53 protein-coding genes and 1 pseudogene (1 of these 54 running past the window's edge) are annotated in these 57671 nt (G+C 57.8%); 34 read left to right on the top strand and 20 right to left on the bottom strand.

Going from position 1 to position 57671, the window contains the following annotated elements; genetic code table 11:
* The 6 genes from FJ145_05290 to FJ145_05265 form a co-directional block, all read left to right on the top strand.
* Positions 1-977, top strand: partial view of a nitronate monooxygenase gene (locus FJ145_05290; GenBank protein MBM4260841.1) — the 3' portion only. It extends 154 nt beyond the left edge of the window; 977 of the gene's 1131 nt are visible here — the last part of the coding sequence; its start codon lies off the left edge, out of view; it ends in the stop codon at positions 975-977.
* A gap of 149 nt (positions 978-1126) precedes the next feature.
* On the top strand, positions 1127-3499 hold the full coding sequence (locus FJ145_05285; protein ID MBM4260840.1) for a CoA transferase: 2373 nt from the start codon (positions 1127-1129) through the stop codon (positions 3497-3499).
* Positions 3500-3626: 127 nt separating this feature from the next.
* Positions 3627-4703 carry an extracellular solute-binding protein gene (locus FJ145_05280; GenBank protein MBM4260839.1) on the top strand — a complete coding sequence of 359 codons (1077 nt, stop codon included), beginning with the start codon at positions 3627-3629 and terminating at the stop codon, positions 4701-4703.
* Positions 4704-4745: 42 nt separating this feature from the next.
* Complete coding sequence (locus FJ145_05275) at positions 4746-5789, top strand: extracellular solute-binding protein (GenBank protein MBM4260838.1); 1044 nt, start codon at positions 4746-4748, stop codon at positions 5787-5789.
* A gap of 99 nt (positions 5790-5888) precedes the next feature.
* Positions 5889-6722 carry a p-hydroxycinnamoyl CoA hydratase/lyase gene (locus FJ145_05270; protein ID MBM4260837.1) on the top strand — a complete coding sequence of 278 codons (834 nt, stop codon included), beginning with the start codon at positions 5889-5891 and terminating at the stop codon, positions 6720-6722.
* 96 nt (positions 6723-6818) lie between these two features.
* A complete protein-coding gene (locus FJ145_05265; GenBank protein ID MBM4260836.1) occupies positions 6819-7973 on the top strand; it encodes an acyl-CoA dehydrogenase in 1155 nt (384 codons plus the stop codon).
* A 239-nt stretch (positions 7974-8212) separates the two neighbouring features.
* On the opposite strand, the gene FJ145_05260 is transcribed toward FJ145_05265, so the two are convergent.
* Together FJ145_05260 and FJ145_05255 are read right to left on the bottom strand one after the other, a co-directional pair.
* Positions 8213-9478, bottom strand: a complete 1266-nt coding sequence (locus FJ145_05260) for a M28 family peptidase (GenBank protein ID MBM4260835.1) — start codon at positions 9476-9478, stop codon at positions 8213-8215.
* 186 nt (positions 9479-9664) lie between these two features.
* Complete coding sequence (locus FJ145_05255) at positions 9665-10060, bottom strand: VOC family protein (GenBank protein ID MBM4260834.1); 396 nt, start codon at positions 10058-10060, stop codon at positions 9665-9667.
* Between the two features lie 320 nt (positions 10061-10380).
* Here FJ145_05255 and FJ145_05250 point away from each other — a divergent pair.
* Positions 10381-10653 (top strand): annotated as a pseudogene (locus FJ145_05250) (hypothetical protein).
* Between the two features lie 143 nt (positions 10654-10796).
* Here the strand turns inward: FJ145_05250 and FJ145_05245 are convergent.
* Both FJ145_05245 and FJ145_05240 read right to left on the bottom strand, forming a co-directional pair.
* On the bottom strand, positions 10797-11819 hold the full coding sequence (locus FJ145_05245; GenBank protein MBM4260833.1) for a hypothetical protein: 1023 nt from the start codon (positions 11817-11819) through the stop codon (positions 10797-10799).
* A 134-nt stretch (positions 11820-11953) separates the two neighbouring features.
* Entirely contained in the window at positions 11954-13069 is a 1116-nt protein-coding gene (locus FJ145_05240; GenBank protein ID MBM4260832.1) for an amidohydrolase, read from the bottom strand.
* 208 nt (positions 13070-13277) lie between these two features.
* On the opposite strand from FJ145_05240, the gene FJ145_05235 reads away from it, so the two are divergent.
* Complete coding sequence (locus tag FJ145_05235; GenBank protein ID MBM4260831.1) at positions 13278-14342, top strand: ABC transporter substrate-binding protein; 1065 nt, start codon at positions 13278-13280, stop codon at positions 14340-14342.
* A 154-nt stretch (positions 14343-14496) separates the two neighbouring features.
* Here the strand turns inward: FJ145_05235 and FJ145_05230 are convergent, their stop codons facing one another.
* Entirely contained in the window at positions 14497-15540 is a 1044-nt protein-coding gene (locus FJ145_05230; protein MBM4260830.1) for an amidohydrolase, read from the bottom strand.
* A 315-nt stretch (positions 15541-15855) separates the two neighbouring features.
* Between FJ145_05230 and FJ145_05225 the strand changes: the two genes are divergently transcribed.
* From FJ145_05225 to FJ145_05200, 6 genes are all read left to right on the top strand, one after another.
* Positions 15856-16974 carry a hypothetical protein gene (locus tag FJ145_05225; protein MBM4260829.1) on the top strand — a complete coding sequence of 373 codons (1119 nt, stop codon included), beginning with the start codon at positions 15856-15858 and terminating at the stop codon, positions 16972-16974.
* 247 nt (positions 16975-17221) lie between these two features.
* Positions 17222-17434, top strand: a complete 213-nt coding sequence (locus FJ145_05220; GenBank protein MBM4260828.1) for a hypothetical protein — start codon at positions 17222-17224, stop codon at positions 17432-17434.
* Positions 17435-17526: 92 nt separating this feature from the next.
* Complete coding sequence (locus FJ145_05215) at positions 17527-18609, top strand: amidohydrolase (GenBank protein ID MBM4260827.1); 1083 nt, start codon at positions 17527-17529, stop codon at positions 18607-18609.
* Between the two features lie 227 nt (positions 18610-18836).
* Positions 18837-19925: an amidohydrolase gene (locus FJ145_05210; protein MBM4260826.1), complete on the top strand. Its 1089-nt coding sequence runs from the start codon at positions 18837-18839 to the stop codon at positions 19923-19925.
* 16 nt (positions 19926-19941) lie between these two features.
* On the top strand, positions 19942-20871 hold the full coding sequence (locus tag FJ145_05205) for a hypothetical protein (GenBank protein ID MBM4260825.1): 930 nt from the start codon (positions 19942-19944) through the stop codon (positions 20869-20871).
* 47 nt (positions 20872-20918) lie between these two features.
* On the top strand, positions 20919-22385 hold the full coding sequence (locus tag FJ145_05200) for a UbiD family decarboxylase (protein MBM4260824.1): 1467 nt from the start codon (positions 20919-20921) through the stop codon (positions 22383-22385).
* Positions 22386-22481: 96 nt separating this feature from the next.
* Here FJ145_05200 and FJ145_05195 read toward each other — a convergent pair whose 3' ends face one another.
* The 6 genes from FJ145_05195 to FJ145_05170 all read right to left on the bottom strand — a co-directional run bounded on the left by FJ145_05195 (position 22482) and on the right by FJ145_05170 (position 28959).
* On the bottom strand, positions 22482-23252 hold the full coding sequence (locus tag FJ145_05195; GenBank protein ID MBM4260823.1) for an ABC transporter ATP-binding protein: 771 nt from the start codon (positions 23250-23252) through the stop codon (positions 22482-22484).
* Between the two features lie 274 nt (positions 23253-23526).
* On the bottom strand, positions 23527-24384 hold the full coding sequence (locus FJ145_05190; protein ID MBM4260822.1) for an ABC transporter permease: 858 nt from the start codon (positions 24382-24384) through the stop codon (positions 23527-23529).
* Positions 24385-24469: 85 nt separating this feature from the next.
* The gene (locus FJ145_05185) at positions 24470-25519 is read right to left on the bottom strand and encodes an ABC transporter substrate-binding protein (GenBank protein MBM4260821.1); all 1050 of its coding nucleotides are present in this window, start codon (positions 25517-25519) and stop codon (positions 24470-24472) included.
* Between the two features lie 39 nt (positions 25520-25558).
* Positions 25559-26401 carry a DUF3891 family protein gene (locus FJ145_05180; GenBank protein MBM4260820.1) on the bottom strand — a complete coding sequence of 281 codons (843 nt, stop codon included), beginning with the start codon at positions 26399-26401 and terminating at the stop codon, positions 25559-25561.
* Positions 26402-26434: 33 nt separating this feature from the next.
* Entirely contained in the window at positions 26435-27397 is a 963-nt protein-coding gene (locus tag FJ145_05175) for an amidohydrolase (GenBank protein ID MBM4260819.1), read from the bottom strand.
* A gap of 17 nt (positions 27398-27414) precedes the next feature.
* Complete coding sequence (locus FJ145_05170; protein MBM4260818.1) at positions 27415-28959, bottom strand: peptide ABC transporter substrate-binding protein; 1545 nt, start codon at positions 28957-28959, stop codon at positions 27415-27417.
* A gap of 173 nt (positions 28960-29132) precedes the next feature.
* Here FJ145_05170 and FJ145_05165 point away from each other — a divergent pair, with 173 nt between their 5' ends.
* From FJ145_05165 to FJ145_05090, 16 genes are all read left to right on the top strand, one after another.
* Positions 29133-30284, top strand: a complete 1152-nt coding sequence (locus tag FJ145_05165) for a hypothetical protein (GenBank protein MBM4260817.1) — start codon at positions 29133-29135, stop codon at positions 30282-30284.
* 72 nt (positions 30285-30356) lie between these two features.
* The gene (locus tag FJ145_05160; GenBank protein MBM4260816.1) at positions 30357-31175 is read left to right on the top strand and encodes a BON domain-containing protein; all 819 of its coding nucleotides are present in this window, start codon (positions 30357-30359) and stop codon (positions 31173-31175) included.
* 27 nt (positions 31176-31202) lie between these two features.
* On the top strand, positions 31203-31760 hold the full coding sequence (locus tag FJ145_05155) for a nucleoside deaminase (GenBank protein ID MBM4260815.1): 558 nt from the start codon (positions 31203-31205) through the stop codon (positions 31758-31760).
* Between the two features lie 584 nt (positions 31761-32344).
* Positions 32345-33487: a hypothetical protein gene (locus tag FJ145_05150; GenBank protein MBM4260814.1), complete on the top strand. Its 1143-nt coding sequence runs from the start codon at positions 32345-32347 to the stop codon at positions 33485-33487.
* 87 nt (positions 33488-33574) lie between these two features.
* The gene (locus FJ145_05145) at positions 33575-34519 is read left to right on the top strand and encodes an isochorismatase family protein (protein ID MBM4260813.1); all 945 of its coding nucleotides are present in this window, start codon (positions 33575-33577) and stop codon (positions 34517-34519) included.
* Positions 34520-34799: 280 nt separating this feature from the next.
* Positions 34800-35825, top strand: coding sequence for an ABC transporter substrate-binding protein (locus tag FJ145_05140; protein ID MBM4260812.1), 1026 nt, complete (start codon positions 34800-34802; stop codon positions 35823-35825).
* On the top strand, positions 35822-37459 hold the full coding sequence (locus FJ145_05135) for an aspartyl/glutamyl-tRNA amidotransferase subunit A (protein MBM4260811.1): 1638 nt from the start codon (positions 35822-35824) through the stop codon (positions 37457-37459). Before FJ145_05140 ends, FJ145_05135 begins: the two co-directional genes overlap by 4 nt.
* Before the next feature lie 569 nt (positions 37460-38028).
* A complete protein-coding gene (locus FJ145_05130; protein MBM4260810.1) occupies positions 38029-40323 on the top strand; it encodes a xanthine dehydrogenase family protein molybdopterin-binding subunit in 2295 nt (764 codons plus the stop codon).
* A 311-nt stretch (positions 40324-40634) separates the two neighbouring features.
* Positions 40635-40976 (top strand): UbiD family decarboxylase, encoded by a 342-nt coding sequence (locus FJ145_05125; GenBank protein MBM4260809.1) that lies wholly within the window; start codon positions 40635-40637, stop codon positions 40974-40976.
* Between the two features lie 273 nt (positions 40977-41249).
* Positions 41250-41693, top strand: coding sequence for a hypothetical protein (locus FJ145_05120; protein ID MBM4260808.1), 444 nt, complete (start codon positions 41250-41252; stop codon positions 41691-41693).
* Between the two features lie 106 nt (positions 41694-41799).
* Entirely contained in the window at positions 41800-42684 is an 885-nt protein-coding gene (locus tag FJ145_05115) for a xanthine dehydrogenase family protein subunit M (protein MBM4260807.1), read from the top strand.
* Positions 42671-43132 carry a (2Fe-2S)-binding protein gene (locus FJ145_05110; GenBank protein MBM4260806.1) on the top strand — a complete coding sequence of 154 codons (462 nt, stop codon included), beginning with the start codon at positions 42671-42673 and terminating at the stop codon, positions 43130-43132. The genes FJ145_05115 and FJ145_05110 overlap by 14 nt, the downstream gene beginning before the upstream one ends.
* A 32-nt stretch (positions 43133-43164) precedes the next feature.
* Positions 43165-45429: a xanthine dehydrogenase family protein molybdopterin-binding subunit gene (locus FJ145_05105; GenBank protein ID MBM4260805.1), complete on the top strand. Its 2265-nt coding sequence runs from the start codon at positions 43165-43167 to the stop codon at positions 45427-45429.
* 65 nt (positions 45430-45494) lie between these two features.
* Entirely contained in the window at positions 45495-45872 is a 378-nt protein-coding gene (locus tag FJ145_05100) for a hypothetical protein (protein MBM4260804.1), read from the top strand.
* A gap of 23 nt (positions 45873-45895) precedes the next feature.
* Positions 45896-46903 carry an LLM class flavin-dependent oxidoreductase gene (locus FJ145_05095; protein ID MBM4260803.1) on the top strand — a complete coding sequence of 336 codons (1008 nt, stop codon included), beginning with the start codon at positions 45896-45898 and terminating at the stop codon, positions 46901-46903.
* Between the two features lie 108 nt (positions 46904-47011).
* Positions 47012-47209, top strand: a complete 198-nt coding sequence (locus tag FJ145_05090; protein ID MBM4260802.1) for a hypothetical protein — start codon at positions 47012-47014, stop codon at positions 47207-47209.
* A 161-nt stretch (positions 47210-47370) separates the two neighbouring features.
* On the opposite strand, the gene FJ145_05085 is transcribed toward FJ145_05090, so the two are convergent.
* Positions 47371-48039, bottom strand: coding sequence for a PEP-CTERM sorting domain-containing protein (locus FJ145_05085; GenBank protein ID MBM4260801.1), 669 nt, complete (start codon positions 48037-48039; stop codon positions 47371-47373).
* A 404-nt stretch (positions 48040-48443) separates the two neighbouring features.
* On the opposite strand from FJ145_05085, the gene FJ145_05080 reads away from it, so the two are divergent.
* The gene (locus FJ145_05080) at positions 48444-48716 is read left to right on the top strand and encodes a hypothetical protein (GenBank protein ID MBM4260800.1); all 273 of its coding nucleotides are present in this window, start codon (positions 48444-48446) and stop codon (positions 48714-48716) included.
* A 111-nt stretch (positions 48717-48827) separates the two neighbouring features.
* Here FJ145_05080 and FJ145_05075 read toward each other — a convergent pair whose 3' ends face one another.
* From FJ145_05075 to FJ145_05055, 5 genes are all read right to left on the bottom strand, one after another.
* The gene (locus FJ145_05075) at positions 48828-49979 is read right to left on the bottom strand and encodes a hypothetical protein (protein MBM4260799.1); all 1152 of its coding nucleotides are present in this window, start codon (positions 49977-49979) and stop codon (positions 48828-48830) included.
* Positions 49980-50009: 30 nt separating this feature from the next.
* On the bottom strand, positions 50010-51014 hold the full coding sequence (locus FJ145_05070; protein MBM4260798.1) for an ABC transporter substrate-binding protein: 1005 nt from the start codon (positions 51012-51014) through the stop codon (positions 50010-50012).
* Positions 51015-51107: 93 nt separating this feature from the next.
* Positions 51108-52109 carry an ABC transporter substrate-binding protein gene (locus FJ145_05065; GenBank protein MBM4260797.1) on the bottom strand — a complete coding sequence of 334 codons (1002 nt, stop codon included), beginning with the start codon at positions 52107-52109 and terminating at the stop codon, positions 51108-51110.
* A 287-nt stretch (positions 52110-52396) separates the two neighbouring features.
* Positions 52397-52735: a hypothetical protein gene (locus tag FJ145_05060; protein MBM4260796.1), complete on the bottom strand. Its 339-nt coding sequence runs from the start codon at positions 52733-52735 to the stop codon at positions 52397-52399.
* 21 nt (positions 52736-52756) lie between these two features.
* Positions 52757-53164, bottom strand: coding sequence for a hypothetical protein (locus tag FJ145_05055; protein MBM4260795.1), 408 nt, complete (start codon positions 53162-53164; stop codon positions 52757-52759).
* A gap of 597 nt (positions 53165-53761) precedes the next feature.
* Here FJ145_05055 and FJ145_05050 point away from each other — a divergent pair.
* The 3 genes from FJ145_05050 to FJ145_05040 are packed head-to-tail and all read left to right on the top strand — an operon-like array spanning position 53762 to position 55254.
* Positions 53762-54232 (top strand): TIGR02584 family CRISPR-associated protein, encoded by a 471-nt coding sequence (locus tag FJ145_05050; protein ID MBM4260794.1) that lies wholly within the window; start codon positions 53762-53764, stop codon positions 54230-54232.
* A 27-nt stretch (positions 54233-54259) separates the two neighbouring features.
* Positions 54260-54574 (top strand): hypothetical protein, encoded by a 315-nt coding sequence (locus tag FJ145_05045; GenBank protein MBM4260793.1) that lies wholly within the window; start codon positions 54260-54262, stop codon positions 54572-54574.
* Between the two features lie 23 nt (positions 54575-54597).
* Complete coding sequence (locus FJ145_05040) at positions 54598-55254, top strand: CRISPR system precrRNA processing endoribonuclease RAMP protein Cas6 (GenBank protein ID MBM4260792.1); 657 nt, start codon at positions 54598-54600, stop codon at positions 55252-55254.
* 71 nt (positions 55255-55325) lie between these two features.
* On the opposite strand, the gene FJ145_05035 is transcribed toward FJ145_05040, so the two are convergent.
* The 3 genes from FJ145_05035 to FJ145_05025 all read right to left on the bottom strand — a co-directional run bounded on the left by FJ145_05035 (position 55326) and on the right by FJ145_05025 (position 57489).
* Complete coding sequence (locus tag FJ145_05035) at positions 55326-55742, bottom strand: PIN domain-containing protein (GenBank protein ID MBM4260791.1); 417 nt, start codon at positions 55740-55742, stop codon at positions 55326-55328.
* Positions 55742-56038, bottom strand: a complete 297-nt coding sequence (locus FJ145_05030; protein MBM4260790.1) for a ribbon-helix-helix protein, CopG family — start codon at positions 56036-56038, stop codon at positions 55742-55744. The genes FJ145_05035 and FJ145_05030 overlap by 1 nt, the downstream gene beginning before the upstream one ends.
* Before the next feature lie 323 nt (positions 56039-56361).
* Positions 56362-57489: an extracellular solute-binding protein gene (locus FJ145_05025; GenBank protein MBM4260789.1), complete on the bottom strand. Its 1128-nt coding sequence runs from the start codon at positions 57487-57489 to the stop codon at positions 56362-56364.
* Between the last annotated feature and the right edge of the window lie 182 nt (positions 57490-57671).

Here is a 57671-nt window from a genome sequence, read left to right as displayed (position 1 = left end):
CGATTCGCCCGGAAGTGATTCGCGAGCGCATTCGCGAAGTGCGCAAGCTGACGGACAAGCCGTTTGGCGTCGATATCACGCTGCCTAAAATGGAAGATGTCAAAATCCCTGACCCCGATGAAGTACGCAAGGAGATCCAGGAAAAATATCCCAAACATGCCAAGTTTAACGATGAGATGATTCCGAAACTTGGCTTGAAGCCGGTGCCGCCCGATCGCAAGAGCTGGGTCAAAACTCCGGCGGCGACGCGCGAGCAGCTGAAAGTGATTCTTGAAGAGAAGGTGCCGATTCTCATCATCGGCTTGGGCGACACCGCCGAAGTCGTGCCGTTGGCGCACGAGCGCGGCATCAAAGTCATGGCGCTGGCGGGCGCGGTGAAGCACGCGCTGAGCCACGCGCGCAAAGGCGCGGATGTGATCATCGCGCAAGGCTATGAAGCCGGCGGCCACACCGGGACGATCGGCAACTTCCCGCTGATTCCGCAAATCGTCGACGCGGTGAAACCGAAACCGGTAGTCGCGGCGGGCGGCATCTCTGATGGCCGCGGTGTAGCAGCGGCGCTGGCGCTGGGTGCGGTGGGTGTGTGGTGCGGCACGACGTTTCTCGTGACTAGAGAAGGCGGCATCAATCCGGTTTACAAGCAGCAAATCTATAAAGGCACGTCGGAAGACTTCGTGCGCACGGCCTACACCAGCGGCCACTACGCGCGCCATTACAAGAGCGCGGTCATCAAAGAGTGGATGGACTCCGGTCTGCCGGCGATGCCGACTCCATACCAGGGCAACGCCATGGACGAAGTGCGGCGCGCCGCCGAAGCGGCGGACCGCGTCGATCTGCTGCACGTGCCCGGCGGGCAGGTGTCGGGCATGTTGAGCGAGGAGAAAAACAACGTGCCGGCGGCAGAGATCGTCGACCGCATGGTGACGCAGGCGTCGGAAATCCTGAATCAGATGAGAACGCGCTACGTCGGCGGGTGAGGAGCCCGCCTCACCACGAAGGCACGAAGGACACGAAGTTCGGAAAAAGATTTTGTTCATTTCATTTCTTTTCTTACCTTCGTGATCTTCGTGTCTTCGTGGTGAATAATAATCTTGCACTAAACTATTTCACCAAAGGTAAGAGATAAATGGGTGGAGCATTTCTCAAAGGGTATCGAGCGTTGGATTTGACCGGTCTCTCCGGCCAGTTGTGCGGGCGCATTTTGGCTGACTTGGGTATGGAAGTGGTTAAGATCGAGCCGCCTGGCGGCGATCCGGTGCGCAAACTCGCGCCGTTTATCAAATCGTCAAACGGCGCGGAGTTGAGCGCGACGTTTGCGCATTTGAATGCCGGCAAGCACAGCAAGGTCGTCGACCTGGAAAGCGACGCGGGGCGCGCGGCGTTCCGTGAGCTGGTGAAATCCGCTGATGTTGTTATCGAGAGCTTCAAGCCGGGTGAGTTGGCGGCAAAGGGTTTGGGCTACAAAGATTTGGCAATGGTGAATCCGGGCGTCGTGATGGCTTCTATCACTTGCTTCGGTCAGACCGGGCCGAAGAAAGATTTTGCCTACAACGATCTGGTCGGTTTGGCTGAGAGCGGCATTCTCTATGTTTGCGGCGATCCGGCCACGGCGCCATGCAGGGCCCCTGAGTCGCAGGCTTACTATTTCGCCAGTCTGTTCGCGACGGCTGGCGTGCTCGCGGCGCTCTATCGCCGCGAGAGAACCGGCCAGGGCGATCACATCGATACTTCGATGCAGGAAACGTTGGGAACCCATGAGCATATCGTTCGCTTGTGGGCCAACGAGAAACAGATTCTCAAGCGCGCCGGCAGCCAGCATGGCTCGGTGGCGCCGGCGAAAATCTTTCCGTGCAAAGATGGCTTCGTCTATCTCTACGTTACGCGGCAGCACTGGAAGCTGTTCTTGAACGTGTGGAAGGATCACCCGCCGGTGTTCGACGATGCCGCCTGGTTGAACAACGTCTACCGGCGTGAGCATGCCGATGAGCTCAATCCCGAAGTGGAGAAGTTTCTCAGCAAGTTCACCATGGCGGAGATTACTAACCTGCTCCAGGGAAAAGGCATTCCTTGCGTGCCGGTGAATACGCCGATGGGTTTCGCCAACGACGAGCATGTGCAGGGCCGTGGATTTATGACGGCAGTGGAGCATGCCGGTTTCGGCAGCGCCAAGCAGCCGGCGATGCCGTTCATGATCGACGGCAGCCGTCCGGAGGTGGGCAGCGTGCCGCTGCTCGATGGTTGGAAAGATATCGGCGGAAAGAGAGCGGCGCCTCAGTCGCCGAAGTCGACAGCGACTAGCGGCAACGGCCCGCTCGACGGCATGCGTATCGTCAGTTTTGACCACGTGCTTGCGGGACCTTATGGCACGACGATTTTGGCTGAGCTCGGCGCCGACGTCATGAAAATAGAGTCGAGCAAAGGCGGCATGGACCCGTTTCGTTTTTTCGGCACCGGCGAAGATCCCAACCTGTCGCCGCGCTTTTTGGAATTTAACCGCAACAAACGCTCCTTCACGGTCAATCTCAAACATCCCAAGGGACAGGGCGTGCTGCACGATCTGGTTGCAAAGGCCGACGCGGTGCTCGACAACTACAGCGTCGATGTGGTCGACCGCATCGGCTTGGGCTACCGCCAGCTCTGCGCGGTGAAGCCGGACATCGTCAACTTGCGCATGCCCGGGCTCGGCACGACGGGGCCGAAGCGGCACTATTCTACGGTCGGTGTGAACATCACCGCCTTCACCGGCTTGACCTATATGTGGAACCATCCAGGCGTGACCAATCCGCCGGTGGGGGCGCAGTTGGTTTATCCCGACTATGTCACCGGCGTGCTGTGCGCGATCATTATCATTTCCGGGGTGCTCCATCGCGACCGGCAGAAGCAGGGCGCGTTCGTCGATCTCGGTCAATCCGAAGCGACCGCGTTCATGATCGGCGCCAACTTGATGGAAGCCGCATCGAGCGGGAGAAATCCTGAGCCCATCGGCAATATCTCGCGCGCGGTGGCGCCGCATAATGTCTACCCCTGCAAAGGGGAAGATCGCTGGTGCGCCATCGCCGCGGAGACCGAGCAGCAGTGGAACGCGCTGGCGAATATTCTAGGGATCGCGGGTAATGCAAAGTTTGCCACCAACAGCGCGCGTTTAGAAAACCGCGCAGGGCTGGATGAAACGATCTCCGCCTGGACAAGAACTCGCGATACGTTTGCAATCCGCGATCAGCTGCAAAAAGCCGGCGTTCCTTGCGGCGTGGCGCAGACGGGCGAAGACTTAGTGAACGATCCGCAGTTAAAAGAGCGCGGCTTCATCGTCGAAGTGGAAAACGCGCGCTTGGGCAAAGTCGTGCTGCCGAGTTTTCCGCTGCACTTTACCAATGCGAAGTTGACGCGCCGTTGGGAGTTCCCCGTGCTTGGCAAAGACACGGAAGCAGTGCTGCGCGATGTGGTAGGCTATGACGCCGCGACGATCGCCGCGCATAAAGCGGACGGGGTCTTGGAATAATGAGCGGTTTTTACTTCTTCCCCCGCCTCGGGGGAGGCTGTCAAAAAATAATGCGTCTCTCCGACCGCGCCTCGCAAATCTCCCCTAACCCCTCTTTTCCAGAGAGGGGAACTCGGAGTCAACCCGCATGCTTCCCCGAGGGGGCAAAATTCTTGGAGTAGAAAGAATGAGAAGTCGTTCGTTACTTGCAGCCTGTTTGTTTTTCTGCGTGTCCTCCTCCGCCTCCGCCCAAACCCGTTCCGTTGCCGATCTCGCTAACTACCGCGGTGCCGATCGCGAGCAGATGCTCCTGACTGGCGCGAAGAAGGAAGGCAAGCTCACCTGGTACACGAGTCTCACGGCGCATCGCGATATCGCCAACGTCTTCGAAGCGAAATATTCCGGTGTCAAGGTCGAAACCTATCGCGCCGCACCCAACGATCTGACGCGGCGGATGCTCTCGGAGGCGCAATCGAAGCGCAACATTGCCGACCTGCTTGAGACCACGCCGACGACCTTGATGATCATGCGCGAGCACAAGCTGCTTGCGCCGTATTATTCGCCGCACCTCGGCAATTATCCCGACGACTCCAAAGAGGAAGCGGATAAGACGCGTGTGTTCTGGACCACCGATCGCGAGTCGATCGTCGGCCTTGGTTACAACCGCAACATGATGAAAGCCGGAGAGGTGCCAAAGACTTTTGCTGACTTCGCCAAGCCGGAAAACAAGGGCAAAATCGGTGTCAGCGGCGATACCACCGGCGTGCGCTTTATCGGTGCGATGGTCGCGGCGAAAGGCGAAGAGTTCGTCAGAAATCTCCGGAGTTTGGATATTAAAGCGCATATGATCTCCGGCGGGGCGATGCATGAGCTGATGGCCGCCGGCGAGATGCATATGTCGATTTCGATCTTTCGCAATCACGTGTTGGCCGGCAAAGTCAAAGGCGCACCGACCGAGTGGGTGCCGCTGGATTTGAGCCCGGCCAACGCTGGCAGCATTGGCCTGCCCGCGGCGAGTAATAGCCCGCACGCGGCTTTGTTGTTCATCGACTTTTTGTTGAGTCCTGAAGGGCAAAAGATTTACGAGGAAAAATTCCGCTTTGCCGTGCCGACCAAGAATTACGGTTTTAAGCGCTGGTACCCGGAACAGGGCAAGACGTTGGAGCAGTATGAGAAGGCGGAGGAGCGCTGGAAGAAGCTGCTGCAGGAAATTACCAGGAAGTAATGAAGTAGTAAGGAGTGAATAGTGAGGAGTAAGGAGATCGGAATGCGAACGTACGCGGGGATTCTCGGTTTGGTTGCGTTATTGGGGGCGCCGTCGTGGCTCAATGCGCAAAGCAAGTCTCTCGCTGAATTGGCCAATTACCGCGGCGCCGACCGCGAGCAGATGCTCTTCGCGGGCGCAAAGAAAGAAGGCAGGCTCGTTTGGTACACCAGTCTGACTGCGCATCGGGACATCGCCAATGTCTTTGAAGCGAAGTATCCAGGCGTCAAGCTGGAGACGTACCGCGCCAGCGGCAACGATTTGACGCGCCGGATTCTCTCCGAGGTGCAGGCCAAGAAAAATCTCGCGGATATTTACGAGACTACGCCGCCGACCCTGATGGTCTTGCGCGATAGCAAGCTGCTGACGCCTTATTTTTCGCCATACCTGGTCAATTACCCAGCTGACTCCAAGGAAGAGGCGGACAAGGACCGGGTGCTCTGGACCACCGATCGCGAGTCGATCATTAGCCTGGGCTACAACCGCAATCTGATCAAAGCCAACGAGGTCCCTAAGAGTTTTGCCGATCTGGTCAAGCCCGAGAACAAGGGCAAGATCGGCGTCAGCGGTGACTCCACCGGGGTGCGGTTTATCGGTGCGGTGATCCGAGCGAAGGGTGAAGAGTTTGCTAAACAGTTAAGATTGATCGAGATGAAGATGCACATGATTTCGGGCGGCGCGATCCACGAGCTCATGGCGGCAGGCGAAATGCCGATGTCGATCTCGATTTTTCGCAATCATGTGCTGGCTGCGAAGCCGAAAGGCGCGCCGACTGAGTGGGTGCCGCTGGACTTGAATCCGACCAACGCGGGTGGCGTAGCACTGCCGCTGGTGGCGGCCAATCCCAATGGTGCCGTGTTGCTGGCGGATTTCCTGCTAAGCCCCGAGGGGCAAAAGATCATGGAAGAGCGCTTCCGCTTCGCTACGCCGACGAAGGATTACGGCTTCAAGCGCTGGTACCCCGAGAAGGGCGGCACCTTTGAGCAGTACGAGCGCAACGAAGAGCGTTGGAAAAAGTTGCTGCGCGACGTGGTCGTAAAGCGCTGAGCAGCGACAATCGCCAGGTTTTTTAGGGTTGACCGGTTGGTCGCCATTCTTCTTGCACGTTGCGCGCGACTAGAGTAGGACCTTGAGGAGTTTACAAACATTTTAGGAGGAAGTGCCGTGGCCAACTATCAAACCCTATTAGTCGATAAGAAAGATGGCGTGACGACGATCACGCTCAATCGGCCGGAGAAGCGCAACGCGATGAGCCCGCAGCTGCACCGCGACATGTACGATTGCTTGACCGACCTGCGCTACGACAAAGACACCCGCGTCATCATCATCACCGGTGCCGGCGAGAGCTTCTGCGCCGGCCAGGACTTGAAGCAATATTTTATTGAAATGGACTCCCAGCCCGACCGCGTGCGCGATGAAGTCCGTGAGAAATCGCGCCAATGGCGAAACGAAATATTGCGCAAAATGCCGCAACCCGTGATCGCCAAAATCAACGGTTGGGTGTTCGGCGGCGGTTTCACCGTGGTGACCGGCTGTGACATCGCGATCGCCGCGGACGACGTGCAAATGGGTTTGTCGGAAGTGAACTTTGGCCATTTCCCCGGCGGCGAAGTGACCATCGTTTTGACCGAACACCTGCAGCCGAAACATGGTCTCTATTATGCGCTCACCGGCAAGACTCTGACGGCCAAAGAAGCCGAACGCATCGGCCTCATCACCAAAGCCGTGCCGCGCGCCGACCTCGACAAAGAGGTGATGGAAATCGCCAACAATCTCAAGGAAAAAGCGCCGTCGGCGCTCAACGCTGTTAAAGAAGCCTGGTACTACACGTTCTATTCGAACCCGGAAGTCGCCTACGAAATCTCTGGCTTGATCTCCGATAAGGCGAAAGCCGCCATCGGCGGACGCCCGGGCTTGCAGCAGTTTGCTCGCAAGGAATACCGGCCGGGGTTGGGATCGTACAAGGTCGACAAGAACTAAGACAATTTTGGATTGTCGGAATCGGAGTCGGGTGATCTGAGCGTCTGATCCGATAATCGAAAATCCAAAAGCTAAAATCCAAAATGGAGGTTCAAGATGGATTTTAATTTGCCCGATGAATTGCAGATGCTCAAAGACACGGTGCGGAAGTTCGTCGATAAGGAATTGATCCCGATCGAGATGCACACGATCGAGAACATGGAGTTGAAGAAGGACATCCGCGAGAAGCTAGAAAAGAAAACCAGGGAGATGGGGTTGTGGATGTTCGACGTGCCGGAGGAATTCGGCGGCGGCGGGCTCGGTAGTTTGGCGCAAGTTTTGGTTTGGGAAGAGTTGTCGCGCACCGTGGCGCTGCCGTCGCGCGGCCAGGGCATCTTCGGCCCGGAGGTGCGGCCGATCCTCTACGCGCTCAATCCCGAGCAGAAGAAACGTTTCATGGACCCGGTGCTGGCGGGCGAAAAGAAGCTTTGCTTCATGCAGACCGAGCCGGATGCCGGCTCCGACCCCGGCTCGATGAAAACCCGCGCGGTACGGCAAGGAGATCACTACGTCATCAACGGCACCAAGCGGTTTATCACCGGTGCCGGCGATGCCGACTTCGGTCAGTTGATGGCGGTGACCGATCCGGCCAAGGGTTCGCACGGCGGCATTTCTTGTTTCATGGTCGACATGAAAACGCCGGGGCTGAATCTTGTCACGCGTTACAAAACCATGATGGGCGAGGAGCCTTGGCACATCACCTTCGACGACATGAAAATACCGGCTGAGAACCTTGTCGGTAAAGAAGGCGACGGCTTTCGTCTGGCGCAAAAATGGCTGGGCATCGGCCGCTTGAAGCACGGCGCGCGTGCGCTGGGTGTCGCCGAGCGCTGCATTGAGATGGGCGCTCGCTACTCGAAAGAGCGCATCACGTTCGGTAAACCGTTATCGGAACGGCAGGGCATTACGTTTAAGCTCGCCGATTCGTACGTCGAGCTACACGCCGCGCGTCTGATGGTCTACCAAGCGGCGTGGAAAAACGACCAGAAGCAGGACATTCGCCAAGAAGCCTACATGGCGAAACTGTTCGCCGACGAGATGTCATTCCGGGTTGTTGACCGCGTCCTGCAAATTCACGGCGGCATTGGTTTGACGTTGGACTTGCCGTTAGCGAAATGGTTCGTCGACCAGCGCAGCCGGCTGATCACCGAAGGCGCGTCGGAAGTCATGCGCATGGTCATCGCACGTGAGATCTTGAAGAAATACAATTAGGAATTAACCACAAAGGGCACAAAGGCGCGGGTTGCGCGCTCGGATTCGGAAATTAACCGCAAAAAGCGCAGAAGGCGCAAAATAATCCGGATGTAGGGGCGCGATTCATCGCGCCCGGGACTCGGAAGGATTTAACCGCAAAGTGCGCAAGGAACGTAAAGTAAGATCCGATTCGGATCGGAGAATGGCCGCAAAAGACGCAAAAAGCGCAAAAAATAATTCAGATGTAGGGGCGGGTCTTAGACCCGCGCTTTTTTTTCCTTGTGCCGCGCGATGATCCCTTGGTGCGTACAGGCTTCATGCACCATGCTGGCTGCGATTTTGGTTGCCGCGGTTAATTGGTCTTTATTGATCCGGTCCAATGTGTCTCCCGCAGTGAGCAAATAACCCAAATCCGAATCCGGCTCGTTGAAACCCGAAACCAGCCGCAGTGCCGGAATACCGTGTCGGGCGAAGTTGTAATGATCGGAGTTGGCCATCATCGGTGGATGAGTTGCGATCGATGTGCCGCTCTTGCGCGCGCAGTGGTCAACAAAAGCGTTTAGCTCTTCGAACTCGCTCGTTAGCGCTGTCAGTTTTGAACCGCCAACCAACGAATCCAAATTGATCACCAGCGTGATCTTGCGCCGTTCGGCTTCATTCAATTCGTCGACGTATGCGCGCGAGCCCAACAAGCCCCATTCCTCGATCGTGAAGAAGATAACACGCAGGCCGCGCCGCAGTGTCGCGGCCATGGGCACGAATGTCTCTGCGACCGTGAGCGCGGCGGCGACGCCGGTGGCGTTGTCGATGGCGCTCTGCGCCAGATCGTGGCCGTCGTAGTGGGCGCAGACGACGACCCACTCGTCCGTTTGGCCGGGCATTTCGGCGATGAGATTTTCTGCGGTGGCGGAGCCGGTCCGGGTTTTCACAGTGAGATGAATGCGCGGAAAGCTGGCGTCACCTCGCGCCAAGACTTCGGCTCCTTCGTGGGTGATTCCCAGCGCAGGAATATCTTCACCGCCGGATGAACCCGTGACGACGATGTCATCTGGAATGTGGCTGGCGATGAGAAACCCCGCTGCGCCACGCTCTTTCGCCCAGCCATATTTCACGCGCCGATGAATGTGCGTGGTTGAAAACATGTACTCGTGGCGCACGAGCACAAAGCGGCCAGCTATTTCGTACCCGTGCGCTTCAAAATCTTCGAGCGTGCCGCGGCCGAGATCGACGACCTCGGCTTCAATCCCTTCGGGCGGTGTCGATGGCGAGCGAACCAGAGGATGAGAGTGAAGGGTGAGGGGGGCAGGAGCAAGGAGTTTCAAAGCCCAGGAGTCTCGCGACCAGCCGTTGTACGGAACTCGGTGAATATCGACGTGCCGGCTGGTGGCTTGTGCCAGTCGAGCTTTAAGAAAGTCGCGCGCTTTGGCTTCGCTGTCGCTGCCCGCGAAGCGCCCGCCGAAGGTGCAGAGAGTTTCGAGATCGGATTGGAGGTTCGCGGATCGAAATACGAAGTCTGAGCTCATCTTATCAACGAGGCCAACTGTTTGAACGCCGCCTCGGTTCCGATGTAGGCGCAGGTTTAAAACCTGCCCGGGCCGGGATGGGGCGGTTGATCCCCCCGCACTCCGCCGCCGCCCGTGGGCGGGTCTGAGACCCGCTCCTACATTCCGGAACCTTTGCGGCCTCTGCGTTCTCTGCGCGAGATATTCCTAATTCTCTTTGGCGAAGGACAACTCCCAGCGATTGCCGTCGGGGTCGAAGACATTGATCGAATAATTATCCGTGCCGCGGTGCGGCCGGACTTTCTCGACGATGGCGCCGGCGTCCATCACCATTTTTAGCGCGTTGTCTTTTTCCTGCCATGGGATATTCAACGTGTGATGCGGGTCGGGTGCGCGCGGGCCTTTGGAGCCGTCGAATATATGCACTTCGAAATTGCCCAGGCGCACGTCGATTTCTTTCACTTGGCCGTTCTTGATCTGCTCTTCGGTTGGTTCAACGGTCTTGGTGATCTTGCCGCCGAGGATTTTCGTGTAGAACTCCACCGATCGATTAAGATCTTTAACACTCATGGCGAAAGTGCGGATGCTTTTTACGTCAAACATGGAAACCTCCTGAATGGACGGTTCAAAAATATTGCCGCACGGGTTTGGTTGTCAAGCAATCAGCGTAGGCAAGCATCGCGAATTTGTAGGGGTAGGCCCCCGTGCCTTCCCGGGGGTAGAGGACGGGCAACTGCCCCTACATCAAGACGCACAGATTGAACGTGTAGACCTCCTGAAACGTAGGGGCAGGTTTCAAACCTGCCCGGGGATGGTGGTGTGGGGTTTTCGCCACCGCCGCCGCGGGCGGGTCTGACACCCGCCCCTACGTCGGAATCGGCGATGGGTTGCAGTGACGCCTGTTTGTGATTAGTGATTCCGCGATGGACGACAAGCGAAGCAGACCGCAACGAAAGTCGATACGGCTGCGTGGTTACGACTACGCTGAGGCCGGTGCCTATTTTGTGACGATCGTCGCCCAAGATCGCGCCTGTCTGTTTGGCGAGGTTTCGGATGGAAAGATCAGTTTGAACGATGCCGGCCGTGTGATTCAAAAAACATGGGAAGAATTACCAAAACATTATCCCGGTGTGGAAAGCGATGCATTCGTAGTTATGCCGAACCACGTTCACGGAGTTGTGAGCCTGCCAGGCGCTATTCAACGAGAATCCGATGTAGGGGCAGGTCTGAGATCTGCCCGGGTGGGGTTTGGGGGTGGGCGTTCTTCATGCAGTCCCCGCCGCGCCGCGGGCGGGTCTGAGACTCGCCCCTACGAAATGCGTCACGTGATTCGCGTGCGTTATTCCATCAACGTCTTTACCCGCGCCACGACGTCTGCAGGCTGTACTACGACCTGCTTCGCCAATGCTTGCAGCTCTTCACCCGGAGTGGGTGTGATGTCGAGGTCTTTTCGTTTTGCTTCCACCAGCAGTTCAGCATCACCCAAGGTTTTGATCAGTGCGTCGCGCAGGATTTTCACTGTGGCCGGGGCGACCGCAGGGGGCGCAACAATGGGGCGGCCGAAGTCGTTGGCGGCTAGGATCAACGGCAGCAGGCGGCGCTGCGCCTCGGGAGTTTTATATTCGTTCATCAACTCGTAAATCGTCGGCGTGTCGGCGAGACGCGGGTCGCGGCTCTGGCCGGTTTGCATCAAAATCCGCGCGAAATTTTTCTTGCGCCAGGTGTGGTAAGGCTCTCTCGAATGATACGCCTGAATCGTAAAGGCGCGGCAATGCAGCTCGCCGCGCTCGACGGCGAGATCGATTTCCGCACCGCCTTTGTAGCCGGAGATGACGGTAAATTTCGTGCCGAGAAGCTCTTCCAGCAGTTTGGGGAAGTAGGTGCCCGAGGTGCCGGGGCCGGTGGAGCCGCATTTGGGCGGCTCCTTGGCTTTACGCACGTCGGCCAGCGTCTTGTACGGCAAGTCGGCGCGCATGTAGAGCAAACTCTCCGACTTGTCCGAGCTGCCGAGCCAATTGAACTTGGCCCAGTCGTACTTGACCTCGGGCTGTTTGAGCAGCTGATTGAAATACATCGACGGCTGCAGCGCGCCGATCGCCGTGCCGTCGCTCTTGGCAAGGCCGTAAACATAGTTGGTGCCGATCAGTGAACCCGCGCCGGGCATATTCTGGACGACGAAGCCGGGGTTGCCGGGGATATGTTTGCCCATGAACTGGGCCACAAGCCGAGCGTAAATGTCGTAGGCGCTGCCCGTGCTGGAGGAGCTGATCACCGTGATGGTTTTGCCTTGGTAGAATGGCGCCTGCGCCCAGAGGTTCGAATGCAGAAGCAGGATCACAGCGATGACTATTGTAACGATCATAGGCTCTCCGCCTTCCAAATGTACGGGCAGGTTGCAAACCTGCGCGGGCGGTGGTGTGGGGCTGCATCTCCGCCGCCACCGCACGCGGGCGGGTCTTAGACCCACCCCTACATCGATGCGTTAAATTCGCCGATTCATGCCAAGCCGTAAAACCGTTTGGGATTTTCGCACATGATTTTTTCGACCAACGCCGGCGACAAATCTTCCCGCGAGCGCATGGTTTGAACCAACGCCTTCTCTTCCGCGGGGTCGTTGTGGCCGTAGTCGGAACCGATCAGCAAGTTGTCTTCGCCGATGTAGCCCGCCAAATAGGGGATGTCTTCGTCGGCTTCGCAGGCGACGTAGATGCGATATTCACGAAACAGCTCTTCGCATGAGCTAAATTTCCAGCGCGCTTTGGGAAAGCTCGGCCGTGGGCGCGCTGAGCGTTTCAAGTGATGGTAGAGAAACGGCACCCAGCTTGCCGACACTTCCAAGAAACCAAACTTCAAATCGGGAAATTTTTCCGGGATTTCGCCCGCGACCAAATCGCGAAAACCAATAATTGGCGGGCAATGGGATGTCGCAAAGGTGCCGTTCAATTCTAGATCGAAAAACTCCAGCAGGTGGCGGCAGCTCTGGCCGGTGTGGACGCAAATCGGCAGGCCAAGCTTTTCCGCTTCGGCATAGATCGGTGTGAAATGCGGATTGTTCAACGTGAGCGATCCCATGATGCCGCTAAAGAAAAGGCCGACGGCGCCGTTTTGTTTCGCCTCGCGCATTTGCGCGATGGATTCATCGACCGATAGATATGGCAGGACCGTGACCCAGCGCAAGCGATTGTTCGACTTGCGGTAGACCTCGCCGAGAAATTTGTTGTAAGCGCCGCACAGCGCGATCTGAAGATCTTTGTCGTCGGTGACGTCAATTAAAAATAACGTCGGATAGATCACCTGGGTTTGCACGCCTGCCGTGTCCATGTCGGCAAGGCGCGCGGGCACATCGGTGATTTCGCGGCAGCCGAGCGCAATGTCGGTGCGATTGATTTCGCGCTTGGATGCGGTCGGCGTGATGATGCGAAAGCCGCCTTTGCCGGAGGCTTTCGGGTATATGTTACCGTCGATGAGCCAAAGCACGTTGAAGTCGCGGTAGAGCGTGTCATCGGGCGCCGAGACCATCACGGGTCGGCGGTGATGCATTTTCGGATCGAAGTGTTTCCACATGCTCTCCGATTCGGCGATGTGGGTGTCGGCGTCGATGATTCCAGGCATAAGTCCTCCGCGCGTTCAGGTGATATGTAGCGAGGATTGGCGGGCAACGTCAAGCTGAAGAAATCTTGGGACCAAACAGTACCGCCTCGGTTGAATCCGACGTAGGGGCGGGTTTGAAACCCGCCCCGGGAGTGGTTAGGGTGGCGTGTTCGGAGGCACCCCACCCCGCGCCGCGCGGGCAGGTTTGAAACCTGCCCCTACATGCAAAATGCGGTTGCGATCACAAAGCTCAATTGACAGATGGACGACTGCTCCTTATGATCTCCGACAAAATTATTTCGAGGTGAAAATGCCGTTAAAAAAACTTCTGAAAGTCTTTTCTGTCGTTGCTTGTGTTCTTGTCGTCGTTTCTGCGGCTCACGCTCAAAACAAGATCCGCGCTTCCTATAGCTCTGTCAGCGGCATCTTCACGCCGGTGTGGATTGCGACCGATGAGAAGCTGTATCAGAAGCACGGCACCGACGCCGATCTGGTTTACATCGGCGGCTCCGCCGTCGCGGTGAGCGCGCTGATCGCGGGTGAAATCGATTTCATCTACGGCGGCGCCGATCCGATCATTGCCGGCATCTTGGCGGGTGCCGATCTCACGTTGGCTGGGTTCATTTCCAACACGACGCCGATCAGTCTCTGGGTCGGTGCCAATTCGGGCATCAATAAAGTTGAAGATCTCAAAGGCAAGACCGTGGCGGTGACTCGGTTGGCGTCGAGCACGGCTTACATGGCCAAAGTTGCCTTCGCCCAGGCAAAGCTGGAACCGATTAAAGATATTCCGCTGATCGGCTCGGGAGGCTATCCCGAATCGCTGGCAGCGATGCAAGCCGGCAAGGTGCAAGGAGCGATGTTGTCGCCGCCGTTTACCTACCGCGGCGAGGCGATGGGTTTTAAGAGAATCTGGAATGGCGCCGGCGTCGAGTATCCGTCGTTTGTGCTGGCGACGCGCAAGACTTTCATTCGCGACTCCGCGGACCGTGCGCAGCGGGCGTTCAACGCCGTCGCCGAAGGGGTGCATATTTTTCGCACCGACAGAGAACGCGCCATGCGCGTCATGGGGAAGTACACCAAGATCAAGGACCGGACGATCCTGGAAAATACCTACGCCGACAACAAAGATGTCTATAGTCCGACGCTGCGACCGACGGCGAGTGGGATAAGACCCATCTTGGAAGTACTCGCGGCGACCAATGCGAAAGCGGCGAATGCCAAGCCGGAACAGTTTATCGATGGGACGCTATCGCGCCGGTTGGAAGAGAGCGGCGTGACGAAGAAGTTCTGAGGAGAGATTTAACCGCAAAGAACGCAGAGAACACAAAGTTCGGATAAGTCTGACTCACCACGAGGAGGCACGAACGACACGAAGTTCGGAGAAGATTATTTTTCAGCTTCTGGTTCTTTCCTTCGTGCTCTGCGCGTCTTCGTGGTGAAAAGAATCAAGCCATATTATAAAACCGTTTGGCATTTTCGCTAAACACTTTTCGTTTCACTCGTTCCGATAAATCCGTCCGCTCCCAGAACTCCGGGATGTCTTTGGCGAAGACGCCGGCTTCGCGCTCGTGCGGGAAGTCGGTGGGGTACATCATGTAGTCTTCACCCATCTCGCGGGCGACCACGTCCAATGTCTTCTCGTCGGTTTCGCAGGTGACGTAAATGTTGCCGCGCTTGAAATATTCGCTCGGTTTAACGCTCAGGGGGAAGTGTTTGCGTTTGCGGTCGATGTGATCTTTTTCGTCCAGGCGGTCCATCATATAGGGAATCCAGCCGGCGCCGGCTTCGAGATAACCCACCCGCAGTTTGGGAAACAGGTCGAAGACACCGTCCAAGACCATGCTGGTCAACTGGATCATCTGCGCGATGGGGTGCTCCAACGTATGGATCATCGACATGGTCTGGAGAAAATCGAAACCCAAGTTGGCGCTCACGGCGCCGTGAACGGTGAGCGGGACGTTCAATTCCTGGGCTACTTTATAGATCGGGTGGAAATCCTGGTGGCCGAAGCCTTTGCTCAGGTTGGTCACGGCTGGTAGCAGGCCAGCGACCATGCCGTAGTCATTCACGCAGCGGCGCAGCTCGTTAGCTGCTTCTTGGGGATTTTGCACCGGCAGCAGCGCCACGCCTTTCAAACGTTTGTCGACCTTGCAATAGCGATCGCAGAGCCAGTTGTTGTACATGCGCGCGACGACACAGGCCCAGTCGTGGTCCTGAATCAACCCAGCCGAGAGGGCGGCGGTGGGGTAGAGCACCGCGGCGGAGATCTTCGAGCCTTCGATGAATTGAATCCAACTATTCACGTCGACTTTGGTGACTTTGTTCAAGCCACGGACAAAGCCGCGCGGCCAGCCGTCGAGAGAAGGGAAGATTGAAAATGTTCCGGTGCGGCGGTGACCGGTGTAATCGCCGTCGAAATACTGCTCCATCTCGGCGTCGGTCTCTAAAACGTGACCGTCGGCATCGATGACTGTGACTCCGTCTAGCATGAGAAATCCTCCGAGTTTGCGCGCTGGCTATGATTTGTCTTGGCTTAACATCGCGGCGCGACGGGAGTCAATGCGTTGTTCCGGTTCCTCCCTTCCGCAAAGGAGGTTAGGAGGGATTTTTCGTAGTTCAAGTATTTCCACCGATGTGGAAAAGTCACGAGCTTCTCTGCCCCCCTTACCCCTCTTTTCCAAAAAGGGGGTTACTCGGATGAGGACACCTTCTCCGATTCACGATTCACCAACCACGATTCCCGATTGACAGCCGTTTCGCCACCGTGGTTTAAGAGCGCAGAACGACTGGCCAGGAGGCAAACCATGATCAACGGTTACAAAATTTACGACGCCGACGCCCATGTGAACGTGGCGCCGGAGATGTGGGCGGACTTGCCGAAAGAGTTCGCAGCGCGGCGGCCACGGCCGGCGTTGATTCATGACGGCGGCGAGCTGGCGAAATTTACAGCGGGATGGCTTACGGACGGGCGCATGGAGCCGCACGCGCTCGGTCCAGGTTTACAGCCGGCGACTGCGCCACGCTGGGTGGTCGAAGGACCCAGTCGCGGTTCGCTCACTGTCGTCGATCCCGAGGCGCGCCTGCGCGATCTCGATCAGCTTGGCATCGATGTGCAGTTTCTTTTTCCATCGACGCTCTACGCCCGCTGGACCGCCGATGCGCGCTTCGAAGCAGCGTTGTTTCGTGCTTTTAATCGCTTCATCGCGAGGCAAACCAAACCCTATTCAAAACGGCTCAAGTGGGCTGGTTTGATTCCGTTGCGCCATCCGCGTGAATCGATCGCAGCTTTGGAAGAAATGTCGCGCCTCGGTGCCTCCGCCGCCGTCGTCTTTGGCACCGCCTACGATAAGATGCTGTGCGATGACGAGTTCAACGACTTCTGGGATGAGTTTGCGCGCTACAACCTGCCGCTGTGCGTGCACATGGCGGCGAGCTTTCCGGCTTTCGATCCCTGCGTCGAGACTTTTCTCGACGCCCACGCGCTGAGCATGGCACTGCCGGCGCAGATGGCCTTTGTCGCGCTGCTCGGCCATGGTTTTCTCGATCGCTATTCCGACATGCGCATCGCGTTTATGGAGTTCGGCGCCGAGTGGCTGTTCTATCAGGTCGGGCGCATCGATCACTACATCGAGCGCGACCGAGAGATCCAGCCGCCGGTGCTCGAAGCCAAAATGCCCAAGCGGACGATGAAAGAATATTTGAAGTCAGGCCGCTTCTTCATCTGCGGCGAAATGGAAGATCCATTGATGAAAGAAGAGATTGCGATGTTAGGTGAAGATCAACTGCTGTTCTCATCGGACTATCCGCATGGCGAGGGGCGTGAAAACGCCGCGCAGGAGCTGGTAGCGCGAAGCGACATCACCGAAGAGCAGAAACGGAAGATTCTGTATGATAACCCGGTGAAATTGTTCGGTGCCGTGTGATTAGCATCCGAAATTTGTAGGGGCAGGTTTGAAACCTGCCCAGGCGGGGCATGGGTGGGGGTTCCCACAACCTCGCCTGCGGGCGGGTCTGAGACCCGCCCCTACGAAGATGCAATTGCGGTTGGTCGATAACCTTGAAGAGTTCGGTTTATTCATAATAAGAATGGGAGTGCAGAGCGGAGGCACCTCATGGAACTAGCGACGCTGCAAGACAAATGAAACGTTTACCGTAATCGAGGGCGCGGGCGTGATCGAGCATGGCGATGGCAGCACGACCAAGGTCGAAAAGGGCAGCGTCGTGCTGCTGCTGGCAAAATATGACTACAACATCAAGAACAACGGCGACACGGTGCTGGCGCTGCTTGGCAACCGCGCCGAAGGCTTTGGCGGGCCGACGATTTATCTCGATCCGGCCATGAACGAGAAGATGACGGGGCGCAAACAGTTTGGGGATATTTGATAAGCGTTTGTCGTCTAGGGTCTAGCGTTAACGGAATCCGAAAACGCCAAACCCCAGACGCTAGGCGCTGAACCCTTAACTAGGAGAGTTCCATGGGCATTATCGACGCTGACACACATATCGATGAAACCGAAGATACTTGGGAGTTCATGACCGGTGACGATCTCAAGTACAAACCGACGACGCAGTATCCGCCGAACCCAGACCCAACGAAGGTGCCGACGCGCTATTGGATGATCGATGGGCGGCGCAACCTGCGCTTCATTCGCAGCGACGAAGAGTCGGGCACGGTGGTCGAGTCGCGCGAGTTGCTCGACGTAAACGTTCGGCTCAAGCACATGGACCAGATCGGCACCGACATTCAGGTGATCTACCCGACGTTGTTTCTCATGGAAGTGACGGAGAAGCCGGAGGTCGATACTGCGCTAAGGCGGAGCTACAACCGCTGGCTCGCCGACCGTTGCGGCAAAACCGGTGGCCGTTTGCGCTGGGTTTGCCTGCCGCCGCTGCACAACATGGACGAGGCGATCAAGGAGCTGCGCTTTGCCAAGGAGCATGGCGCCTGCGGCGTGCTTAAGAAAGGCGACCGCGAGGCCGGCAAATGGATCGCCGATCCCTATTTTTTCCGGTTCTACGAAGAAGCGGAGAAGCTCGATCTGGCGATTTGTATCCATACCGGCTCGGGGACGCCGGACTTTATGCCGGCGAAGGATTTTTCTTTGGCGCAGTTTTGGCGCACCAAGGCGCCGACGATCAATGGTATCGAGACTTTGATCGTGCACAATATTCCGCAGCAGTTTCCCAAGCTGCGCTTTGCTGCGGTCGAGGCGGGCGCTTCGTGGGCCAGCTTTGTCGACTACGACATGCGCCGGCGGGTGCAGAACCGCGTCGGGCGGAGAAGTGTGTTGGGCAGCCCCGAGACCAAGCTCGAAAACAATATTTTTAAAGACAATCGCATTTACATTACCTGCCAGGTTGACGAGGACTTGCCGTCAATTCTGAAATACGTCGGCGAAGACAACCTCATCGTCGGCTCCGACTACACGCACCGCGATCCGTCGATGGAGTTGGAATTTCGCGCGCTCTTGGAGCAGCGCGCCGCCAATGGCGAGATTCCGAAGTCGGCCGTGGGTAAGATTCTCTACGACAATCCGAAAGCGCTCTACGCGTTCTGAGGTCGGAATATGTTCGCGCAAAGGCGCAAAGTCGAAAACCTTTGTTCACCACTGTTCACCACGAAGGACGCGAAGTTCGGAAGAAGATAAAAGTCTTTATCTTTTTCCTTCGTGATCTTCGTGCCCAGCGTGGTGCATGGATTTGCCGCACTGCCGCCCCTCTTTCATCTTGCCCTAAACCATACTAAAAAAGTTAGCATTGCTGCATTTTCAAGGAGAGTTTGACCGTGGGAATCATTGACGCTGACACACATATCGACGAGACCGATGCGACCTGGGAATACATGCCGGAGAGCGACCTGCCATACAAGCCGACGACGACGTATCCAACCAATCCCGATCCGAAGTTGCCGCCGGCGCGCTACTGGGTGATCGACGGGCGGCGCCAAGTCCGCTTTGTCCGCAGCGACAAAGACTCCGGTACCGTGGTCGAATCGCGCGAGCTGTTGGATATCAACGTGCGTTTGAAACACATGGACGAGCTGGGCACCGATGTCCAAGTGATCTACCCAACGCTATTTTTGATGGAGGCCACCGAAAAGCCCGAAGTCAGCACGGCCATGCGCAAGAGCTACAATCGCTGGCTCGGCGATCGCTGCTCGAAGTCCAACGGCCGGCTGCGTTGGGTGTGCATGCCGCCCGTGATGAAAATGGATGACATGGAAAGCGAGCTGCGCTGGGCCAAAGAACACGGTGCCTGCGGCGTGCTTAAGAAAGGCGATCGCGAAGCGAACAAGTATCCCGCCGATCCCTATTTCGATCCACTCTTCGCGGCGGCGGAAAAATATGATCTGGCCGTCTGCATTCACACCGGTTCCGGCATTCCCGACTTTTCTCCGGCGCGAGAGTTCTCCCATGGGCAGTTCATGCGCACCAAAGCGGGCGTGATCAACGCGATCATCGGCCTGGTCGTGCACAAGATACCGCAACGGTTTCCCAAGCTGCGCTTTGGCGCCATCGAAGCCGGCTCCATGTGGGCGCCATTTGTCGAGTACGATCTGCGCCGCCAGGCGTTTAGGCAACAGGGCCGCGAGACGGTTGGGGTGTTGGGCATACCGGACCTCGAGCTCTCTGGCAATGTTTTTAAGGATAACCGCATTTATATTACCTGTCAGGTTGATGAGGACCTGCCGTATATTCTCCGCTGCGTCGGCGAGGACAACCTGATTGTCGGTTCGGATTACACGCACCGCGATCCATCCATGGAACTGGAGTTTCGCAAGGAGCTCGAGAAACGTGCCGCCAAGGGAGAACTCACGGAGCGGGCGATCCAGAAAATTCTCTACGACAATCCCAAAACGCTCTACGCGTTATAATCCGCTGAGGACGAACATGGCACATAAGCAGGCGCCGTCGTGGTTGTTGTGGTTGACGCTGGTGTCGACCTTGGTGGGTTGCGGTCCGCGCGAGGCGGGAAAACTGCCGCCCGTGGCACTCAAAGGTGCTTTCGAAAAGCACAACGTTCCTAGAGAGATGGCCGTTGGCGAGAAGACGACGGCGGAGGTCTCTTTCAAAAACAGCAGCACGATGACCTGGCCGAGCAAGGCCAATGCAAAAGGCAAGTATGCCGTCAATTTTTCCTACCACTGGCTCAACAGCAAGAAAGAGGTTGTTGTCTTCGATGGCCTGCGCACGGCGCTGCCCAACGATGTGAAGGCGGGAGAATCCGTGCAGTTGCGGGCCAACATTCAAGCGCCGGACCAACCCGGAAGCTACCTGCTAGAGCTGACGCTAGTGCAGGAAGCCAACGCCTGGTTCCCCGAAGTGGATAGCGAAAACAAAGTGACTGTGCCGGTGAACGTCGGCGCGGCGAAGAGCGTTGCCAGCGCGGCGCCGGCGCCGCTCGCGGCTGCGCCAGCGCCAAGCAAACTTGTCGAAGCTAAGGCCAGTGAAAAGCTGCCTGAGGAAGCGAAAGAGAAAGCAAAAGAGAAAGAGACGGAAAAAAAATCGCGCAAACAGAAAAGACGCGAGGTGCGCGAAAAGACCAAAAGCGAGCCAGCGGCCAGCGCGGAAGTTAAGAAGGGCGGCTCCTGGGCCGTGCAAGTTGGCACTTACCCGGACGAAAAGGATGCCAACCTGACCGCAGCGCGGCTCAAGGAAAAAGGCTTTGACGCTTTCGTCGTGCGCGGCGACGTAAAGGGCAAGCGTTGGTATCGCGTGCGCGTGGGTCGGCTCGCCAGCCGCGCGGAAGCGGAAACCCTGCAAAAGAAACTGGCGGGCCAGGAAAAAACCGGACAATCGATGATTGTCGCCAATCGCTAGCGCAAACCTGATGCGCGAGTGTAGAAGAAATAGTTTGAGGAGCTGCCATGTTCGATAGCTCAAAAATACAGCCGCACCTGGCTTTCACCGACCTGCGCGAGTGGATGGCGGAGGCCGAGAAGTTGGGCGAGTTAAAAACCGTGCTCGGCGCCACCTGGGAGGAGGGCATTGGGCTCGCCACCGACGTCGTGGTGCCGCCCGATGACGGGCCGGCGGTGATCTTCGACGAAGTGCCGGGTTGCCCGAAGGGGTTTCGCGTGATCATCAATACATTTGCCGGCAAGCGGCGCGCGATGACCTTCGGTTTCCCTCAGGGCTTGACGAAGCAGGAATTGAGCGATGCCTACTTCGATCACTATCAGAAGACGCCAAGAAACCTGGCGCCGGTTTACGTTGACGACGGGCCGATCTTTCAGAACGTCGTCAGTGGCGACGACATCGACATTTTGAAATTTCCCACGCCGAAGTGGCACCTCGCGGACGGCGGCCGCTACATTGGCACCGGCTGCTATTCGGTCACCATGGATCCCGACGAGAAATGGGTGAACGCCGGCTGCTACCGTGCGATGATCCAGGACAAGAAAACCGTGAGTCTGCTCATGGTGCCGGGCAAGCATGGCTACATGCATCGGCAAAAATATTTCCGTAAAGGCGAAAAAATGCCGCTGGCGCTTGTGCTAGGCGGCGACCCGCTGTTTTTCTTTATGGCCGGCACCGAGCATCCCTATGGCGTCTGCGAGTACGATATCGTCGGCGGCATGCGCGGCAAACCCGTCGAATGTGTGCGCGGCAAAGTGACCGGGCTGCCGTTCCCCGCCAATTCGGAAATCGTTCTTGAGGGCTTTTTGAATAATGACAACCGCAAGTTTGAGGGCCCCTTCGGCGAGTGGACCGGCTACTATGCGTCGGACGAGAGCGCCCAACCGGTGCTGGAAATCGAAGCCGTCTACCATCGAAACGATCCGATCATTCTCGGCGTGCCGCCGATTGGCGGCGGCTCCGACGAGATGGCGCGCTACCGCGCCATCATGCGCTCGGCAATGTTAAAGCAGGAGCTGCGTAACGCCGGCGTGCCGGACGTGACGCAGGTCTGGCCGCACGAGATCGGCGCTTCGCGCATGCTGATCGCCATGGCGATCAAGCAGCGCTACCCCGGCCATGCCAAGCAGGCGGCGACGCTGGCTTCGAGCTGCGGCGCCAGCGTCTACGGCTGCAAGATGATCATCGTCGTCGACGATGATATCGACGTGTCCAACTTGGACCAGCTCATGTGGGCAATGCTGTCGCGCTACGATCCGGCAACTTCGGTGGACATCGTCTCGCGCATGCGTAGCACACCCGCCGACCCGCGTTTGACCCCCGAGCAGCGCAAGGTAAGAGATTTCACCAATTCGCGAATGATCATCGACGCCACCCGTCCGTTCGAATGGGGCGATAAGTTCCCCAAGGTCAACGCACCGAGCCAGGACGTCGTGCGCAAGGCGCGCGAGATGTTCGGTTACCTGTTGAAATAGCGCGGATTGTCGGATTGCCTCGCGCAAAGGCGCAAAGGACGCAAAGAAAATGTTTCCGAACTTTGCGTACTCTGCGTGCCCTGCGCGAGGCAATTCCTAAATCTTTATCTCGGTTCGGAAGCTCTCCCAGATTTCGTGGTAGATATCTCTGAAACCCTGCTCGTTGTGAATCTCGAAAACGTTTCTCGGGCGCGGCAGCGGCACGTCGAAGATGCGCTTGACCGTGCCGGGGCGTTTGGTCATTAACACCACTTTGTCGGATAGCGCGATCGCTTCGGTGAGATCGTGGGTGACGAAGAGAATCGTTTTCTTGTTTTGGTCCCAGATGCGTAAGAGTTCGTCCTGCAAAAGCAGCCGAGTCTGCGCGTCCAAGGGGCCAAAGGGTTCGTCCATCAGAATGACTTCCGGGTTGTAGATTAACGTGCGGATGATCGAGCCGCGCTTTTGCATGCCGCCGGAAAGTTCATGTGGGTAATGGTGTTCAAAGCCGCTCAATTCCATCATGTCGATGAAACGTTGGGCTTCGCTGTGTCGTGGCTCCACCGGCAAGCCGCGAATTTTTAGGGCCAGCGCGACGTTCTCGATCAGCGTGAGCCATGGAAACAGATTGCTGTCCTGGGTGACGAAGCCGACGTCGGTGTTCATCGCCGTGATGTCGCGGCCTTTGTAGCGCAATTGACCGTCGTAGGGGAGGGCGATGCCGGCAATGATTTTTAGAATCGTGCTCTTACCGCAGCCGCTCGGTCCGATCAGCGTGGTGAACGAGCCTTGCTCGACGGGCAGATTGATATCTTGCAAGGCGGATACAGTTCTGCCGCGAGAGTGGTAGCGCTTGGTCAAATGGGTGATGTCGATGATCGGGTGCATTTAGTTTTGGATATTTGGAGATTCTGCTGAAAACCCATCCGGAGTCCTTCGACAAGCTCAGGACGAACGGAATCGGAGTTGAAATCGTTCATTAAAAAGTCCGTTCATACTGAGCCTGACGAAGCATTCTTGGTTTTTCAGCAGAATCTTTGGAAAGAAGTGACCCTTCCCTCGATACGCGCTCCGCGCTGACCGATTTCACGGAACCTACCCACGCTACTCGGGACATCGGAGGCGGCTTCGGAGTGAGCATGTAATGCCAAATCGAGGATCTCTAGGCGCCGACGCTTTTCGCTTCCACTTCCGGACGCCACTTGAGTAAGCGCCGCTCGACCAACGACAGCAGCCAATCGAGGACGACCACGAGAATTGCCAAAATCGTCACGCCGACAAAAATGCCATTGGTGTCGTAGGTGCCCTGATGGTAGTTGATGAAATAGCCGAGTCCCTTGGTCGCCGCGATGAATTCGCCGACGACGGCGCCGATCACCGAAAACGGAATGCCGGCGCGCAGGCCGACCATGATAAACGGCAGCGTGCCCGGCAAAAATACTTCGCGCACGACTTGCCAATGGCTCGCGCCCATCAGGCGGACGATGTTGACGTACTCTTCGTTGACTGAGCGCAGCCCGGCAAAGGTGTTGATGAAGACCACGAAGAATACCATGGTCAGAATGATCGCGATCTTCGACACGATGCCGATGCCGAACCAAATGACGAACACCGGCGCCAGGGCGACTTTGGGAATGCCGTTGAACAGCGTGATGTAGGGGTTGAAAATATCGCCGAGCAGTTTCACCCGGCCAAAGAGAAAGCCCAGGGCGACGCCCGTGATCGCACCGATGACATAGCCCACCGCCATCTCCGTCAAAGTCGTCTGAAAGTGTTGCCAGATGGTGCCGGTGACGATGACGTCGAACACGCCGCGGGTGATTTCAGTTGGCTGACTGACGAGCCGTGCCACATCCGGCCATTGTCTGGCGGCAAACTCCCAGCAAATCGCCGTGACCAGACCTGGCAGCGCAATCAGAAACGCCCGAGTGCCGTTGAGCTGGGTGTCTCTTGATTGTTGATCCTCGGCGGATTCACTGGCGCTGGTTTGCGCCTGGGGCGCGGCGGTCTTTAGATCCATCGAATTTAGCTAAATATGGGCAAGAAATTCCGTTCGCCCCGTGCAGCGCGAAGCGTGCATCGAAGGGCGTTAACGTGTCAGTCTTCTATTGCGGCAAGTATTGGTTGGTCCAGATTTCGCCTTCGTTCAAATTCAGCTCGGACTTGAGCAAGCCCACGGCCGCCATCACTTTGTGCATGTTATCCCAGCCCGACTTGGTCATGCGCAGGTTGCGCCGAAACGTCGGCCGGCTGCGCGCCATAACGGTTTTTAGCACGGTGGGGCTGACTTTGGGAAATTGCTTGACTAGCAACTCGTCGGATTCCGCCGGGTTGTCGATGATCAGGTTGTTGCCGCGGGCGATGGCGCGCACCAACGCGCGCGTGGTATCGGTATTCGCGCGAATGTAGCTGTCGATGCCGTGCACCGATTCATGCGGGTAATCTTTGAAGATTTCGATCTCGTGGCCCAAGCGTATGAACGTCACGCCCCAACCTTCCAGCTCGGGCTGCTCGGTATCGGGAATGCCGCCGATGATCATATCGACCTGGCCGTTTTTCAGCGCGTTGACGCGTGAGGCGCCGGCGCCGACGGCGGCGAAGCGCACGTCGGCGTCGGGTTTCAAGTTGTTCTGGCGCAAAAGATAGCGAGCCACCTGTGCCGGTGCGCCGCCGACGGTGGCGGCGCCAATCGTCGTGCCTTTGAGCGCTTGGACCTTTTGCGCCACGGTCATCTTTGCCACCTGTGCTTTGTTCAGGCCGCGGCTCTCGATCCATTTGTTGTTGGTGGCGATATGCCATTCCAGCGATGCCGGAAAAATGCCGACCGCTTGCAAACGGTCGCCGCGCGCGCGGGCGACCAGGACGTCGGAGGCCGCGGTGGAAACGAACTGAACTTCGCCGTTCATCAGCGCCGCCATGGTGACGGCGCCGCCGGTGGTCAAAATATGCTCGAAGTCGAGGCCTTCTTCTTTAAAAAAGCCTTTGCGCTGGGCGATCCAGATCGGCGCGAAGTCGAGGCCGGCTGTGGAGGTGGCTAGCCGCACTTTCGTAAGAGGCTTGGCTTGAGCGAAGCCGACTTTAGGCGTGGCCAGCGCAGCGACGAATGCCGCGAGGATCATCATCCGAGTTGGGGTTGACTGATAACGATGGTGCACTATGGAATCCTCCTATTCTAAAAGGGGAGAATATCTAGATTAATGCGAGTACAGCGAATAGTTGATCGTGATCTTTTCGGCGCGGTAGTACTCGCCGAGAAACTCGCTTTGATTGCCATAGGGACGCTTCGGCATAACCCGCGCTTGGAACGACACCGGCAGCGGGTCGATATCGAAAGGGTAGGGGGTGACCACGGCGCGGCTCTCGTCCTTAATGTTGAAAGTCAGAATCGTGTCTTCTTTCCCGGGCTTCGTCGGCGTCGGCACGTTGCTCATGGTGTTGCTTGGGCCATTTTTGCGCTCGGTGTTGTTGAACGGATAGCGGTTGCAGACAAACTGGCCCATCTGGTCGTAGACTTCCATCAATTTGAAATTGGTCCAGAGCTGTTCATCGGAGAGATGGTCGCGATACTCTGGCGAGACTTTTAGTTGTTCCATGAGTTCAGCGCGATACTTTTCCTGCTCGGCGAGAAACTCCAAAACCTCGGGATAGACTTTGTAATCCGGCATGTACGGCAAGAGGCCGCGTCCCTGAGTGAGCAGGCCATCGGAATGAAGCGAAACAATATAGCCGGCGTAGCTGTCTTGCTCGGCCAGGCGCTCGATGCCGTGGCGATAGAAATCGAGCCAGACTTTGCCGCCTAGGTGTTTGATGCTGCCGATGTAATCGGGCGGCAAGCCTTCGGCATTGAGCTGTGGCTTGATCTCCCAATCCCACCAGCCGGTGTCATGCTCTTGTGCTGCCAGGACCATCGCAGCGTAGGGCGATGGCCGAGCGAAGTTGTCGTTGCCCCAATGGGCCGCGAACCAGCCGGTGACTTTGGAATGATCGACTTGCAGGATCAATATGAGGCGATCGTCGCCGTAGGGCATGACCATCATAAAAAGCTCCTTTGGTGCGTCCGTTGAACGGGCCTACGCCATCAGGCGCCTCGCCGTTCCGCCAAGAATATCGTCCAACTCTGACTGCACCCAGCCAGTTTGCTGCAGGGCGGCGAAAGTTTCTTTCTCGGTGTTGGGCACATGGGGCACGTCGGTGCCGAAGACCAGTGTGTTCACTCCCCAAGTAGCGCGGGCGCAGTGCAGCGCCGGCACGTGGGCGCAAGCGGTGTCGAAGTAGCAGCGGCGCAAATAGAAGCCCGGTGGATGCGGGCAACTGGAAAACCGCTGATAACCGCGGTCAATGCGATCCAGGATCATCGGCAGGCCGCCGCCCAGATGCGACCAGACGATCTTGACGTCCGGACACTCGGCGAGCACGCCCGTGAGCGCGAGCTTGGTCGCTGCCATGGCGGTTTCGTTAGGATATCCTACCGAAAGAAACGTTCCCGGATCGTTCTGCGGCGCATCGCAGGGCGTGGTTGGATGGACCAGCACCATGAGCTCGCGCCGGTGCATTTCCTGCCAGAAGTGGCGCACCTCCGGTGCGTGCAACTGAAAGTCGCCGATGTTGGTGGCGATGCCGACACCGGCAGCGCCAAGGGCGAGGGCGCGATCCAGCTCACTTGTCATTTCGGCTGGGTTGCTCGTCGGCAGCACGGCGACGAAACGAAAGCGCGACGGATGCTGCTTGCAAGCAGCGGCGAGGCCGTCGTTGATCAGCCGCGCGGCGGCTTCTTCCCGCCTGCCCGCCCAACCGATATTCAGCGCACCCACAGAGAGAATGGCCGTCTCTATGCTGGCTTCGTCCATTGAAGCCAGACGCTTGGTCAAATCATCTTGCTCGCTGGGCAACGACATCACGTGGCTGCCGCGGTAAAGCAGTTGTTGCCCGCGCGGGTTGTCGAGCAGCTTGAACTCGCTGCGGTCGCGCAACACCTCGGTAAAACAGCCGGCGGGGTAGAGGTGGGCGTGAACGTCGATGATCTGAGTGGCCATTGAGGTCTTCCCATCCGCTACTTTTTCACCGTCATGTCGATGGCATAAATGCGCGAGTCGGGCAGTGGCTTGTAATCGACGCGGCTGTTCATGCCCCAAAGTAGCTTGTGGCGCCACATAAAACAGGCCGGCGCATCTTCGGTGATGATGCTCATGGCTTGCGACAAGTATTGCCGGCGTTTCTTTGGATCGAACTCCTGTTGTTCTTTATCGAGCAGCTCGTCGACTTTCGGATTTGAGTAGCCGATGCGCGGCGTCTCGCCGGTATGAAAATACTGATGCAGCGCGGCGCTCGGGTCTTGGATCGAACCGCGGCCCATGTAGTAGAACGGCACGGTGCCTTTTTGCACGTTGGCCCACAGTGTCGCCCATTCGGGGGTGGCGAGCTTGGCGCGAATGCCAACGTTGTTAAGCATCGGAATCATCGCTTCGGTGAGCTGCTTGTCGAGGGTGTAGCGGCCCACCGGAGTTTGTAGCTCGGCATCGATGCCATTGGGGAAACCGGCTTGTGCTAAGAGTTTTTTTGCCCGTTCGGGATCGTGGTTGAGCTTTGGCTTGAGATTGGGATCATAGCCGTATTGTCCCGGCCCCAAAGGACCGTCGAGCCGGCTGGCAAAGCCTTCCAAGAGCGTGCCGATGATTTGATCGCGGTTGATCGCGTGACAAACCGCTTGGCGGACTTCCTTCTTGTCGAACGGCGGCTTCGGCTGCATGGCGAGAAACATGATCTCCACCGAATCCACCGGCGTGATCTTCAAGTTTTTGTTCCCCTCGACACGGGCGCGCATGTGCGGCGGCACGAACTGGCCGATTTGGATTTCGTCATTTAATAGCGCGGTCACACGCTGCTCGGGCTCGCGCATGACGCGGTAGACGACTTCGTCGGGCGCGCGCGGGTTTCTCTTGGCGTCGGGGTGATTGGGGTTCTTGGCAATGACCAAACGCTGGCCGGGAATCAGCTCCTTTAAGCGATAGGGCCCCGCGCCGAGCATATGTTCCTTGTCGGCGACGTCGCGGCCGTACTTATCGAACATCGCTTTGCTGGTAATGATCAAACGGTCGCAAAAAAACGACAGCAGCGGCGCCGTCGGTTTGTCGGTGGTCACCTTGACGGTCAGTTTGTCGACCGCTTCAACGTTCACGACCGAAGGGGCGACGGAGGCTTTCTGCTTTGACTGCGGGTCTTTGATCACGCGGTTCATGATCGAGTGGATGACGTCGTCGGCGGTGACCGGCGAACCGTCGTTGAACTTGTAGTTCTTGTTCAAATAGAAAAGCCAGGTGGTCGGGTTTTCCACCTTCCAACGCTCGGCTAGGCGCCCTTCGAAATCGCCTTTGCCGTAGTTGTAGGTGCAAAATGGGCCGGTGATCTCGCTCCAAATGCCGTACAAGAGCGAAACGCTGTCGCCGTAGGGGTTGTGGGTTTCGATGGTCTCGGTCACACCGACGGAAATGCGCGTCTGCGCCGTGCCGAGACCGACAACGCCTAGTAAAATGGCAACTGCCGAAAACGTGAGCACCAAGCCGTTTTTCATTCTTGTGAGCATCGAAGCCTCCATCACTTTCGCTCGCTGCGCAGGATTTGCTGCGAAATCTTTTGCAGCTCGCCGCAATCTTGTCAAGCAACTTCGGCGGCGTTTCCGCTAGCATTGCCCGCAAGAAATTCAGTTGACAGGACCGGCGCGGAAGATTATAGGCCAAGAAGAATCAAGCAATAATATTGGAGGTGCTCTTCATGGCGCGCGACGGTTACAAGATTCTCGACAGCGACATGCATGTCTTCGAGCCTCACGATCTTTACCTGAAATACATGGACCCCAAGTGGGGCGATCGGATTCCGCGCGGCGAGCCGCGCAAGCGCCACGGCCAGATCAAGTTCTCCCTCGCCAACGGCAAACCGCTGCGGCCGTCGGGCACCCAAGTGCTGAGCACGACGGCGCCGAAGAGCGCGGTGCAAGAATCGTCGCCGGGCGAGGCGGAAGTGGCCCATCGCTACGCCAAACCGCTGGCGCGCGATTACGACTCGGTGTCGCAGTTGGCAGCCATGGACGTCGAAGGCTTGGACATCGCCGTGTTGTTCCGCACGTTTCCGCTGCACTGCGATGATAGCCTGGAGCCCGAGTACGCCAACGATCTTTGCCGCGCCTGGAACAATTGGATGGCGGATTTCTGCAAGACCGATCCGAAGCGGCTGCGGCCCTCGGCGCTGATCACGCTGCACGACGTCGACATGGCCGTCGACGAGACGCGCCGGGCGATTACCGAGCTGGGTGCCATCGGTCTATGCCTGGTGCCCGAGCCGGCCAACGGCAAGCATATTCACGACCGCTACTACGACCCGGTCTGGCGCGAAGCCGAAAAACTCGGCGTGCCGATCTGTTTCCATCCGGCGGCCAATCCCAACACCGATCAAGTCGTCCATCGCTTCAAAGGCCACGCCAACGAAGCGGTGCTGATCAACGCCTTTCGCAATCCGATCGAGCTCATGCTCGCGGTCGGCAGTTTCTGCGCCGGCGGCGTCTTGGAGCGCTTCCCAAAATTACGCGTGGCGTTTCTCGAAGGCAACTGCAGCTGGCTGCCGTGGGCGTTGTATCGCTTGGACGAGCGCTGGGAAATGCGCAAAGACTACTGCAATGAGTCGATGAGCATGAAGCCGAGCGATTACTTTCTGCGCCAATGCTATATCTCGGTCGACGTCGAGGAGGATTTGGTCGGCGATGTCGTCAAGCGCATCGGCGACGACAACGTGGTGATTTCTACCGATTATCCGCATGCCGACTCCCATTGGCCCGACGCGGTCAATCATTTCATGGCGGTGGATATGACGAGCGCGTCGCGAAAAAAGATTCTATGGGACAATTGCGCGCGCCTATACGGCGTCAGTTGACACCGATGAATTCAGGTCATACTGATCTCAGAGAAAACCGGCGGTTTCCTAGAAAATTGGAGGAGTCACGTTATGGCCATCGTAACCATCTCTCACGCGGCGTTTACCGGCGGGAGTGCCATCGCCGACAAAGTTGCCGCTGCACTGGGCTACCGCTGCATCAATCGCGAGGTGCTGATCGAGGCGAGCCGACGCTACGGCATTCCAGAAGCCAAGTTCACCGAGGTCTTGGAGACCGAAGGGCGCTGGTGGGAACGCTGGCTCGAAAGCGCGCGGCTTTATCGCATCACCCTGCAAGCGGCCATGTGCGAGGTGGCGCAGAGCGGCAACATGGTGTACCACGGCCGCGCCGGCCAGGAGCTTTTCCCCAGCGTCGGCCATGTCTTGAAGGTGCTGACGGTGGCGTCGATGGATTTTCGCATCGACCAGGTCAACAAGCGCCAAGGGATGGATGCCGAGCGGGCGCGTCAATATTTGAAAGATCTCGATCGCGTGCGCAGCCGCCGGTTGCGATCGCTTTTTAGCGTCGATTGGCTCGACCCCCAGGGTTACGATCTCGTCATCAACACCACGCGCGTGAGCGTCGACATGGCGGTCGACATGATCATTACGGCAACCAAAAGGGCGGAGTTCCAATCGACTCCGATCAGCGAAAAAGCCTTTCGCGAGCTGACCGTCAGCGCCCGCGTCCAAGCCGCGCTTGTGACTTCGGCGAAAACCCGCAACATCGTGCTCAACGTGCGCAGCGACGAAGGGCGGGTGAGCATTACCGGCATTCTCGCCGACGCGGAGTTGGAAAAAGAAATCGTCCGCATTGCCAAGGCCGTTCCCGGAGTGACCGAGGTGGTCACCGATATCGAACCGCCGCCGATCGAGTACATGCATCCCTAAGCAAACTTTGTCCCGCGTTCAGGTTCCATGTTGAAGGATTCAGAGTCAGCCGCGCAAGATGACCCACTGCGTGAACAGGCTGCGCAAGACATAGCGTTCATGCGTTTGGCGCTACAGGAAGCGCAGAACGCTTACGCATGCGGTGAGGTTCCGGTGGGGACTGTGATCGTCCGGGACGGTGAGGTCATCGGCACGGGCTTTAACCGCCGCGAACAATTGCAAAGCCCATTGGCGCATGCCGAAATCGGCGCCATCGAACAGGCGGCCACGTTTCGCGCCAGCTGGCGATTGACCGACTGCGATCTCTATGTCACTTTCGAACCCTGCATCATGTGCGTCGGCGCCATCCTCCAGGCGCGCATCGGCCGGCTGATCTTTGGCTGCTTAGATGCGAAAGCAGGAGCGGTTGAATCGCTCTACAAGCTCTGTGACGATTCCCGACTTAACCACCGTTTGCCGGTACGCGGTGGCGTCTTGGCGCAGGAGAGTGCTGAGCTCTTGAGCAAGTTTTTTAGCGAGCTCAGACACAAGAAAAAAAGCTCCCGCGATACGGAGAGGTGGCCGGGCCCGGCTGAAGGGGCTTGACTCGAACGAAATCTGAAGGCGAAATCTAGGGGTCGGTCTAACAGTCGGTCTAAAGGGGTCGAGTCTCCGCATAGCTCATAACTGTTTTCACGGGACGCATTTCAAGCGGTCGACCGTTAAAATTTCTTAGCCATCTGGGCCTGGCGCCCGCCAAGAACGATAGCGGGATCTGTAAATCCATCGTGCCGGTGCGAAGTTGACAGCGTGGCCTGTTTTCTATTTTCTTTGGCTATCGAGCAGAGCAATGCGCAAGCGAAGCTGAATGCGGAGGTCCTCTGTCGGCTTCGGCCGCGAAAGTATGTCGCGCCTACGCCGCTTTGCTATCGGTCTGCTCCACTCCACAGGCGTCAAAAACGTCGCCCAGAAAATGCGCTGCCTCATTTGTTCATCAAGTAGAAAAGAGATTGACAACTCTGCCGGTTCTCCCTTATAGCTCTGGCCATAGAAAAGGTCGTTTTAAAACCCAATCCATCGATGATACGATTCGGCGTGCAGTCCTATGTTCCCCCGGGGCTACACCGAAAGGCACAGTGCGCCGGGCAATTTTGAGTTTCGGCGGACGAATGGCAAGCGCGTGACTACTCATGATCTTCTGCCGAGCGGAGAGGATCAGCAATATGAAAAAAAGCCTGGCGACTATGGCGTTGTTCGGCTTGATCGAGGCTCTGCTGCCGATGGCGGCCCTGACGGCCGCTTCGAGTCCCGCCGCCGAGCCCGGCAAGCTTGTTGCGGACATGTCCGCGCCCTTTGACGAGAAGGTCGTAGCTGATTTCTACCAGGGGAAAACCGTTCAGCTCATTGTTGGACACGGCGCGGGCGGCGGCTTTGATGTCTACTCCCGCGCGATCGCGCGGCACCTGGGCAAATACATTCCCGGGAAACCGAGCATCATTGTCGATAACATGCCGGCCGCGGGCGGCCTGGTAGCCGCGAGCCACATCTACAGTCGGGCGCCCAGGGACGGCACCGTAATTGCCAATATCATCGGCGGAATTGCTCGATCTCAGTTATTGGGCCACCAGGGCGTCCAGTTCGATGCGAGCAAATTCATCTACCTCGGCGCGCCGAACAGTGAGAACTCTGTGCTGATAATGACGAAAGCCTCCGCAATCACCAGATTCGAGCAGTTGCTGGAGCCGGGCGGTAAGGTCTTAACTCTTGGAGACGCCGGCGCCGCGACCACCAATCACACGGCTTCGCTGCTGACTCGCGAGGTCCTGGGCGCCAACGTCAAGGTAGTGAGCGGCTACAAGACCACCGCTGCAGTGGAGCTGGCTATGGATCAGGACGAGGTCGCTGGGCAGTATAATGACTGGTCCTCGAACAAAGCGCGGACGCTGGCAAAATTTGAAAGCGGAGAGTGGCTGCTGATCGGACAACTTACCGACAAGCCGCTGGCGGGCCTGCCACGGCAGAATGTCCCAATGATTCTGACCTTCGCAAAGAATGACGAACAGCGCGAGTTGCTTCGCTCTGGGATCGTCGTCCCCAATCTATTTACGAGGCCCTATTTCCTGCCGCCCGGCGTGCCCACCAATCGCGTGGCGGCACTGCGGTCTGCTTTCGTCAAGACGATGGCGGACAAAGAGTTTCTGGCGGAGGCTGACAGGGTGAAGCTGGACATCAATCCGACGGGCGCGGCGGAACTCCAGAAACTGATCACCGATTATTTGGCTATGCCGGCTGCCCTCAAAGAAAAGCTGGCGAAAATTCTGCCAAAGGGCTAGAGCGAAATAGAAATTTTATCGGTCGGCGACCACGATCGGTAAGGCGCCCTTCGTCCTCCGGCCGCCAAACAATTTTCGGAGGTTGAGATGATCAAACATGTTGTCCTTCTCAAGGTCAAACCCGGCACCCCGCAAGAGAAGATTGACGCTATGGTAGCGGGTTACAACTCAATGAAAGACGTTGTACCGGAGCTGCTCAGTTGGTCAATGGGGCCGGATCTGCGCGGTGACAGTGAGTTCACTCACGCTATGGTGGCCGTCGTGAAGGATTTGGCAAGCTTAAAGCGCTACACGGATCACCCGCTGCACCAGCGGGTCTCCGCAGAGGTCGGCCGTCCGATTTTTGAGAAGCGGGTTATCGCCGACTACGAATTCGATCCGGAAGTCGAGCCGTGGGAGCCGCAAGTCAAGGAAGTGTGGCCCGAGCTAGTGGACATGGTGAGGCCGGACCACACGGCGCTCGTTATGGTCGACATCCAAAACGACTTCTGCGCTCCAGGCGGCGCGAGGATGCAGGGAGACCTTTCCACCATCGAGGCGATGAAGGAGCCCTCGCGGCAGATGTTAGAAGCCGCCAGGGCAATAGGTGTGCCCGTCGTCTACACCCAAGCGCAGACCGACGCCGAGCACGACAACGGGCCGATTCTGGCGCGCCGCCGGCGGGTCGGGCTCGGTGGGGCCAAGTACACTATCCCGGGAACCTGGGGTTGGGAAATTTGCGACTTCGTCGCGCCACGTCCCGGGGAAACATCCATCCCGAAGTGGCATCACAGCGCTTTCACCAACCCGAAAATGGACGCCATGCTTAGGGGGCTCGGCGCAAAGACACTCCTGTTCACCGGCGTCGCCACCAATGGCTGCGTGGAGGCCTGTGTGCGAGACGCTTTTGCGCGCGGATACTACGCGGTGGTTTTGGCGGACTGTGTTGGTGCGTACGACCTGGACCTCCAGCGCTTCTCGCTCAAGAACATGGCTACTCACTTTGGGCTGATCAGTTCAAGCCAGGAGGTACGCAAGGCCTGGGCTCAATAGACGCCAGCGCGGCGGTCTTCCACGAGGCGATGCTTCGGAAGAGTTTGAAGTTCTCCTTGCCAAAATATCAAGCGCGTCGCGGTTCATCTATGACGCAACGATCAACGAATTTCGGATACGGCGTGAACTAAGATTCTTGAGAACAATCCGCGCAACTTTTATGGCTGGAATTGATCTGCTCGCCACAAGCACAAACCGAAAGTACATCTCTTCCGGTCTTGCGATATGGCTCCAGCTATTGGAAAAGGTCGTTTGAGAATCCGCTGTCGAGGGAACGCTCATGGCAAAACCCCGAGACGTTGAGCCGTGCTTTCGGTGCAGGACTGCTGTGAAGCTGAAGGCCGCGTCATTGATTTTTTTCTTGTGCCTCGGTGTTGCGAACTGCGTCGCGGCGCAGGACAAAGTCATCGTTGCCACGCTGCGTAGCGTCAGCCAGTGGTCTTTGTGGACGGCTCTCGAGTCAGGCTTTTACAAAGAGCTGGGGATCGAAGTTTTACCGGTCACTTTCACCGGCGGTACACAGACCATCACTTCGCTGGTCTCCGGTGATGTGCAGATCACGACCACCGGCGGGTCGACGGCGATCAACGCGGCGCTCAAAGGCGGCGACGTCAAACTGATCAGTACCACGCTGGGGATTTTTCCTTACACACTTTACGTTTCGCCGCGAATTCACAGTGCCGCTGATCTCAAGGGCAAGAAGATCGGCATCTTGAGCTTCGGCGGCACGGCTTATCCGGCGACGCGCTACGCGTTGCAGCACTTGGGACTCAATCCAGATGCCGACGTGACGTTCATCCAGACCGGCGATCAAATCGCGCGCTTCGGCGCGCTCGCCAGCGGCAGCATCGACGGGACGCTGCTGCAGCCGCCCGATACGATCAAAGCCAAGGAGCTGGGGTTCAAGCCGATGGTCAATCTGGCGCAGAGCGGCATTAAGTTCCCCATGAACCACAATTCCACCAGCGCCCGATACATCAAAACCAACCGCGACAAGGTAAAAAAATTCATGATCGGCTACATCGGCGGCCTAGCCCGGCTCAAGACCGACCGCGAGTTTGCCATTCAGGTGTTGGGGAAGTATCTCCGGAACAAGGATCAGACGGTGCTGAACGAAACCTACGACTTCTGGTCAGCGCTTTACCCAGCGAAACCCTACGTCGAGCGCGAACAAATCGAAAACTATCTGGTTACGCTAAAGGACCGCGGCAGCGCCAAAGCGGAAGATTTCATGGACAATTCGATTCTCGCCGAGTTGGAGCGAGAGGGGTTTATTGCCGCGGCCTATAAACGGTACCAGAAATAGCATTAGACACGGCGGTTTCTCATGGAAGATCTTGTGCGAAAACTCAACGCCGAGTATGGCTTCAACCTGAGCGAAGACGAAATCACAACCGTGCTCAAACAGCACCAGGAGCTGGAGCATTTTTTAAAGCCGCTGACCGACATGGATCTGACCGATGTCGCGCCGATCTTGAAGGTCGAGAAGCAGGTAAAAAAGTGAACTCCATCGACCTCGAAGCGCTGACCCTGAGCGAGGCGGCGCGTGAGATTCGCGCCAAGCGGCTCTCGCCGGTGGAGCTGACGGATCTCTATCTCGAAAGAATCAAAAAGCTCAATCCCGTTCTCAACGCCTACATGACGCTCACGGAAGAGCAGGCGCGCAAGGACGCCAAGGCCGCTGAAAAGGAGATCGCCCGCGGCAAGTATCGCGGTCCGCTGCACGGCATACCGGTTTCGATCAAAGATAATTTGGCGACGCGCGGCGTGCGCACCACCGCGGGGTCAAAAGTTCTCGCCGATTGGATTCCCGATCATGATGCGACGGTGGTGGCGCGCCTGAAAGCCGCGGGTGCCATCATGCTCGGCAAGACTAACATGCACGAGTGGGCCAGCGGCGGCACAACGATCAATCCCTATTTCGGCACCACTCATAACCCGTGGAATGTGGCCTGCATTCCCGGCGGTTCCAGTGGCGGCTCGGCAGCCGCTGTCGCGGCGAGCCTCTGTCTGGTCTCGATCGGTACCGATAACGCCGGCTCGGTGCGCAACCCGGCATCCTATTGCGGCACCGTCGGACTCAAGGCGACCTACGGTCGCGTCAGCCGTTTCGGCAACGTCGGCGGCACGGGAGGTTTCTCCTCGGATCACTTCGGGATCTTCACCAAAACCATCGGCGATTGCGCGACGGTGTTAAAGACCATCGCCGGCCACGATCCCAGGGATCCGCTCAGCTCCGAAGCTCCCGTGCCAAATTACCATCGTGATCTGGGCAAACCGGTGAAGGGCCTGCGCTTCGCTGTATTGCGAGGCTATTGCGAGGAGCTGATTTCGCGGGAAGTCAAAGTTGCCTTTGACGATTCGGTCCGCGCCCTGCGCGCGCTCGGCATGAAGCAGGCGGAAATATCCATACCACATATTGATCTGATTCAACCAGTCCAGACCGTCACCAGCCGCGTCGAGAACATCGTGCACTTGATGCCGCATCTAAAAACCCGTTCCAGCGATATCAGCCGCCCGCTGCTGCTGCGCCTGATCGGCTCGCTGATGATCCCGGCATCAACTTATATCAACGCGCAAAGAGCGCGCCGTATCCTATGCGACGAGTTTGACCAAGCGCTGCAAAAGGTCGATGTCATTTTATCGCCGACCACTCCGATTTCAGCGCCAACCATTGAAGAGAGCCAGCAAGGCTTCATCGAGTTGAACGGCAAGAAACTCTCGCTGCAGCCTGCGGGAATCAGTCTTGGAACCACGTTCACCGTGCCGTTCAATGTCACCGGTCTGCCGGCGGTCAGCGTCCCTTGCGGCTTCACAACACGCGGCCTGCCGATGGGATTGCAGATTGTCGGCAACAATTTCGATGAGTGCCGAGTGTTGCAAGTGGCGCACGCTTATGAACAAAGCGCCAAGTGGTTGGCGCGGCGGCCCTCACTTTAAGCTCAACTCGACGACCTCGATTCAATCAAGCTCGAACGCGTTAGGGAAATTTCCTTCATGACGCTTTGCACCTCGCCCGGAAATCATCAAAGTTGGGTTGCCCTCCAGAAGCCACCTATTTTTGGAACAACGCTGGACTTGGCCTGCAGTTCGCCGCCGTCGGTTACGTTATCTTCAAGGGCGCCAAGGAGCGCGGCCTTGGACGGGAAATTCCCACGGAGTGGTTGACCCAGGAGTTCCACACGTAGACTCAACCCTAATCCGATAAAATTTCAGCGCGCGACTGAGAGAATCGAGTCCCCTCGCCCTTTGGGAGAGGGCTAGGGAGAGGGCTGTCGAAGCATCGACCGTGCCACAATGCGCCCTCACCCTCAATCCTTCCCCAGAGGGCGAGGAAGTCGGAAATCACTGCGCTCACTTTGAGAGCGGAATCCGGGACGAACGGACCGCACTTTGAGCTTGACAAATTGGTATCGGCTCGGTCTATGTTGCCGATTCGGTCGCTGGATTTGCTTGATGCGGTTCGTTCCTGCGATTTTCTATTTGTGTGACAGGGAGGCTTCGGATTCATGGCTGACTATCGAGTAATTGGCAAGCCGGTGGAGCGGGTGGACGGACCGGAGATGCTTACGGGACAGGCGGTGTATGGTCCCGACGTGAAATTGCCGGGCATGCTCTGGGGAAAAGTCTTGCGCAGTCCGATTCCGCACGGCAAAGTTCTGCGCGTCGATCTTGAGAAAACGAAAAAACATCCCGGCGTAAAGGCGGTGATCGCGGCGAAGGACGTGCCGGCGCGGCGCTACGGCTACGCCGTGCAAGACGAGCATATCTTCGCCATCAATAAAGTTCGCTTTGTCGGTCAACCGGTGGCGGCCGTGGCGGCCATCGACGAGGACACAGCGGAAGAGGCTTTGTCGCTGATCGACGTCGAGTACGAAGACTTGCCGGCGGTGTTCAGCGCCGAAGAGGCGATCCGCGACGGCGCGCCGCTGGTGCATGACGATCTTTCCGATCTCCGCGCGCGCTCGGTGTATCTCGCGTCGTGGTATCCAGTGCAGGGCACGAATATCGTCCACCGCGCCTCCACCGAGCGCGGTGACGTCGAAGCGGCGCTCAAGAAGGCCGACCACGTTTTCGAGGACGTTTTTCATGCCAGCCAAATCCATCACAGTTACATGGAGCCGCACGCCACCACGGCGGCGGTGATCGGCGGCACGGTCACAGTCTGGACCTGCTCCCAGGAAGTGTTTGAGCTGCGCACCGTGATGGCGAGTCTGTTCGGCGTGCCGGAAAGCAAGATGCGCATTATCTGCACCAAGGTAGGTGGCGGCTTCGGCGGCAAGATCGAGCCGCGCTTGGAGCCGGTCGCCATCGCCCTGGCGATGAAGGCGCACAAGCCGGTGAAGATGGTGATGACGCGCACCGACGAGTTCACCGCGGCGGCGGGTTCGACGCCGGCAACGGTGAAAGTTAGAACCGCCGTGATGAAAGACGGCAAGATCGTCGCCCGCGACATCGATTTTCTTTGGGACAAGGGCGCCTACGCGGAAGGCTTGGCGCCAAGCAGTCGGGCGATGAAAGACGGCATCGGCCCGTACAATATTTACGATATTCGGGTCACTTCGACACTGGTCTACACCAACAAGATGCGCGGCACGCAGCTGCGCGGTTTGGGTGTGCCGGAGGGTGCCTTTGCCATCGAGTCGCAGCTCGACATGATCGCTGAGCGATTAGGCATGGACCCCCTCGAACTGCGCATGAAAAATATTTTGCGCGAAGGTGATCTGAACGCGATTGGCGATTCGGCGGTGAGCATCGGTCTCGAAGAATGTTTGCAGAAAGTCGCGCGAGAAATTGGCTGGGGCACGCCGAAGCCGAAAAACGTCGGCCGCGGCCTGGCCGTCATCGCCAAATCTCCGACCACCCACTCGAGCATTTCCGGCGCCCATGTGCTGTTCAACGAAGACGGCAGCGCGCAGGTGATGGTCGGTTCGTCTGAATTAGGCCAAGGGATGTGCGGGGTTTTGTCGCAGATCGCCGCCGAGGTGTTAGGGATTCCGTACGAATCGGTTGGCATCACTTGCGCCGACACCGGCGCGACCCCTTACGACCGCGGCACATTTTCCAGTCGCGTGACTTTTTATACCGGCATGGCGGTCAAGAAAGCCGCGGAGGACGCAAAACAACAGCTGCTCGAAAGGGCGTCGAAGATGTCCGAGATTCCGGCGAGCGATTTGACCGTCGACAACGAAAAGATCGTCTCGGCCAAACGCCCCGAGTTGTCGCTTTCCCTGCGCCAAGTTCTCGAGTCGGCGCATAACCGGGAGAAGCCGATCCTCGGGCGCGGCTGGTACGGCGGCAAGGGTGACTATCCGTCGCTGCCCCATAAAGCGCAGGGGAAAGAGTATGTTCCGGGATGGAAATATGCGGCGCAGGCGGTGGAAGCGGAGATCGACGAAGAGACGGGTATTGTCAGAATCAGAAAAATTGCCTCGGCGCACGACGTCGGCACCACGCTCAATCCGATCAGCGTGCGCGGCCAGATCACCGGCGGTGTGGCGATGGGGATCGGCTACGCTCTGCACGAACGGCTGCAGTTCGAAGATGGCCGGGTGATCAATCCATCGTTTATGGATTACAAACTGCCGTCGTCGCACGAGATTCCCGAGATCGTCGCGATCCCGGTGGAAGTGCCCTTGCCCGAGGGACCCTTCGGCGCCAAGGGCATCGGCGAGCTTGCCGTTGTCGGCATCGCGCCGGCCGTGGGTAATGCGATTTATGACGCGATGAAAGTCCGCATCAAAGATTTGCCGCTCTATCCCGAGCGGGTGTTGAACGCGATCGAAGCGCAGGGGGCGAAGTGAGCGAGGACTCGGAATATCTCGCGCAAAGGCGCAAAGTTTGGAGAGGAAATTGCACCACGGAGGACACGGAGTTCACGGAGACAAGAAAGAGAGAATTGTTTTTATGAAAAAATTTCTTTCCCTCTCTCCCTGTTCTCCGTGGTGAATCCCAATTCTTTGGTTGCGGCTGCCCCGCGTTCGGTTCTTCGTGGTGAATAGGGCTTGAGGCCTAAGTGACATGGTGCAGATATTTTTATCGTTCTCGATGTTGCTGCTTTTACTAGCCCTGCGGTCCGCGCCCGCCCTGGCGGCCGAGCTGACCCGAGTGCGCGTTGGCGTGCTCGCCACTGGCGGAAGTGCCGGCGACGGCGGAAATCATCATCGAAGGCCTGGTCCTTCCCAACGTGCGCGAAGAAGAAGGGCCGTTCGGTGAAGTGTCGGGCTACTACACGCCGTCCAATCCCAAGCCGGTGATCGAAGTGACTGCGATCACGCATCGGAAAAATCCCACCTATCAGGCCGCGCTCACCGGCATGCCGACGACGGAAAACCATATTCTTAAACAACTGCCGTTGGAGGCGACTTACTATTCGCAGCTTAAAAAAGAATTTCCCGGCGTCACGGCGGTGCATTTTCCCGCCGCGGGCACGGTGGGTATGTCTTTCCGCGGGTGATGGCGAGCGCCATGGATGCCGCCGTGCGTGCGCAAGTACCGCGTCGGTTCGAGTTTGGGCATCGATGCCACTGTGCCGTTTGGACAGAGTTTTCCGGAGATTGTCAAAGTGCCGGGGGCCGACAAAGTGTCGTTGGATGATTTGTGAGAGAATTTTGCAAGAAATGATTCACCACGAAGGGCACGAAGGACACGAAGTTCGGAAGAGAGACATAAATCTCTTCTCTTACCTTCGTGCTCTTCGTGACTTCGTGGTGAGGAGGATTAGAAGCGGATGAAGTTTCAGGGCAACTTGTTGATCAACCGGCCGGTGGAAAAAGTCTGGGAGTTTCTTTGGGACATCGAAAAACTCTCTCGCTGCATCCCGGGGTGCGAAAGCGTCAAGACCATCAAAGAACGCGAGAAGTATGAACTGAAGGTGAAAGACAGCGTCGGGCCGATCACCGTTCATTTGGATTTGTTGGCTGATGTAAAGAAGCTCGAGCCGCTAAAGTGTATCGAGATCGCCATGGAAGGGAAGGATTTCAAAGCCGGCGGCGTGCGCCAGACGATGGCCCTGGCGCTGACGGCGAAAGGCAATGACACGGAGATTGGTTTTGAGACCGACGTGAACGTCTTTGGTCGTCTCGGCACGCTCGGCTATCCGTTTGTCAAAAAGAAGGCGGAGACAGTGATCAAAGAGTTCGGCGACAAAATTAAAAGTGCGATTGAAGGATGAAGAGAGTAGGAATTTCACCATTAGGTGACACGAAGAGCACGAAGTTCGGAAAAAGATTCTGTCTTTGTGGTGAAATAAGGTGCTAGCACATTAGGAGTCTTGACGCATGGAAAGAAAACTGTTTCGACCCCGTTCCATGGATGAAGCGCTGAGCCAGCGCGCGCAGTATGGCAAAGACGCGCTGCCGATTACCGGCGGGCAATCGTTGCTGGTTATGCTGCGCAACAAGTTGATCGATCCGCAGATTCTGCTCGACCTGGAGCCGTTGGGCGAGCTGCGCGGCTTGCACCGGCAGGGACAGGGCGCTTCGGTCGGCGCCATGACGACTTTTTTTGAATTGATCTCGTCGCCTGAGGTGCGGCGCGCGATTCCTTTGTTGGGCCAAGCGGCCGCGAAGGTCGGCTCCACGGCGATCCGCAACCTCGGCACCATTGGCGGCAATCTTTGTCACAATGAGCCGGGCGCCGATCTGCCGCCGGCGCTGTTGGCGCTCAACGCCTCAGTTGAGTTGCGGAGCAGCAAGGCGACGAGAAAAGTGCCGCTGGCGGATTTCTTTCGCGGTTTTTTTGAGACCGCAGTGGCGCCGGCAGAAATTCTTTCGCGGGTGGAGATTCCGGCCGTGCCACAGGGGGCGCGGGTTGCCTACCTCAAGCACGCCATCAGCCCGGAGGATCTCGCCATCGCCGGCGTCGCGGCACTAATCGTGCCGGGAGAAAATGACGGCGCGCCGGCGCGCGACGTGCGGCTTGGTTTGGGCGGCGTGGCGCCGGTGCCGTTTCGCGCCTCTAAGGCAGAGGCTGCATTGAACGGCAAAGTATTAAACGACGAGACGATCCGTGCCGCGGCGGAGATCGCCGCCGGCGAAGCCGACCCGATGAGCGATCCACATGCCTCGGCCGACTATCGGCGCAAGATGGTCAAAGTGTTGGTGCGCCGCGCGATCGCTGCAGCGATGGAAGGGGCGGAAAGGAACGGTCATGGCAAAGCTTAGATTGGACGTGAACGGCGAGACCCAGGAAGTCGAAGTGGCAGAGACCGCACTGTTGCTCGATGCGCTCCGCGAAGGGCTCGGCATGACCGGCACCAAGCGCGGCTGCGAGACCAGTCACTGCGGCGCCTGCACGGTGTTGCTTGACGGAGTGGCGGTGCACAGCTGCGTCGTGCTGGCGGCGCGCTGCGAAGGCAAGGCGATCAGCACTGTCGAGGGACTTGCCCAGGATGGCGAGTTGAACAATTTGCAGCGTCTGTTTCTCAAACATGGCGCGCTCCAGTGCGGCTATTGCACGCCCGGCATGTTGATGGCGGCGACGGCGCTCTTGCGGCGCAATCCGAAACCGACGTTGGACGAAGTGAAAAAAGGTCTCGACGGCAACTTGTGCCGCTGCACGGGGTACACGGGGATCTTCGAAGCAATTCAGGCGTGCGCGGCGGAAAGGTAGGGCGGTTGAAAACTCAGCACTCGAGAAATTCGATGGCAAATCCAAAAGCAAAACAGCCGCATTATTCCTACGTTGGCAAACCGGCGCCCAAAATCGAGGGCAAGAAAAAAGTTACCGGACAGGCGCTTTACACGGCCGACCATGTGCTGCCGGGCACGGTGTGGGGAAAAGTTTTGCGCAGTGCTTATCCTCACGCGCGGATCACGCGCTTGAATACGGATCGCGCAAAGGCCCATGCCGGAGTATTGGCAGTTCTCACCGCAGCGGACATTCCTGATGTCCTAACCGGCCGCCGTCTGCGTGACATGCCGATGCTCGCCAACGATCGCGTGCGCTTCATCGGCGAGAAAGTTGCCGTGGTCGCCGCCGCGGAACGTGATGTTGCCGAAGAGGCGGCGCAGATGATCGAGGTGGAATACGAGCCGTTGACGCCCGTGTTCGATCCGCTGGCGGCGATTGCCGAAGGCGCGCCGGAGCTGCACGAGGGCTTGGCGGAATACCAAGGCTTGCCCAATATCGGCACGCCGCCGAATAATAGTTATTCGCACGAAGAGTGGACGCTGGGCGATGTTGATCAAGGCTTTCGCGAAGCGGACAAAATTTTCGAGGATCGCTTCGCCACCCAGCATGTGCACCAGACTTACTTGGAACCGCATTCGAGCGTCGTTTCTATCGACCGCAGCACGGGGACCATTCACGTCTGGGTAAGCAACAAGGTTCCCTACAACACAAAAAATAGTCTTGCCGATGCCATCGGCGTGCCCGCCGAAAGGATTACGATCCATGTTTCCACCATCGGCGGCGACTTCGGTGGCAAGGGTGCGTTGATGGATTTGCCGCTCTGCTATTTCCTGGCGCGGCGACTTGAGCGGCCGGTGCGCATGGTCATGAGTTACACGGAGGAGCTGACGGCGGCGAACCCGCGCCACGCGGCGCAAATCGTCATCAAGACCGGTCTCAAGAAAGATGGCCGTATCACGGCGCGGCAAATCAAAGCTTATTGGGACGGCGGCGCCTATGGCGCCATGAAACCGATTCCAACCGTCAACTTGCCCGGCGCGGTGAAAGCCGCTGGCGCCTATGCGATTGCCAACGTCCGAATCGATTCCTACGCGATCTACACTAACAGCGTGCCCTGCGGCCATTTTCGTTCGCCGGGGTTGGTGCAGTTGGCCTTCGCCAGCGAGTCGCAAATCGACATGATCGCCGCGGCGATGAAAATCGATCCGCTCGAGCTGCGAATGCGCAACGCATTGACCGACGGATTCCCGACGCCAGACGTTAAAGGCATGGTCGACGTGAAATGCAAGGAAGTATTGGAAACCACTGCCAAGGCGACCCATTGGAAAAAGAAAAATTTGCCGGCGCATGTCGGGCGCGGCATGGCGCTTTCGTATCGTCATGTGGGATTGGGTGACGCCAACGCACGCATGCGGCTGAACCCCGAAGGCAAAATTTCGATCTTGACCACCTATCCCGACACCGGCACCGGTGCGCACACGATTCTATGTCAGATGGTCGCCGAAACCCTTGACGTGCCGCTGAATCAAGTCGGGCTCGAAGTCGGCACCACCGATGCCTTTCGCTCGGAGTCGGGCACCGGTGCGAGCCGCGTGACTTTTGTCCTTGGCCAGGCCGTGTTGAAAGCGACCGCACAGTTGAAGTCGCTGATCTGTGATCGGGCGGCGGAAATGCTCGGCGTGAGCAAGGATAAGATTTCGCTAAAAAATGGTCGGTTGAGCGGCGATCGAGCGGGCGGTCGCTCACTTACGCTGGCCGAGCTCGCCAAGGCTGCCGCCGCGAAAAATCTCAATCTTGAAACCGAGAGCTACCACGCCGAGCACGAGACTCCGCCTGAAGGTGCTTTTGCGGCCTGCGTGGCTGAGGTTGGTGTCGATGTGAATACCGGTCAGGTGACCCTGCGCAGGTTGGATACGATCCATGACGTGGCGACGATTCTCAATCCGGTGGGCCATCAGGGACAGATCGACGGCGGCATCATGCAGGGCGTGGGTTACGGCCTGATGGAAGAGTTGGCGATGGAAGAGGGGCGCGTGACGACGACGAATTTGGGCGAGTACAAGGTTCCCAACATTCGCGATATACCGGCACTCAAGACGACGTTGGTGCATAGCCACGAGGGCGCGTCGCCGTTTCACAGCAAAGAGATCGGCGAGAGCGCGATCTCCCAGGTGGCGCCGGCCATCGCCAACGCGATCTATGATGCGGTCGGAGTGCGCATCACCGAGCTGCCGATTACGGCGGAGAAGGTTTATCGGCTCTTGAGGCAGAAATAGCTGTTGGGTTTTGGGCATTAGGTATTAGGTTTGGGGTTTCGGTAAGCGGATTCATGAGGTGATGCATGATTTTTAACGGCATCTCGGAGCTGTTCCCCAGCTTGCGCTTCGGCCTGATCGAAAGCGGTGCCCAGTGGGTGCCCTACGCGTTGCACGATCTGGTCAGGCGGATCGAGCGGCAAAGGGGCAATCCCAAAGCCGCGCTCACGCGGAATTTCTTGGCCGACTACCGATTTTTCGTCACTTGCCAGACTGATGACGACCTCGCCTACGTTCTTCAATACGCTGGCGACGACAATCTGGTGATCGGCACCGACTACGGCCACTCCGATGTCTCGGCGGAAATCGATGCGCTAAGAAAACTCCGGCAACTGCCGGGCGTCTGCGACGCGGTGGCGGACAAGATTCTTAACGAGAACGCAAAAAGACTTTACGGCTTGTAAGCATATTCATCGCAGCGATTTCTATGGCTGGCTGGCAAAATTTTGGCGTTGGCACCGACGGCGCGACTTCCATGCGCGAGAGCGTCGCGCTGGCGCAGCATGCCGAAGCGTTGGGGTTACACAGCTTCTGGCTTGCCGAAGGATATCACTCACGCAGCGCCGTCGTGCGCGCGACGGCGATCGCAGCGGCGACGGAGCAAATCAAAATCGGTCTTGGGATTTTGAGCGTGCACACCAAACACCCAGCGTTGCTGGCGATGGAAGCGGCGTCGCTCGATGAAATCGCGCGCGATCGGGTGATACTTGGCATTGGCCGCGTACTAAACGCCGTGCGCAAGCATGCGATCGATAGCAGCGGAACGATTGCGCTGGTCAAAGAATCCAGCGAAATCATCAAGGGCATTTTGAGCGGCCAGTCTTTCCAGTACGACGGCGCGCGATTCAAAATTGCCACACCCGGCAGCCGCCTCGACATGGAGCGCTGCGGCGGCATTCCGATTTATTTGGGAGCCACCGGGCCGGCCGCGCTCCGCCTAGCGGGACAATATGCCGATGGGATTTTGTTTAACTACCCCTGCACGCCACCGTTTGTGCGCTATGCGATGCCGCTGATCGAAGAAGGCTTGGCGCGCTCAGGGAGGACGTTGGATCAATTCGAGGTCGCGGCATATCTATTGATCTCCGTCGACGAGAGCGAACGCAAGGCCCTCGATGCTGCCAAACGCTTTGTCGCGCAAAAATTGCCGACGCGCCATTCCGACATGCTGCGCCACGCCGGTGTGACGGCGTCTGAAATCGGCACAGTCCGCGATCATGTCGAAAAACTCGGTCTGGCACAAGCGGCGGCGCGGATCGACGACGACGTGGTGCGCAAAGTCACCATCGCCGGCACGCCTGAGCAAGTCGCGCGCGGACTCAAAGAATTTCTCGGCACCGGTCTCAAGCTGCCCATCGCTTGGGAAGTCATCGGTCCCGATCGCGGTCGTTCCCTCGATCTGCTGGCGCGTGAGGTCGCGCCCACACTGCGGTAGATCAATAGATGGCGCCAGTCGACCACTCACGCGTCGGCGAGTTTTATCGCACCGTGAATCACAACCTGACCTCGGCCTAGTGAAAAATTTCCACAAGCGAGTGACTATATGAAAAACAGTTCATCAACAGGCAAGTCCGCCAACGGCAAGAAGACCGACAAGGTATTGGCACACTACTGGCATCCGGTGGCTTGGTCGCGCGATCTCGCCGACAAGCCGCTGGCAGTGAAGCTGCTTGACCGCAACGTTGTACTCTGGCGTACGGAACACGGCGTCGCAGGGGAACTGCTTTGGGGACGTCATTGACTAAGTTGACTAAGTCATTTCATGTTTCGATCAGCCGTGGCTTAGAGAGTTTGTCAACTTAGTCAATTACGTCCCTCGGATTGCGCCCGAGCGCAAGACCAGCCTTGCCTGCTTCGGCAATCGGCATGAGGCGGCGGAGGAAAGCGCCGCGGCCGCTTAGGTCAAGCGCGGCGGCGGACTAGCGCTGCCGCGAGCCATCCTGCTCCGATCAGGAGCAGCAGCGTCGAGGGCTCCGGCACCTCGAGGACGGTGAGGGTGGCGCTGAGCAGTCGACCGCCGACCGCGGTTTGCTCACCGGCCAATGCAATGGGCGAGAACGCCAGGCTCCATGAGCGCTCCGTGAACACGGACAGGTCCGGAAGCGTCAGCGGAAGCAGTTTGTCGCTCAGGGCCACCTGGGTCGAGTCCGCCAAGGTGATGTCGAACAGGAATGGATCATGGGTCAGTATGCTCGCCGCCATAATGCCGCCATTGAGCCATCGGATCTGATCGTTCAGCGTCGGGTCGTCGTCGGCAATTTGGATGTTGCCCGCGGCCGAGGTGCCGAGATAGCTGCCGATCTGGAAGTTTCCACCAGTCAGCGCGGACGGGTAGGTCAAGCGGGTCAAGATGAGCGATGGGGTCGGCGCCGCGGCCGAGTCATAGGTGAAAATGGCCGACATCGTCTGCCCGAGGCTGAATTCGCTGGCGATTTGAGTCGACACACTGGTGACCACCCCGGTCACGTTCAGCTCGATCGGTGCGGCATGCGCCGGCAGACAGACCGAGCTCCCCCACAAGAGCGCGGCGCCGAGCAGAGCGCGGGTCAACCGGCCATGAGCTCGCTTCATAACTCGGTCCTCCGTCCAATTGCCCTACGCGGGATCGATTGCGCCGTGTGCTCGCGGCGACGGTTTCTCAATCCGAGGGCTCGCCATTGGGATACCCAGAGTATCACCATCTATGTATAGGAAATTCAAACCACCCTTTTTTCTGACTGGAGCTATATCGCTGGATCGGTGAGCGTGTCAATCCTCGGAGCGGTTAGTGAAATTTGTGCTTTTGCCGGGGTCGGCTTTGGCGCCGCAGCGGTCGGAGTCGCGCGAAATGTTCCTTTTCGCGCGACTCGCTCGTACTCAGAGTGAGCCCGTCCGTTGGCTCGCATTGGCAACCGGTTTTCGACTTGTCAGGTCGTTTGAAATAAATCGAATCGCTGCGCCGGAGAGCGCGGCGGGGCTCGGGTGGACAGGCCTAGATGGCTGAGGATCTTGTCAATCATTGGCGGATCTTCGATGGCAGCCCTTCGACGAGGCTCAGGACAGGCGATGATCTTCAAGCTGCCGCCGCAGTTGGGGCAGTGCTCGATGTTAAGGTCGAAGACCCGAAACTTTTTGCGCGGCCAAACACCGATGTAAGGGTCAAAATGGATTTCGAGCCAACTTACACCACCGAGCAAGAGCAGTTCCTGGACATGGTTCGGCATTTTCTCGAGGAGCATGTTCCACAGCAACTCCGCCACCGGCGGTAAGGCGCGAGAGAAAGCGGCGGAACTCGTTTAGCGGGGGAGCCGGATGGCAAAGACCTCGGCCGCGCAAGGTGGAAGTCCAGATAATCGAAGGGCGTTTTTTTGCGGCCAGTCTTAACTGACGCCGTAGAGCTTGGCGCAGTTGTCCCACAAGATTTTCTTGCGCGACGCGCTCGGCATCTCCACGCCCATGAAATGGTTCACCGCGTCGGGCCAGTGCGAGTCGGCGTGCGGATAGTCGGTCGAGATGACCACGTTGTCGTCGCCGATACGCTTGAGCACATCGTCCACCAAGTTTTCTTCAACGTCTACCGAGATGTAGCACTGGCGCAGGAAATAGTCGCTTGGCTTCATGCTCATCGACTCGTTGCAATAGTCTTTGCGCATCTCCCAGCGCTCGTCTAGTCGGTACAACGCCCAGGGCAGCCAGCTACAGTTGCCTTCGAGAAAGGCCACGCGCAACTTTGGGAAGCGCTCCAACACGCCGCCAGCGCAGAAGCTGCCGACGGCCAGCATCAGCTCGATGGGGTTGCGAAAGGCATTGATCAGCACCGCCTCGTTGCTGTGGCCCTTGAAGCGATGCACGACCTGATCGGTGTTGGGGTTGGCCGCGGGATGAAAGCAGATCGGCACGCCGAGTTTCTCGGCTTCGCGCCACACCGGGTCATAATAACGATCATGAATATGCTTGCCGTTGGCCGGCTCGGGCACCAGGCATAGTCCAATGGCGCCCAACTCGGTGATCGCCCGCCGCGTCTCGTCGACGGCGAGATCGACGTCGTGCAGCGTAATCAACGCCGACGGGCGCAGCCGCTTTGGATCGACACTGCAGAAATCCGCCATCCAATTGTTCCACGCCCGGCACAAGTCATTGGCGTACTCCGGCTCCAAGCTATCGTCGCAGTGCAGTGGGAAGGTGCGGAACAACACGGCGATGTCGAGACCTTCGACATCCATCGCTTCTACCTGTGACACCGCGTCGTAGTCGCGTGCCAACGGCATGGCGTAGCGATGGGCGACTTCCGCTTCACCGGGCGCCGCCTCCTCGGCGTTTTTCTGCGGCGAAGTCGCGGTCAGCGCTTGGGTTCCTGAAGGCCGCAGCGGTTTGCCGTTGGCGAGCGAAAACCTAATTTGGCCATGACGTTGGCACGGCTCGCCGCGCGGAATGCGGTCGCCCCATTTGGCATCCATGTATTTGAGATACAAATCATGCGGCTCGAACACATGCATGTCGCTGTCGAGAATTTTATATCCGTCCCGTGCCATGACTATTCTCTCCTGAGTTTTTCAATTGCGCTAGCGATAAAGCGAATCCGTATAACCACCCTCATCGAGTTCACGAATAAAGCGCATATCGACGAATTCTTCCGGCTTGGCGCGTTTTGCCTTGGGCTCGCTGTCGGCGAGATAATCGAGAATGTACTTGATGCCGTCCAGGGTTGCGTACTGTTTACGCGGCATGACGTTCTCGGCGAATGACGCGTCGTAGGTGCTCGCCACCACGTCGCGGTCTTGCAGCCCTTTGAAGTGCTTGGTCATGACTTTCATCCCGGTTTCGCGGTCGGTTTTGATCCGATGGACCGCCTCGACGTATGACCTAACGAAGCGGCGCACTGTATCGGGATGTTCGCGAATGTATTTGCGCGTCGTGATGGCGCCGGTGTGGGGCCAAGGAATGTTAAGCGACGTGATGTCGAGCATCACGTTCAAGCCTTTTTTTTGCGCCATGATACTGGCCGGCGGGTTGAGCGGCGTGGCAACGACGCGGCCCGATTCCAAGGCTCCGAGGCGCACCGGGTTGTTGCCCACCGGCAAGAGCGTCACGTCCTTGCCCGCCACCATGCCCAACTTCCTGAGCGCGAAGCGCGCGGCAAAATCGGTGGTGGTCCCGAACGAACCGATGGCGATGGCGCCGCCGCGTAGTTGCTCCGGCGACCTGGTCTCGGGACGGGTCATGAGCCAGTAATTGATCGTCGTCGTACCGCCGGTGATCATCGCTAGATCCGATCCGTTGAGATTGCTGTTTACCAGCGGCATGCCCGAGCCATGGGAGATCGGACACTCTCCTGAAAGAATCACCGACAACGAGCGCGGCCCGCCGCCGCCTAGAAACACCGGCGTAGCATCGAGGCCGTTTTTCTTGAAGATGCCCAGCTCATAGGCCAACCAGATCGGTAATCCCTCGGCGCTGATCGCGGTCTGACCAATCAGGAGTTTCTGCGCGCCGGCCACGCTTACGCCAAAAACGAGAAGATAAACCAACAAGCCACAACACCAACGGGTCACGCGTTGCATGGTCATCACCTCCGGTCGGATTCACTACAAGCCCCCCCGCCGCATGGCGCGGGGACCGATATTACTGAAGTTCTCTAGGGAAGCACTCCGGTTGCGCCTTCAGAACAAGCTTTTCAAAAACCCACTGTCATCCAACTCTTTGACAAAGCTCGCGTCGAGAAACGCTTTGGGGTCGAAATTTTTCGCCTTCGGATCACGCGTCTCCGCGACGAAATCGAAAATCGCTTTGAAGCCGTCTACTAAAGGATACGGCGACTTGAGAAACGCCCGGCCGACCGTGACATCATAGGCCTCTTCCAATAGTTCCTGATCGGTGGTGCGGGTGTAATGACTGATTATCTTCAAAGTTTGCTCGCGGTTTTTGAGCGCGACGCTGATGCCTTCGATCCACCCTTTCATAAAGCGCCGCAGAATTTCGCGGTTTTCTTTTCCGTTCAGATATTCGCGTGTCGTGGCGACGCCATTGAACGGAAAAGCGCCGCCGATCTTGGTCATGTCGACCAGTTCAGGAAACCCTTGCTTACGCGCGATCGCTGTGAGGGGCGCCGTAAGGAGCCCAGCTTGAGCCGTGCCCAGCTTGAGGGCGGTCAAACTGTTCGGCATGTCGTTGGTCTGCACGACCGAATAATCTTTGCCGGCGACAAACCCTTTGGTCTTCATCGCGTAGCGCGCGAAAAAGTCGGTGATGGCGCCGAAGCGGGTGACGGCAATTTTTTGCCCGCGCAAATCTTCGAGCTTGGTAATCGACGGCAAGCTGTGGATTGACGCGACCATGGTGCCAATGACCGAGGCGAGATAGACAATGTCAGCGCCGGCCAGCCGCGCGTCCACCACTGCCGTGCCGCCAATCTGCGCGATAGAAATTTCCTTCGCCAACATCGCTTGCACGATGAGCGAACTGCCAGCCAGCCGCTTGGGCGTGACGTCGAGGCCGTACTTCTCAAAGAGCCCCAAATTCTTGGCCACCCAAAGCGCGGTTTCTGGGCCCGCTTCAGAAGAATAAGCAACATTGATCGCCGGCCGGGCAGACTGCGCCAACGCGGCACTGGTTGACGTAACCAGAAAGGCGGTTATCGAGAAAAACATTGCGCAACGTTTCACGGGTTCACCCTCCTGAGCTTTCGCGTTGTTCGTCAGATACTAGACGGGCAAACTATCGCGCAGTCGAACTTAATCTGTCAAGCATGGCGAATCATGACATAGTGCAATAACTTTGAGGGTAGCGCTCGGGCAAGGCCGCGAAAGGTTGCTGTGGTCGCCGCTCGGTCGAGCTCTGGGCAAGCAATACCGTGGGCATGCGTTGGCAAGCTGTTCTGACTGCTCAGATGGTCTGGAAAAGATCGACTCGACGAGCCGGCGCGCGCGGCGTTTCAGCAGCCGCGCCTAGCTCACGCGCGCCGGTGCGCCCTGCGTCTGAGCGTCCTCGCTTGAGATCTCGGTGGGGCGCTCCGCCGGAGCGGGAACAGTTTGACGGCGCAACTTGGCGTTGGGCGCCAGCACGCCGTGGAAGCCGCCTGCCCTGAGTCTATCGAAGGGATCAGATGGAGCCGCGGGCGCGGCACCAGCGCGGCTAATCTCTCCATGAACTCCAGCGGTTCCATAACGACATGGGTGGTGCCGTCTTTATACGGACTCTTCAATTGCAGCACGACCTGCCCGGCGCGGTTACGCTTGAGCCGTTCGTTGGCGATGGCCGGCCGGGTGATGTAGCGGCACAGCTGCTCCAATTCTTTACGCTGATCGGCGCGCTAGCGCACCGCCGCGTGCAGGCTAAAGCCATGTGCGTTGGCCCGCAGCTCTGGGATGGACGACCTGGCTTGGCTCGGCAGGCTTTGCAAGCTCACCACTTTCTGACCAGCCCGCGGCCCCAGCGCGATCCGATAAGTGCACGAGGCGACTTGCAGAGCCTTGAGCGCTCCGTCGGTCTCTGTTTCGGGAAGGTAGGTCTGGTCCGGTTCTTCGATGAGAGCCCCTAGGCGCGTCAATAGGCGCATGACGCGCTGGATAATTTTGGCGAGTAGAACTTCAAGCTCGTCCACTGTGGAAGGCGCCGCCTCGTGGAAGACTGCCGCGCCGTTACGGTTTAGGTAGACGCCGTCGAGCACCAGGCAGTGCAGGTGAATATTCAAATTGGCCGCCGAGCCGAAGCGCTGGATAAGCGTGACTCTGCCGGTGTCGGCTCGAAAAAGATCAACACAAGAACTTGAGCCTCAAGCAAATTGTGATCGCCATCAATCGCCTTGCGGCCGCCGACATACCTATCGAAAACCAAGTTCACATTCTTGCCCGTTGGCGATAACGTTTTTCGTCGGGAGCCGACCAGCGCCGGTGGCCGACGGCAAAACTCTACCGAGAGTTGGGTCTGTACGCCATCCCGATCCAACCGTCGTATCGGCAAGCTCGCATGCCTTAGATGAAGATGATCGGAAAGCCGTATGCGGGAGAACTGCAAGTACGGTTTGATGAGGGGGAACAGGACTGTGTTACACGGCGACTGCTATACGGGCACGCAATTGGAAACGACGGATACGGCCAAGCAGGCCACCTAAATAGTACTGCGCCTGTTCTCTACTCTACCTTTGGATTCCCCGCTCGTTCTCACGCGCCCCCCGTCAGGTTTCCCAGTTGACATTTCCTCAAGCGCGGATATACAACGGGCTTTTATTTTCAGATGAGGATTATCTTGCGCCTTTACCGCGAAGTTCGCGGCACACTCGCCGCGTGATGGTTCCCCGCAAGATCGGTTCACCGGTATGCGAGATTTGCTCATTGCGTTGTGCGGACTGACCCCACAGGTGATTACAGAAACGCTTTGGGCGTTGGCGCACCAACGGCCGGCAGTTGTACCCCATGAGGTGAAGGTCGTCACGACCGACTCAGGAAAGGCGGCGTGCGAACGGCTTCTGTTTGGAAAAAAGGGAAAACTCGCTTCCTATCTGCGCGAATACGCGCCCTCGCGGAAGATCCGCTGCGGCCCTGCCACCGTCATTACGCTGAAAGGGGCCGATGAGCGCCCGCTCCACGATCTCCGCACCCAGCGGGATAACCTGGCCGTTGCCGATCATCTCGCCGCGATCATTCGAGGGCTGACGGCACTGCCAAACACAAGGCTCCACTGCTCGGTCGCCGGTGGCCGGAAAACCATGGGTGTGTTGCTGGCGACCATCCTTCAAGTCTATGGCAGACCCGACGACCGACTGTATCACGTGTTGGTCTCACCCTAATTCGAATCTCATCCCGATTTCTTTTTCATCCCGAAGCGGCCGTGCCTACTTCCTGTAGGGACGGGGAAACGCCTCGACACCAGTGAAGCTCGCATCGAGCTCGCAGAGATTCCTTATGTGCGTTTGCGCGCCTATCTTCCCGACAATCTGCTCGAGCAAGTTCTGCCATTTACAGAGTTGGTAACGCTGGCGCAGAAGCATTTGCGGGCGTTGGAATCGTTGCCACCGGTAAAGATTGACAATGCGGCTCACCGCCTTTTTGTCGGTGAAACTGCCGTCAAGCTGAGTCGGGCGCAGGCGTTGCTCTACACTGCTCTTGCGCGCCCCCAGGCGGCATCGTAGCGGCTGCGGGACAGCCGCTTGTTGTGGGCATGACACTTTTCGGAAAAGCGATCAGATCGCTGGCCCATTTTGTTTTTGCGCTGGAACAGCTCGGGCAGCGCGGGCTCGGCGCGCGGCGGATAGCCTGTGAATTGGGTTCTGTTGATGGTTGGATAGACGGGCGGCAGTGGACTCTTTATGGCCCGGAGGATCGCACCCCGCGCTCGGCCGATGCTTTCGAGAACATGCTCGCGTTGCCGCTTCGCCCCTGCACGGCGTCTTCTCAGCCATCTGCGACTGAGCGAGTCTCTATCGAATTTTTGACGCCGCTACGCGTGCGTCATAACGCCCGGCTCGCCAACGAATTGCCGTTTCATGTTTTGTTTCGAAGCCTGCTGCGGCGGCTGGCTCACCTGTCCTATTTTCACTGCGGCGGCGATCCATCGGCTTTGGCTTTTAGAGAATGGATCGATCTCGCGCTGGCTATTAAGACCGTGAAGCACGATCTAAGATGGTTCGATTGGGAACGCTACTCAAACCGCCAGCAAACCACAATGTCCATGGGCGGCCTGATCGGCCACGTGACATTCGAGGGCAACCTCGCGGCGTTCTTACCCTTCCTTAAGGCCGGGGAAATTATTCACGCAGGAAAAGGTACCAGTTTCGGACTCGGCCGTTTTCGGCTGATGCATGGCGATTGAGAAGCCTTGCGGGTCAGGGAACCAGAACTGTAGAAGATTCGAGGGTCAGGTCTTTACTTTCTAGTGCTCGTTCAGGGTAGCAGTGCAAATTGCTTACAATGGCGGGGCCGCACAATTGAGAAATCACGTCGATCTGTGGTCAGGATGCGTTGCACATTCAGGCGTTCGGCAATTGCCATCACCGTGGCGTCGACAAAGCCAAGGCGAGCGCTTTCATAGCGTCGAAGTAGGTCTAAGGCTCGCCGATAGTCTGCATGGGTTAATCCCTCAACCGCAAACTCACCCTTCACCACCGATTGGACCAATTGTTGCTCGGCGGCCGTCCCTAAATGCGTTAGCAGAAGATACGCCGCTTCCGGCAAGACGCTTGCCGGAACCACGAGATCGTCGCGATTGGTTTCGAGAAAACGTACGGTGCGGTGATGCCAATCGTCGTCGCGGTCGGCCATGGCGTAGAGGGGGCCGGTGTCTACAACGATGCTGGGCATCAGCGGCCGAATCCCCTAGCCAACAATTTCTCGTTCTTCTCTGCCACGTCTTTCCGGCCGCTCCGGCCAATTCCAATCAAGGACAGGCGCGATTTCTTGCGTCCCCGCCGGGAAACAAAATCGTTCAATGCTTTGCGGGTGATTTCCGAAACCGTGCAATTCTCCCGCTTGGCCATTTCTTGAAGTTTTTTCATCACCTCATCATCCGCGAATACGGTGGTGCGCTTCATCGGCAATGATCCTCCTTGCTGTATGTATGCTACCATACATATGCTTGCGCTGCCACTGATGAGCATACCGGGTCCATCGAACTAATCCTGATGAAAATTCGAAAGGGGTCGCCCGCATAGCTCGATAACTCCAACAGCTAAGTCACCTACGGCGGTGAGAAAAACAGAGGCGATGCCGAGTACTGGAATTGAACGCTGAGGCAGAAAGCTTTCTCCTCTCCGCTGGACCTACCAAGTTCAGAAGGAGAGGAGAAAAAAGATGAGAGAATGGCAGAGCCAAGCTCACGTAAAGTGGTACTGCCGGTACCATTTGTGCACCTCAAATTGCATGCAGGTCGATTTCTGCGAAAAAGCCGGATACAGCGTCATGATGGGTTATAGAGCAAGGTTCACTTCTTTTCCGCTTTTAGAATCTCATTCAGCAGTTTGCGCACCGGTTCTATATCGCTCCACTCGGGACGGCTGTCGAGGTCCATATATTTTTCGCCCGATTTGCGCCGGACATCGGACGGGACATCGTCTTTGGAAATATCATTCCTGCGCGATTCGGCAGGTTGGACCTTAGCCAGAACTCGTTGCAATTCGAGCTGGCCTTCGCGCGAGAGAAACCAGTTTAGGAATACTTTCGCCGCATTGGGGTGTGGGGCATTTTTCAGGACGGTGGTATTCCCGGCCTGAGAGAGTAGCGCTGTGCCTTCCTTCCAATCAATTTCTGGCGAGGCGATCGGCAAGCCCTGCCTCTGGCCGATATCGACGTCTTCGCTGCAGAACAAACAGATCGCAAACTTGCCTTGGGCAAGCCAGTCGGTGGCTTGGCGGGAGTAACGGGTCGTCGTAATGTCGGTTTCGCCAAACAGGCGCTTGAGAAACGTCGGCCCCAGTTGCGGGTTGTGGTACCAGAAGAGCACGTTGCCACTTCCCGGGCCAGGGGTGCGGATGTCGCGGGCGACGATTTTTCCTTTCCATTTTGGGTTGAGCAAATCCCAAAAAGACTTAAATTCTCTGCGCGGCTCCTTGATCAGATTTGTGTTCAGGCCGACTTGCTGCTCGGCGACGCTCAGGTAGCGAAAAATGTGAGTATTGCCAGGGTCGGAGTAGACATGGCCCTCGTACCATTTCGATTCATCGAGGACCTCAGGGAGTATGAAGTAGGGGCGAATGGGCTCCAGCGCGTTGGCCTTCAGCAATGACTGCGCCGAGCGCACACCGAGAGTAAACACATCGGCGAGATATTTTTCGGCGCGGCGCTCGGCGATCAGTCGGTTGGTGATGTCGACTGCTTGTCCCGCGACGGAGTTGACCTTGATCTCGGGATATTTCTTTTGAAACGCCCCGAAGACGAGATCGTACCCGGCTTTGAGATAGACGGAGACCTGGCCTTCCTTCTTCGCCGCCTCAACGGTGGCTTCCCACTCGCTCTGCCAATTGGCCGCGGGAACCGCCGCCGTCGCATCACCGAGCCATGACGCGAACAGGAAAGAGCCGATTAGCAACCTAAGACGACCGGAGTTAGCCATCGCGCCTCCGCGAGCGTAAGACGATGAATCAATGGTTCATAGAATCGAAATTTGTATAGCTTTGAGCCGATTTCGGAACTTTAGAGCCGCGCAGCGGCGCTATTCCCAAGACGCCGTTTGGTGCTTCATCATGATTTCTTTGCCGGTCTTGCCCGACTCGACGATGGCCAGGCAGACCTCTA

The sequence above is a fragment of the Deltaproteobacteria bacterium genome, assembly GCA_016874755.1.
In the GTDB taxonomy this organism is placed as follows: Bacteria; Desulfobacterota; Binatia; order UBA9968; family UBA9968; genus DP-20.
This window is presented reverse-complemented; position numbering and strand designations above follow the sequence as displayed.

What these genes read in the sequence shown, in the direction of transcription:
- FJ145_05160 (MBM4260816.1), top strand. Translation starts at nt 30,357, where the DNA reads ATGGCCATCGTAACCATCTCTCACGCGGCGTTTACCGGCGGGAGTGCC.
- FJ145_05110 (MBM4260806.1), top strand. Translation starts at nt 42,671, where the DNA reads ATGGCAAAGCTTAGATTGGACGTGAACGGCGAGACCCAGGAAGTCGAA.
- FJ145_05205 (MBM4260825.1), top strand. Translation starts at nt 19,942, where the DNA reads ATGGCACATAAGCAGGCGCCGTCGTGGTTGTTGTGGTTGACGCTGGTG.
- FJ145_05035 (MBM4260791.1), bottom strand. Translation starts at nt 55,742, where the DNA reads ATGCCCAGCATCGTTGTAGACACCGGCCCCCTCTACGCCATGGCCGAC.
- FJ145_05195 (MBM4260823.1), bottom strand. Translation starts at nt 23,252, where the DNA reads ATGCACCCGATCATCGACATCACCCATTTGACCAAGCGCTACCACTCT.
- FJ145_05260 (MBM4260835.1), bottom strand. Translation starts at nt 9,478, where the DNA reads ATGAGCTCAGACTTCGTATTTCGATCCGCGAACCTCCAATCCGATCTC.
- FJ145_05115 (MBM4260807.1), top strand. Translation starts at nt 41,800, where the DNA reads ATGGAAAGAAAACTGTTTCGACCCCGTTCCATGGATGAAGCGCTGAGC.
- FJ145_05190 (MBM4260822.1), bottom strand. Translation starts at nt 24,384, where the DNA reads ATGGATCTAAAGACCGCCGCGCCCCAGGCGCAAACCAGCGCCAGTGAA.
- FJ145_05280 (MBM4260839.1), top strand. Translation starts at nt 3,627, where the DNA reads ATGCTTCCCCGAGGGGGCAAAATTCTTGGAGTAGAAAGAATGAGAAGT.
- FJ145_05085 (MBM4260801.1), bottom strand. Translation starts at nt 48,039, where the DNA reads ATGAAGCGAGCTCATGGCCGGTTGACCCGCGCTCTGCTCGGCGCCGCG.
- FJ145_05030 (MBM4260790.1), bottom strand. Translation starts at nt 56,038, where the DNA reads ATGCTCATCAGTGGCAGCGCAAGCATATGTATGGTAGCATACATACAG.
- FJ145_05215 (MBM4260827.1), top strand. Translation starts at nt 17,527, where the DNA reads ATGGGCATTATCGACGCTGACACACATATCGATGAAACCGAAGATACT.
- FJ145_05255 (MBM4260834.1), bottom strand. Translation starts at nt 10,060, where the DNA reads ATGTTTGACGTAAAAAGCATCCGCACTTTCGCCATGAGTGTTAAAGAT.
- FJ145_05105 (MBM4260805.1), top strand. Translation starts at nt 43,165, where the DNA reads ATGGCAAATCCAAAAGCAAAACAGCCGCATTATTCCTACGTTGGCAAA.
- FJ145_05080 (MBM4260800.1), top strand. Translation starts at nt 48,444, where the DNA reads ATGGCTGAGGATCTTGTCAATCATTGGCGGATCTTCGATGGCAGCCCT.
- FJ145_05245 (MBM4260833.1), bottom strand. Translation starts at nt 11,819, where the DNA reads ATGATCGTTACAATAGTCATCGCTGTGATCCTGCTTCTGCATTCGAAC.
- FJ145_05120 (MBM4260808.1), top strand. Translation starts at nt 41,250, where the DNA reads ATGAAGTTTCAGGGCAACTTGTTGATCAACCGGCCGGTGGAAAAAGTC.
- FJ145_05100 (MBM4260804.1), top strand. Translation starts at nt 45,495, where the DNA reads ATGATTTTTAACGGCATCTCGGAGCTGTTCCCCAGCTTGCGCTTCGGC.
- FJ145_05070 (MBM4260798.1), bottom strand. Translation starts at nt 51,014, where the DNA reads ATGACCATGCAACGCGTGACCCGTTGGTGTTGTGGCTTGTTGGTTTAT.
- FJ145_05175 (MBM4260819.1), bottom strand. Translation starts at nt 27,397, where the DNA reads ATGGCCACTCAGATCATCGACGTTCACGCCCACCTCTACCCCGCCGGC.
- FJ145_05180 (MBM4260820.1), bottom strand. Translation starts at nt 26,401, where the DNA reads ATGATGGTCATGCCCTACGGCGACGATCGCCTCATATTGATCCTGCAA.
- FJ145_05130 (MBM4260810.1), top strand. Translation starts at nt 38,029, where the DNA reads ATGGCTGACTATCGAGTAATTGGCAAGCCGGTGGAGCGGGTGGACGGA.
- FJ145_05155 (MBM4260815.1), top strand. Translation starts at nt 31,203, where the DNA reads ATGTTGAAGGATTCAGAGTCAGCCGCGCAAGATGACCCACTGCGTGAA.
- FJ145_05225 (MBM4260829.1), top strand. Translation starts at nt 15,856, where the DNA reads ATGATCAACGGTTACAAAATTTACGACGCCGACGCCCATGTGAACGTG.
- FJ145_05050 (MBM4260794.1), top strand. Translation starts at nt 53,762, where the DNA reads ATGCGAGATTTGCTCATTGCGTTGTGCGGACTGACCCCACAGGTGATT.
- FJ145_05090 (MBM4260802.1), top strand. Translation starts at nt 47,012, where the DNA reads ATGAAAAACAGTTCATCAACAGGCAAGTCCGCCAACGGCAAGAAGACC.
- FJ145_05275 (MBM4260838.1), top strand. Translation starts at nt 4,746, where the DNA reads ATGCGAACGTACGCGGGGATTCTCGGTTTGGTTGCGTTATTGGGGGCG.
- FJ145_05150 (MBM4260814.1), top strand. Translation starts at nt 32,345, where the DNA reads ATGATCTTCTGCCGAGCGGAGAGGATCAGCAATATGAAAAAAAGCCTG.
- FJ145_05165 (MBM4260817.1), top strand. Translation starts at nt 29,133, where the DNA reads ATGGCGCGCGACGGTTACAAGATTCTCGACAGCGACATGCATGTCTTC.
- FJ145_05240 (MBM4260832.1), bottom strand. Translation starts at nt 13,069, where the DNA reads ATGCCTGGAATCATCGACGCCGACACCCACATCGCCGAATCGGAGAGC.
- FJ145_05200 (MBM4260824.1), top strand. Translation starts at nt 20,919, where the DNA reads ATGTTCGATAGCTCAAAAATACAGCCGCACCTGGCTTTCACCGACCTG.
- FJ145_05140 (MBM4260812.1), top strand. Translation starts at nt 34,800, where the DNA reads ATGGCAAAACCCCGAGACGTTGAGCCGTGCTTTCGGTGCAGGACTGCT.
- FJ145_05235 (MBM4260831.1), top strand. Translation starts at nt 13,278, where the DNA reads ATGCGGTTGCGATCACAAAGCTCAATTGACAGATGGACGACTGCTCCT.
- FJ145_05230 (MBM4260830.1), bottom strand. Translation starts at nt 15,540, where the DNA reads ATGCTAGACGGAGTCACAGTCATCGATGCCGACGGTCACGTTTTAGAG.
- FJ145_05075 (MBM4260799.1), bottom strand. Translation starts at nt 49,979, where the DNA reads ATGGCACGGGACGGATATAAAATTCTCGACAGCGACATGCATGTGTTC.
- FJ145_05265 (MBM4260836.1), top strand. Translation starts at nt 6,819, where the DNA reads ATGGATTTTAATTTGCCCGATGAATTGCAGATGCTCAAAGACACGGTG.
- FJ145_05285 (MBM4260840.1), top strand. Translation starts at nt 1,127, where the DNA reads ATGGGTGGAGCATTTCTCAAAGGGTATCGAGCGTTGGATTTGACCGGT.
- FJ145_05095 (MBM4260803.1), top strand. Translation starts at nt 45,896, where the DNA reads ATGGCTGGCTGGCAAAATTTTGGCGTTGGCACCGACGGCGCGACTTCC.
- FJ145_05025 (MBM4260789.1), bottom strand. Translation starts at nt 57,489, where the DNA reads ATGGCTAACTCCGGTCGTCTTAGGTTGCTAATCGGCTCTTTCCTGTTC.
- FJ145_05145 (MBM4260813.1), top strand. Translation starts at nt 33,575, where the DNA reads ATGATCAAACATGTTGTCCTTCTCAAGGTCAAACCCGGCACCCCGCAA.